Source organism: Streptacidiphilus sp. MAP5-3 (assembly GCF_041262505.1).
In the GTDB taxonomy this organism is placed as follows: Bacteria; Actinomycetota; Actinomycetes; order Streptomycetales; family Streptomycetaceae; genus Streptacidiphilus.
Genome location: NZ_JBGCCL010000042.1, coordinates 1 through 47,393, shown reverse-complemented (window position 1 = coordinate 47,393; position 47,393 = coordinate 1). Strand labels below are relative to the sequence as shown.

Here is a 47,393-nt window from a genome sequence, read left to right as displayed (position 1 = left end):
AACCGGGCATTACGGTGGGACACGAAGACCTCCGTGTGTGCGGTGAAGCCTAGACACCTCCACCACACCGGAGGTCTTCGTCATGATCAAGCCCCTAGGACCGACGCTCGTGGTCAATACAGCTAGCCGAGGGCCTCGGCGTAGGCGGCGCGGAGCGGTTCCCACTCCGCGGCCGGATCCCAGGACTGCCAGTCGACCGCGCCGCCCGCCAGGGCCCGGGCGAGGTAGTCGAGGTGGAGGTGCCAGCCGGCGAGGATCTGTGCGGGCTCCTCGATCGGCGCGGGCAGGCGCGCGCTGAAGGCGAGAGCCGTGCCGCCGCCCTCGTCGGTGAGCTCGAAGCGGACCCGGCCGTGCGGGTCGAGATCGAGTTGGAGCAGGGACGGAGGGTCGTAGGCGGTCACCGTGCCGGCGGCGATCACGGTGCGGCCCTCGGGATCGGTGTTCAGCCAGCGGAGCACCACAGCGCCGCCCTCCGCCGGGTCCAGCCGGTCGGCGGCGGCGAGCCAGCGCCGGAGCAGGGACGGACGCGACACGTGGCGCCAGACCTCGGCCACGGGGTGCGGGTAGTGACGGTAGAAGCACACGGCCTGGTGACCCGCGTCGATCGCGACGACGCTGCCGTCGAGCCGAGGGTCGCTGGAGGTGGCGGACACCCTCCGATCATCGCCCGCCGTTGCGGTTCCGGCTCGCCATTGCATCGCCCCGGTCGTGTCGCACGCTCACGTGCTGCCAGCCGGGAGCTCCTTGCTGAGCAGGGTGCCAATGCCCGCGCGGAGGACGTCGATCCCGTGCTCGGCGGCCGGGGCCTGTCTTATGGACCAGGCCGGATCGGCCTGCGGTGTGAGAGCACCCGCCTCGCCGCGTTGTCGTGGGTCGTCGGTCGCCGGTCGTCGGCGCTCCTGTCAGACCAGCGCGGCGAGCTCGCCCCGGGAGGCGACGCCGAGCTTGGGGTAGGCCTTGTAGAGGTGGTAGCCGACCGTCCGGGAGCTGAGGAAGAGCTGGGCGGCGATGTCCCGGTTGGAGAGGCCCTGCGCGGCGAGGCGGACGATCTGCGTCTCCTGCGGCGTCAGGCCGGCCAGCGGCCCTGCGGTTCGCGGCTCCGCGGTCGCTGCGCCGGAGGCGTCGAGCTCGGTGCGGGCGCGGTCGGCCCACGGTGTCGCGCCCAGGGCGTCGAAGGCGCGGGCGGCGGCGCGGAGCGGCATGCGGGCCTCCGTCTTGCGCCGGGCACGCCGCAGCCACTCGCCGTAGAGCAGCGCCGTGCGGGCCTCCTCCCAGGGCCGGCCGGACCCGCTGTGGAGCGACAGGGCGTCGAGGAAGAGCCGCTCGGCGAACTCCTCCGGGGCCAGCAGGGCGTGACAGCGCAACACCAGTGCACGCGCCCAGGGCTGTTGGGACCGCTCAGCCCAGCGTTCGAAGCGGGTCAGCGGCTCGGCCAACGCCTCGCCCTCGCGGATCCGGACGGCAGCCTCCAGCGCGTCAGGGACGGCGCGCAGCACGCCGACGTGGCCCCTGTCCGGGCCGCGTACCAGCGTGCCCAGGAAGGCGAGCGCCTCCTCCGCGCGGCCCTGACCGAGGTCGAGCAGGCCCTCGGCCCACTGCTGCCACGGCGCGCCGACCCGTGCGGAGGCGCCGCCGCGTGCCTCGGCCGAGGCAGCATGCAGGGCCGTGCGGCAGGCAGCCTCGTCACCGCGCTGCGCGGCCAGGTAGGCGAGCAGGGCGTGCGAGGGCGCGGCCCACTGCACCTGGCGGATGTCCGCGGCCAGCGCCAACGACTCCTCGGCGTGGGCCTGGGCCTGGTCCGGGCGGCCGTGGAACAGCTCACTCTCGGCGAGCGTGATCAACAGCGGCGGCAGTGCGGCCAGCACGCCCCCGGCACGGGCCTCGGCGACGACCTGCTCGGTCACGGCGAGGGCGTCCGCGTCCTGGCCGACGGTGAGCGCGGCGGCGCAGGCCTGGATGAGGTCGACCGGGACGATCGCGCCGGCGGACCGCGCCTGGGCCATCGTGGCGGGCAGGGTGCGGCCTCCCTTCGCGTCGGGGGCCACTGCGTCGGGGGCCGCTGAGTCGCGGGCTGCGCCTTCCGGGCCCTCGGCGTCGGGCGCGCCGGCCGCCACCGCGTCGAGCAGGTAGGCCACGACGGGGGCCAACGGGTCGTCCGCGGGGAGGGACAGGGCGGCGAGACGGCGTTCGGTCGTGCGCATGGCCTCGTCGCCGAGGCAGCGGGCGACGTCGTATGCCTGGAGCAGCACGCGGGCCGCCGGGCCGGGGTGGCTGGCGGCGACCAACTCGGCGGTGTCGAGCAGCAGTTGGTGGGCGGGCTCGTGCGCACCCCGCCAGAACTGGGCCAGGCCCTCGATGAACATGAGGTGCGCCAGCAGCACCGGCTCCTCGGGACGCCGGGCGCGGGCACGCCCGGCCAGCGCCTCGGCCCGCTCGATCTCACCCGCCTCCGTGGCGGACTCGGCCGCCTGGACCAGACGGCGCGTCGCCTCGGCCGGATCCGGACTGAGCTGCGAGGCACGCTCCCAGGCCGACGCCGCGCCCGCATGGCCGCCGCGACGGGCGGCGAGCTCGGCGGCCCGCTCCAGCTCGGCCGCGACCGGCTCGTCGGGCCCGGTGGCGGCCTGGGCCAGATGCCAGGCGCGCCGCACCGGCGTGCCGTGGTCGGCAAGCGCCTGCGCGAGCGACGCATGGACCGCGAGTCGCTGGGCCAGCGGTGCGCGGCTCAGCGCCGCAGCCCGCAGCAGCGGGTGGCGGAAGACCAGCCGTCCGCCCGTCTCCCCCGGCTCGACGCGGACGAGCGCCGACTCCTCCGCCGCCTGCAGGTCCTCGACGTGTGCGCCCAGCCGCTCGGCGGCAGCCAGGACCGTGGGCAGCTCGCCCGTCTCCTCGGCGGCGGCGACCAGCAGCATCGTCTGCGCGGCGGCGGGCAACCGGCTCAACTGGCCGTGGTACGCGAGCTGGAGCCGTCCGGCGAGCGGCAGCGGCTCGCTGCCGGCCCGCTCGGCCGCAGGGAGTTCGTGCAGGGCCAGCGGGTTGCCGTGGGCGAGTTCCAGAAGTTGATGCCGCGTCAGAACATCGACGTCCGGGGCGCTGTGCTGGAGCAGCTCCGCCGCCGCCGTGTGATCCAGGCCGGACAGGCGCAGCTCGGCCAGGCCCGGTGCGACACCTGACGCGCCGTCGGTCGACTGGGCCTCGCCCTCGCGCGCCGCCAGCAGCAGGACCACGCCCTCCGCCGCGAGCCGTCGCGCGGCGAAGAACAGGGCGTCGCTGGAGGCCGCGTCGCACCACTGGAGGTCGTCGATCAGGCAGAGCACCGGCCCGCCCTCGGCCAGTTCGGCCAGCAGCCCGAGCACGCCGAGGCCGACCAGCAGCCGGCTGCCCGGCGTGGACGCGTCCGGCTCGGGATCCGCGAGGCCCAAGGCGCGCTCCAACGCCGACCGTTGGGGCGCCGGAAGCGACTCCAGGCCGCCCAACGCGGGCGCGAGCAGCAGTTGCAACGCGGCGAACGGCAGCTCGGACTCGGCCTCGACCCCGGCCGTGCGCAGCACGGTGAAGCCCTCGGCCGCGTCGCGGGCGTACTCCAGCAGTGCCGTCTTGCCGATACCCGGCTCGCCACGCAGCACGAGCGCTCCGCTGGTCCGCCCCCGGGCGGCGCGCAGCAGTTCGTCGATGGCGGCCTGTTCGGTCCCCCGTCCGTACAGCATGCAAGCACCCTACCGACAGCCACCGACATGTTCGTGCGACAAGTACCTAAGCGCGACTGATTCCGCGTCCTCGCCTTCTCCGTAACGTCTTGACCTGCAGGAACGCACAGGACACCGCACCGGACGAACCGGACGAAGGAGAAGAACAATGGACGCCACCGCGAACACCACCGCCCAGGAGCTCGCCGAGCGCTACATCGCCGCCTGGAACGAGACCGACCCCGCCGCCCGCCGCAAGCTCGTCGACGAGACCTGGGCGGAGGACGGCAGCTACACCGACCCGCTGGTCGTCGCCGAGGGCCGGGACGCGGTCGACGCGACGCTCGGGGCGGTCCAGGCACAGTTTCCCGGCCTGCGCTTCCGCCTCGGTGGCCCGGTCGACGCGCACCACGGCATCGCCCGGTTCACCTGGGAGCTCGGCCCCGCCGACGCCGCCGAGCCGCTGGTGATCGGCTTCGACGTGCTGGTCGCGGACGCGGACGGCCGGATCGCGCAGGTCCTGGGCTTCCTGGACAAGGTCCCGTCCGTCTGAGCCGTCCCACCGACCCCGCGCGGGGCTGCTCCCACAGTCCCGCGCGGCCCCACCCCTCCTTGCCAAGTGCCAAGAACCCCACCCACCGACCCATTGGAGCAGGGCAGATGACCGCCATCCGGGTCCCGGCCGACCGGGACTCACGCCTCCCGCACGAAAACCCCGCCGTGCCCGTCGCGGCCGCCGCACCCGCCGCGCCTGCCGCCCGCAAGGGCCTGCTGCCGGTGGTGCTGACCGCGACCTTCATGTCCGCGCTGGACTTCTTCATCGTCAACGTGGCCATCCCGTCGATGCAGCGGCATCTCGGCGCCTCCCCGGCGGCGATCCAGTGGATCGTGGCGGGCTACTCGCTCGCTCTCGCCGCCGGACTGATCACGGCCGGACGGGTCGGCGACATCGTGGGGCGCCGTCGACTCTTCGCGCTGGGGCTGGCACTCTTCACGCTGGCCTCCGCCGCCTGCGGCCTGGCCCCCGACGTCGCCTTCCTGATCGGTGGGCGCGTCGCGCAGGGCCTCGCCGCAGCGCTGATGGGCCCGCAGGTGCTGGGCATCATCCGCACCTCCTTCCAGGGCAAAGCGCAGGCGCGGGCCATCGCGATGTACGCGCTGACGATGGGCCTCGGCGCGGTGCTCGGGCAGCTGATCGGCGGCGTGCTGATCAAGGCCGACCTGTTCGGAACCGACTGGCGGGCCTGCTTCCTGATCAACCTTCCGATCGGCGCGGTCACGGTCGCGCTGGTCAACCGCTGCGTCCCCGAGTCACGTGCGCCGGAACGTCCGCGCCTGGACAACGTCGGCGTCGTGCTCATCACGGCCGCGCTGGTCACGCTCGCGCTGCCGCTGATCCAGGGACGCGGCGACGGGTGGCCGCTGTGGACGTGGCTGTCGCTGGCCGCCTCGGCCGTGCTGTTCGCCGTCTTCGCCGCGCACCAGCGGCACTTGGGCGCACGGCAGGGTTCACCGCTGGTCCCGCCGGAGTTGTTCCGGGGCCGCGCCTTCACGGTCGGCGCGGTGGCCCAACTGCTGTTCTGGAGCGGCCAGGGGTCGTTCTTCCTGATCCTCGCGCTCTATCTGCAGGTCGGCCGCGGGCTGGACGCGCTCACCTCCGGAGTCGTCTTCACCGCGCTGGGCCTCGGCTACTTCGCCACCTCGCTCCGTGCCGACCTGGTCGCGGCGCGACTCGGACGCCAGGCGGTGGCCCTCGGCGCGGCGTTGATGGCCCTCGGCCTGGGCCTGCTCTGGGCAGGCACCGCACAGATCGGGACCGCGCAGATCGGGACCGCGGCCGGGACCCTGCGGGTGCTGTGGCTGGTGCCGGGGCTGGTGGTCGACGGCGTGGGCATGGGTCTGGTCATCGCCCCGATCACGGCCGCGGTACTGACCCGCGTCTCGCCGCAGCTGGTCGGTGCGGCGTCCGGGGTGATCACGACGCTGCAGCAGGTCGGCGGCGCGGTGGGCGTCGCGCTCCTCGGGATCGTCTTCTACGACGCGCTCGGCAGCAGCGGTCCCGCCGGATACGGCCATGCGTTCCAGTCGGGGCTGGCGGTCCTGGTCGTGGTCGAGCTGGCCCTGGCCGGAGTGATCCAGCTGCTGCCGCACGATTCCTGACGGTCCGTCAGTTGGGTTGAACGGGACGCCTCCCGGAGCTCTGCGCTCCCGGAGGCGTCCTCGCGCGTGTCAGCGGTGCAACTGCTCTGCCGCCTCGGCGGCGACGGCCTCCGCCACCGCGGCCAACGCCGGGGAGTCGAGCCGCCACTGCTGCCAGAAGAGCGGCACATCCCGCGACCGCCCCGGCACGATCCGCCTCAACCTGCCGTCGCGCAGCCGGGGTTGCGCCTGCGCCTCGGGCAGCAGACCCCAACCGAGCCCGGTGCAGACGGCTTCCAGGTAGCCCTCGCTGGAGGGGATCCAGTGCCGTGCTCCGTCCGCACCGGCCATACCCCCGGTCAGCTCGCGGGCGAAGCCCTCCTGGAGTTGGTCGCGGCGGTCGAAGAAGACGACCGGCGCGCGCGGGAGCAGCTCCGCCGGGTCGCCGCGCAACCAGGTGTCGACGAACTCGGCGGTGGCGACGGGCAGGTAGCGCATCCGTCCGAGCGCGCGCACCGAGCAGCCGGCGACCGGCTCGGGCGTGGAGGTGACCGCGGCCATCACCTCGCCGTCCCGCAGCAGCGCGGTGGTGTGCGCCTCGTCCTCCCGGCGCAGGTCGAAGGTGAGGCCCGGCTCCCCGGGTGTGTGGCCGAGGCGGCCCAGCGCGGGGACGAACCAGGTCGCCAGCGAGTCCGCGTTGACTGCGATCGCCAGGCGCGGCGGCGTGTCCCCGACGTCCAGGCCGAGCGCGCTCCGCGCGTCCCCTTCGAGCTGGGCCAGCTGCCTGCCGAAGCGGATCACCACCTGCCCGGACTCGGTGGCCCGCACCGGCTTGGTCCGCGTCAGCAGGACCCGCCCGGTGCGTTGCTCCAGCGCCTTGATCCGCTGACTCACGGCGGAGGGGGTGAGGTGGAGCGCGGCTGCGGCGGCGTCGAAGGTGCCCTCGTCGACCACGGCCAGCAGCGTCCGGACGAGATCGTGCGGCAACCGGCTCTGCGACAGGGCAAGGGGCGGATCGTCCGACTTCATGACTGTTAATGATACGTAAAAATCTTTAGCTGGTCTGCAGCAACCTCCCCGACCTAGCGTGGCGGGCATGGGAACACCGCTCACCGCTCTGACCGCCGGTTTCGGCACCGGCCTCTCGTTGATCGTCGCCATCGGCGCGCAGAACGCGTTCGTCCTGCGTCAAGGAATCCGACGCGAGGCGGTGCTGCCGGTGGTGGCGATCTGCGCGGTGTCCGACGCGGCGCTGATCGCCTGCGGCGTGGGCGGGCTCGGCGTCGTGGTCACGGCCTGGCCGGGCGCGATGACCGCCGTCCGGGTCGTCGGCGTGGCGTTCCTGCTCTGCTACGGCGTGCTGGCGGCGCGGCGCGCCTTCCGTGCGCCCGACCCGTCCGGCCCTTCCGGCCTGGAGGGCGGCGGCCCGACCGTCCGCTCGGGCCGCAGGGCCGTGCTCTCCTGCCTGGCGATGACCTGGCTCAACCCGCACGTTTACCTGGACACGGTGCTGCTCCTGGGCGCGGTCGCAGCCACCCACGGCACCCTGCGCTGGCAGTTCGGCCTGGGAGCCACTCTCGCCAGCCTCTGCTGGTTCGCCGCCCTCGGCTTCGGCGCCCGCCTCCTGGAGGGCTTCTTCCGCCGCCCCTCCTCCTGGCGCGCCCTCGACGGCCTCGTCGCCGCGACGATGCTGCTGGTCGCCCTGACGCTGGCGACCGGCGGCTGACGCTGCGTCAGTTTCCACCCACGGTCAGTTGCCCTGCGCCCACAGCCTGCGGACATGCCCGAGATGGGAGCTGATCAGCTCCTCTACCCCCGCCACGTCGCCCGCAATGATCGCGTCGAGCAGCCGCTCGTGCTCCTCCGCCGACTCGACCAGGCGGCCCGCCGAGACCAGGGCCTGGAGGCCGTAGAGGCGGGAGCGGCTGCGCAGGTCGCGGACGGTGTCGACGAGGTGGCGGTTGCCGTGGAGCGCGAGCAGGCCGAGGTGGAAGCGGCGGTCGGCGTCCACGTAGGCGATCAGGTCGCCCCGGCGGGCGGCCGTGACGATGTCGCGGGCGTGGGCGCGGAGGGGTTCGAGCTGGGCCGGGGTCGCGGTCTCGGCGACGCGGACGGTGGCCGGGATCTCGATCAGCTCGCGGATCTCGGTGAAGTCGTCCAGGTCCTGCTCGGTCAGGCCGACGATGCGGAAGCCCTTGTTGCGGACGACCTCGACCAGGCCCTCTTTGGCCAGGTCGAGCATCGCCTCGCGGACCGGCGTGGCGGAGACGCCGAACTCGGCGGCCAGGACCGGCGCCGAGTAGACGATGCCGGGACGGAGTTCACCGGCCACCAGGGCCGCGCGCAGGGCGTGGGTCACCTGCTCGCGCAGGCTGCGCCGCTCCTGCACCGCAGGGAGGTTGAGCGAGCCGCCGCCCGGGCTCTCGATGGGCTCCGTCGTCACCGTCGTACCTCTCGCGCGAAATCCTGTGCAACATCATCCTGCACCATCACGTGACACGAACGAACCCGCGCGTCAGAGCAGGAACCCGGCGGGGAAAGGGTCGGCAGGGTCGAGGAAGTACTGTGCCGTGCCCGTGATCCAGGCGCGCCCGGTCACCGTCGGCACCACGGCCGGTCGCCCGGCGACGGTCGTCTCCTCCAGCAGTCGGCCGACGAACCGGGTGCCGATGAACGACTCGTTGCGGAACTCCGCCCCCAACGCCAGCTCCCCGCGCGCGTGCAGCTGGGCCATCCGCGCGGACGTCCCGGTGCCGCAGGGCGAGCGGTCGAACCAGCCGGGGTGGATGGCCATCGCGTGCCGCGAGTGGCGAGCGTCGGAGCCGGGCGCGGCGAGGTAGACGTGGTGCACGCCGCGGATCCGCTCGTCCTCCGGGTGGACGGGCTCGCCCGCCGCGTTGACGGCGGCCATGGTTGCCAACCCGGCGCGCAGGATCTCGTCCTTGGCGGACCGGTCGAACGGCAGGCGGTAGTCGTCGAGTTCGACGAGCACGTAGAAGTTGCCGCCGAAGGCGAGGTCGTAGCGGATCTCCCCGAAGCCGGGCACGGCGACCTTGGCGTCCAGCCGCTCCGCGAAGGCGGGCACATTGCGCAGGGTCACCGAGGTCGCCGATCCGTCCTCGACGGCCACGTCCACGACGACCAGCCCGGCGGGCGTGTCCAGCCGGACGGTCGTCACGGGCTCCACGACGGGCACCATCCCCGTCTCCACCAGCACGGTCGCCACCCCGATGGTCCCGTGCCCGCACATCGGCAACAGCCCGGACACCTCGATGAACAGCACCCCGTAGTCGGCGTCCGGCCGCGTCGGCGGCTGCAGGATCGCCCCGCTCATCGCTGCGTGGCCGCGCGGCTCGTACATGAGCAGGGTCCGCACATGGTCCAGATGCTCGGCGAAATACGCCCTGCGCTCGGCCATCGTCGCACCCGGGATCACGCCGACGCCGCCGGTGACGACGCGGGTGGGCATGCCCTCGGTGTGGGAGTCGACGGCGTGGTAGATCTGACGTGTTTTCATGACCCGCTCCTCCTACCGCAGTCCCTCGGCGAGGACCTTCTCCGTCGCCCGGGTCACCAGCTCCCGAGCCGGGCCGGTCAGCTGCGCACGCGGGGCACGGCTCGGGCCGCCGTGGCGACCGGCAAGGTCCATGGAGAGCTTGATGGCCTGGACGAACTCCGTCTTCGAGTCCCAGCGCAACAACGGGTGCAAGGTGCGGTAGCGCGGCAGGGCGACGGCCAGGTCCCCGGCCACCGCCGCGCGGTACAGCTCCGCACAGGCGCGCGGCAGGGCGTTCGGATAGCCGGCGATCCAGCCGACCGCACCGGCCAGCGCCAGCTCCAGCAGGACGTCGTCCGCACCGATCAACAGGTCGAGACCGGGGGCCAGTTCGGCGATCTCGTAGGCACGCCGGACGTCTCCGCTGAACTCCTTGACCGCGACGATGCTCCCCGCGGCATGCACCTCGGCCAACAAGGACGGGACGAGGTCGACGCGGGTGTCGTGCGGGTTGTTGTAGGCGACGACGGGCAGGCCGACCCGGGCGACCTCGGCGTAGTGCGCGATCACGCCCTCGCGGTCCGCGCGGTAGGCGTTCGGGGGCAGTTGGAGCACCGATCCGGCGCCTGCCGCTGCCGCCTGCTCGACCCAGCGCCGCGACTCGGCGCTGCCGTAGGCGGCGGTACCGGCCATCACCCGGCGGCCGTCCCCGGCGGCCTCGACGGCGACCCGGACCACCCGGGCCCGCTCCTCGTCGGTCAGGGTCTGGTACTCGCCGAGCGAGCCGTTGGGGACCACGCCGTCGCAGCCGTTGTCGAGCAGGAACCGCACATGCCGCGCGTAGGCGTCGTAGTCGACGGACCCGTCCTCGCGGAACGGGAGTGCGGTGGCCACCATGACTCCGTGCCAAGGCGCTTGGCGCTCGTCGGAGGTGGGAACAGGGGCGGGGGTCATTCCTTGGCTCCTCGTGTGGGCGGGGAAGCGGACGGGGGCGGTTCGACGGCGGACTCGGCCAGCAGGCCGAGCGGGACGGGCACGGCAAGCGGGCGGGTCAACGCACCGTCGACGTACGGTTCGGATGCGGAGGTCGCGTAGCCGGCACACAGGCGGGAGACGGCGGGACCGCACATCCGGCCCTGGCACCAGCCCATTCCGGCGCGGGTCAGCAGCTTGACGGTCCGCTGGTCGCCTGCGCCCAGTCCGACGACCGCCTCGCGGATCTGACCTGTCGTCACCTCCTCGCAACGGCAGACCTCGGTGTCGTCGTCGAGCCAGGCGGACCAACCAGGGCCCGGCGCATGGCGGATGGCCATCAGCTCGGCGAACTCCCGCAACCTGGCGCGGCGGCGCAGCAGCGCCGCGGGCACTGCGCGGTCGCCCGCGACAGCCCGCCCCGCCAACTCGCCTTCGACAAGCGCCAGCTGCACGCCCCCGACCCCGGTGGTCTCGCCGGCGGCCCAGATACCGGGGACGCTGGTGCGCTGGCTCGCGTCGACCTCCAGCGCGGCGGCGCCGTCCGCCGACCGGACCGTGCGGCAGCCGAGTTCGAGCGGGAGCTCCAACTGCGCGACCAGCCCGTGCCCGACCGCCACGGCATCGCACGCGACACGCTGCTCCGTGCCCGGGGCCGGCCGCCACGCGCGGTCGAGCCGCATCAGCGTCACCGACTCCACCCGGTCGACGCCGTGCGCGGCGACGACCGCGGTGCGGGTGCGCAGCGCCACCCGGTGCCGGGCGAGGACGGCGGCGTGCCGCGCTCCCTCGACCAACTTGCCGGGGTTGGCGGCGAGCACCCGCGCACCGGACGCGTAGCCGAGGTAGCCGGCCGCCTCGGCCACCAACGGCACCTGCGCCCCGGCCTTGACCAGCGACGCTGCCACGGCCAGCAGCAGCGGCCCGCTTCCGGCGACCACGACGCGGCGTCCCGGCAGCACCAGGCCGGACTTGAGCATCGCCTGCGCTCCCCCGGCGGCGACGACACCAGGCAGCGTCCAGCCCGGGAAGGGCAGCTGACGCTCGTGCGCACCGGTGCCGAAGAGAACATGACGAGCCGTCAGGCTCCGTGCCTGACGTTGGTCCGGGCCGGTGAGAGCGTGGATCCGCCACCGCCCTCCGTTCGGCGTCGGGACGACGGACCAGACGTGGTGGTCGGCGAAGTACTCGACCGGACCGAGCCGTCGCAGCAATGCCGCGAATGCGGCCCAGCCGCGGTGCAGCGCCTGCGGCCGTGCGGCGTGGAGTTCGGCGGCGGGCTGCCGGTAGAACTGCCCGCCGGGCCGCGGCGCGGCGTCCACCAGCGCGACGCGAAGCCCGCGTTCGGCCGCCGCCACGGCACCGGCCAGGCCGGCCGGACCCGCGCCGATCACGGCGAGGTCGAAGTCGGCGGCAACGCGCTCGACCTGACCGGCACAGTCGACCTGACCGGCATGCTCAGGCGAGGTCGGCATGACCGCCCCCTCGCTGCGTCCGCACCTGCGCGCCGGGGCGGGCCGGAGCCAGGCAGGCGCGGACGTTGGGCGTGCCGTCCAGTTCGACCAGGCAGTCGAAGCAGACGCCCATGCCGCAGAAAGCACCACGCGGGCGATTGCCGTTGCGGGTCAACCGCCAAGCCAGGCGGCCGGACTGCCACAGCGCGGCCGCCACCGTCTGCCCGTGCAGAGCGGGGACGGGCTCGCCGTCGAAGCGGAACTCGAAGCCGGCCCCGGGCCTGGCCCTGACGAGCTCGAAGGGGTCGGGCGGTGTGCGACTCACGGCTGCGCCTCCTGCTGCGGATGGGCGAACCTGGCGGGATCGAAGGGCGCAGGGTCGAGGAACGGTCTCTCGCCACGGACGAGTTGGGCGATCAGCAGACCGGTCGCCGGGGCGAGCCCGACGCCCGCGCCCTCGTGACCGCAGGCGTGGAACAGCCAGGACCGGACCGCGTCGCGCCCGATGGCGGGCAGGTGGTCGGGGAGGTACGGCCGGAAGCCCCGGTAGGCGCGGATCGCCCGCACCGAGGCGAGGGCGGGGAAGAGCGCGGTCGCCTGCGCGGCCAGGCGCGCCAGCGCGGGCACGGACAGCCGCCGGTCGAAGCCGACCCGCTCCCGGGTCGCGCCGATCAGCACCGGACCCGCCGCCGTGCCCTCGACCACGGCCGAGCTCTGCAAATCGGCCGATCCGCTGGCGACGTCCGCGACGTAGTCCGCCGCGTAGACCTTGTGCCGCACCAGGGGCGGCAGCGGCTCGGTGACCAGGACGAAGCCGCGTCGGGGCCGTACCGGCAGCGTGGATCCGGCCAGCGCCGCAACCTCACCGCCCCACGTGCCGGCCGCGTTGACCACCGTGTCGCAGTGCAGGGTGCCGTGACGGTCCGTCAGCACGCGTCCCCGGTCCAGGCCGATCACGTCCGTGCGGGTCAGCAGATCAACCCGGCCGGTGTCCCGTGCCCGCCGCAGCAGCGACGCCGCCGCGCGAGCCGGCTGTACCTGGGCATCCTGCGGATAGTGGATGCCACCGGCCAGGTCCGGTGCGAGCTGCGGTTCGAGCTCGCCCAGGCGCTCGGCGGGGACCCACTCGGCCGCGACGCCTGCCTTTCGCTGTCCCTCGGCCAACTCCCGCAGCGCGCCCAGCGCCTGGGCCTCCGAGGCGACCACCAAGCCGCCCTTGGGCTCGTACTCCAGCGCCTGCGCGCCGAGTTGCTCGGCGAGCTCACGCCACAGGCGGATGCCCGCGAGCGCGAGGTCGAGCTCAGGACCGGGCAGCTTGTCCGAGACCAGCAGGTTGCCCTCACCCGCTCCGGTCGTCCCCCCGGAGACCGGCCCGCGATCCACCACCGCAACGCGCACCGCAGGATCCGAGGTGAGCGCATCCGCGCACGCCGCGCCGATGATCCCGGCGCCGATCACGACCACGTCGTAGCGAAGACCTGTAGGCACGTCAGTAATATGTCACACAGCATCCCGGCCGACAATGGTCCACGCGCGGCCATGCACGGTCGCGCACGACCCCGCACACCCGGTCACGTCCGGCAGTACGCCTGTCCGTCGAACGTCCACTCCCAGCCGACCTCGCCCCGCTGCTCGCAGACCCCGGAAAGGGTGACCACGCCGGGCAGGTTCAGCGCGTGGCCGACACAGAGGACCTCGCAGAGCAGGTCCAGGTCCTCGTCCTCGATCCGCAGCACGCCACCCGGCTCCATCCGCAGATCGGCCCACGCGGTCACCGGCTCGTCCTGGGCGAAGAGGCCGCAGACCACCGTGAACGCCCCCACCCCCGCACCGAGAAGGAATCCGCGCAGGGCCTCCGCGCCGTGGGCGTAGGCGATGCGCAGCAACTGCTCGGGAAAGACGCCGGACAACGCAGCCTCCGCGGTCTCGCCGAGCATGCGTGCCAGCATCCCCCGGACCTGACCGCGCTCGTGGGCACGCTCGACGCGCAGCAGGAACTCCGCGAGCGGTTCACCGTGCCAGGGGACCCACTCCTCCTCGCCCGCCGGGTCGGCGAGGTAGGCCAGGTGACTGTCGCCGTCCGTGAGCGGCAGGCTCTCACGTGCGCAGTAGGCCTCGAAGTCCTCCGGCGAGAAGGCCCGCGCGTGCATCTCGACGCAGTCGCGCTGGAGGTCGGCCAGCAGCGCCTCGATATCGCGCAGGTAGTCGCCGAAGCTCTCGTAGCTCGTGCACCCCTCGGAGCGCAGCTCCTCGAAGTCGCCCCGGTTGGTAACCAGACCGAGCATGGTCGGCCGGACCGCCGGCGTCGGCCGCGCCGAGTCCGCGGGCGAGCCGCAGCGGCGGTGGTCGCGCGGGGTCACGACCCGGACGGGCGGGCACTGCGCAGGTCGGGGGCCATTGGGACGAGCCTGCCGGACGGGACGAGCGTGCCTGGCCATGGGAGCCTCCGAAGCTGAACGAGGGGTCGTACTGCTCCTCGTCCTCCCCTCCGGCGATCTTCCTATGCACACCCTCTGTAACAGAACTGTCACTGCTGGTGACGCAGGGCTACGACAGGCACCAACAAAAAGCCACAGGACAGACGAAAGCGCCCCGCCACTCCCCGACTCCGGGGTGGCAGGGCGCCGACGTCTTCGCGAAGCCGCCTGGCTCGTGCGCTCAGTGCGCTCAGTCGCGCTGCTGGGCGCGGAGCGAGGGCTTCAGCTCCATCAGCCGGGCCAGCAGCCCGTTGACGAAGGAGGGGGACTCATCCGTGGAGAAGTCCTTGGCGATCTCGACGAACTCGTCCAGGACCACCGGGTCCGGGACCGAGTCCTCCCAGATCAGCTCGTACGCACCGAGGCGGAGCACGTTGCGGTCCACGATCGGCATCCGGTCGAGCGTCCAGCCCACCGCGTAGGTGGAGAGCAGGTCGTCGATCCGGGCCGCATGGCGGCCGTAACCCTCGACGAGGTCCCGGGTGTACTCCGGAACCTGCGGCACGCCCTCCTCCCCCGTGCGGGCGCGCGCCACCCACTCGGCGAGGACCAGCGTGGGCCTGACGCCCCGGTGGTCAGCCTCGAAGATGATCTGGAAGGCCTTGGTCCGGGCCTTGTTACGCGCGGTGGCCACGGTTAGGAATTCACCCGGCCGAGGTAGTCGCCGGTGCGGGTGTCGACCTTGATCTTCTCGCCCTGGTTGATGAAGAGCGGGACGCCGACCTCGGCGCCCGTCTCCAGCGTCGCGGGCTTGGTGCCACCGGTGGAGCGGTCGCCCTGGAGGCCCGGCTCGGTGAAGGTGACGACCAGCTCGACGGCGGCCGGGAGCTCGATGTACAGCGGGGCGCCGTCGTGGATCGCGACGACCGCGTCGAAGCCCTCCAGCAGGAACTTGGAGGCGTCGCCGACGACCTTGGGCTCGACGTGGGTCTGCTCGTAGGTGTCCATGTCCATGAACACGAACTGCTCGCCGTCCTTGTAGGAGAACTGCATCGTGCGCTTGTCGACGTTGGCCGTCTCGACCTTCACGCCGGCGTTGAAGGTCTTGTCGACGACCTTGCCGGACAGCACGTGCTTGAGCTTGGTGCGCACGAAGGCCGGGCCCTTGCCGGGCTTGACGTGCTGGAACTCGACGACGGACCACAGCTGGTCGTTGTCGAGCTTGAGCACCATGCCGTTCTTGAGGTCGTTGGTGGAAGCCACAGTCGCCCTAACTTCTGGATTTCGCTTGTCAGCGTTGTCAAGGAACCAAGTCACGTGTCCGGGGACCCCGAAGCGGGATCACAGGGCGAGGAGCTCCTTGGTCGTGATGGTGAGCAGCTCGGCGCCCCCGTCCTCGGAAGGACGGACGACGAGCGTGTCCTCGATCCGGACACCGCCGCGACCCGGGAGTGTCACCCCCAGTCCGACCGTGACCGGCACACGGTTCTCAAGTTTACCGAACTCGCCAGGCCACAGATCCAATGACCCCAGGCGTGGCTCCTCCTCGACATCCAGACCCACTCCGTGACCGACTCCCTCGGCCTGCACGTCCGGGTGCCCGGACGCCTCCAGCACGCGGCGCGCGGCCTGCGCGCAGTCGTCCAACGAGCCCCCCAGCACCAGCCCCTCGCGCGCGGCGCGTTGGGCCGCGAAGACCAGGGCGTGCAGCTCTATCTGCCACTCCTGCGGGGCCAGCCCGACCACGAACGTCCGTGCGGCGGACGCGCGGTAGCCCCGGTAGCAGGCGCCGAGCGAGACGGTGATGAAGTCGCCCTCCTCCACCCGCCGGTCCCCCGGCAGATGCCGCAACCGCCCGGCGTGGTCGCCGGTCCCGACCCGGACCGGGAAGGCCGGTCCGTCCGCGCCGTGGTCGACCATCCGCCGCTCCAGCTCCATCGCCAGATGGCGCTCGCTGCGGCCGACCAGGATCGACTCCAGCAGCTCGCCGAGTGCCTGGTCGGCGATCTCGCCCGCGACCCGTAGGCAGTTCAGCTCCTGCTCGTCCTTGACCACCCGCAGTTGCTCCACGCCGTGGTGCAGGTCGCGCAGTTCGGCGCGGGCCGCTGCCACGGCGACGGCGACGGCGCGATGACGGGCGACGGTGAGGTCGTGCTCCTCCACGCCCAGCACCTCCACCTGCGCGGTGGAGGCGAGGACGGCGGCGGGGTCCTGTCCGGGCGGCACGAGCAGCTCGTCCAGCGCGTCGTCCCGGTCCCGGAGCGGATGCGCCACCGCGAGGAGCGCGTGGTCGCGCGTCAACAGCAGGGCCTCCGCCGAGGGCACCCCCGTCAGCCACCGGACGTTCGACGGCGCGGTCACCAACGCGGCGTCCACACCAGCGGCGCTGCAGCGCGCCCGCAGGCGCTCCCGTCGCTCTCCGTACACGTCAGCCATGCTCCGAGGCTATGTTCGCCGACGGCGCCCCGCTCGTTGGAAGCCCTCCGTGAGCAGCAATTTCCGAGCGGTGGGGAAGTTGCACTTACCTCCAGGGGCGCGGGGCTCTGCGCGAGCAACCACCCTGTGCGGACGGCCCTGAACGTTCGGTGCCTACCTGCGTGGGTGGCTTGTCGCGCAGAGCCCCGCGCCCCTAGAGGTGCAACTTCCCCACACCTGAAAACTGCGACCCCGTACTCCCGAAGGACTTACCGCCCGCTGTGAAGAGCCTGCTGCACCGCGTGGTCCAGCGCTGCCGCCGTCTGCGCGATGTCCATGCGGGAGTTGTCGATGATCGGCAGGCCGCTCCCGTACCACCCGGACATGCGGCCGTGGATCATGGCCACCTGCTCGTCGGGCAGCCGTCGGTGCCCGCTGCGCTGCGCGTTGCGGGCGAGGACGACGTCCAGGCCGGGAAGGAGGACCACGGCGATCAGCTGGGGGCCGACGTGGCGGCGCCAGCCGCCGAGGCCGACGGCGGGTTGGTCCGGGAAGACCGCGTCGTCGATGACGACGGAGAAGCCGTTGGCGAGATAGTTCCGCGCGGCGAAGCCGCAGGTGCGGCGGGCCAGGCGGTACTGCGCCTCGGCCTGGTCGTTCCAGCCCGCGGTCGGGCTGGCGAAGCCCGAGCGGACCCACTCCCGGACGTCGTCGAGGCTGACGTGCGCGGTGGGGGTGGGTCGCCGTTCCGCCCAGTAGCGGGCGACGGAGGTCTTGCCCGCGCCTGCCGGGCCGATCAGCAGCAGGGAGAGCGGCCCTCCCGCCGACGCCGCCACCGGTGGTGGCGGTGGCGTGGGCAGCACGAACTGCCCGGTCTGCCCGATCGCCGCGGACTCCGGCAGCGCGCGCAACTGCAGCGTGGCCCGGGGCGGGCCGGAGTTCGAGGACGGCGGCAGGCTGCCCGGGTAGTACCCGTGGCTCTCTGACATCCGGTCACCTCCCGGGGGACGACGATACAACGCGCCGACCCCCGGTACAGTGCCTCACCAGCTGATTGGCCTGATCACAGGGTTGCTCGGCGGCCCGCTCAGCGGTCTGCTCAACGATCTGCGGCAAGCGCCCGCAACGCCAGTTCGTACGAGCCGATGCCGAAGCCGGCGATGGTCCCGCTGGCGACCGCGGAGATCACCGAGGTGTGCCGGAACTCCTCCCGCGCATGCGGGTTGGAGATGTGGACCTCGATCAGCGGCGCGGTGCGCTGGGCCGCCGCGTCCCGCATGCCGTACGAATAGTGCGTGAACGCACCGGGGTTGATGACGACGGGCAGTTGACCGTCGGCCGCCTCGTGCAGCCAGCGGATCATCTCGCCCTCGTCGTTGGTCTCCCGCACGTCGACGTCGAAGCCGAGCTCCGCGCCGAGCTTCGTGCAGCGCTCGACCAGGCCCTTGTACGAGGTGGACCCGTAGACGTCCGGCTCGCGTGAGCCCAACCGGCCCAGGTTCGGGCCGTTCAGCACCAGGACCCGCTGCATCGGACCTCCCTGCGTCGGACCTCCCTGCATCAGACGCCGACCTCCGCGTACGCGGCGACCAGCAGCGTCGGGTCCGGAGCCTCCAGCACGGTCGGCTTGCCCAGACCGTCGAGCACGATGAACCGCAGCCGGTCGGCGCGCGACTTCTTGTCCACCTTCATCGCGTCGAGCAACTTGGGCCAGGCGTCCGCCCGGTAGGTCAGCGGCAGGCCGACGGAGGCCAGCACCGCCCTGTGGCGGTCGGCGGTGGCGTCGTCGAGCCGGCCGGCCAGGCGGCCCAACTCGGCGGCGAAGACCATGCCGACGCTGACCGCGGCGCCGTGACGCCACTTGTAGCGCTCGTTGCGCTCGATCGCATGACCCAGCGTGTGGCCGTAGTTGAGGATCTCCCGCAGCCCGGACTCGCGCAGGTCGCCCGAGACGACCTCGGCCTTGACCTTGATGGACCGCTCGATCAGCTCGGCCGTGTGCGGCCCGGCGGGGGTCTTGGCGCCCTCCGGGTCGGCCTCGATCAGGTCGAGGATGACCGGGTCGGCGATGAAGCCGGTCTTGATGACCTCGGCCAGCCCGCTGACGTAGTCGTGCTTGGGCAGGCTCTCCAGCGTGTCCAGGTCCGCCAGCACACCCACCGGCGGGTGGAAGGAGCCGACGAGGTTCTTGCCCTCAGCGATGTTGATGCCGGTCTTGCCGCCGACCGCGGCGTCGACCATGCCCAGCAGCGTGGTCGGCATGGCGACCCAGCGCACGCCGCGCAGCCAGGTCGCGGCCACGAAACCGGCCAGGTCGGTGGTCGCGCCGCCGCCGATGCCGACGACGACGTCGGTCCGAGTGAAGCCGGTCTGCGCGAGCACGGACCAGCAGTACGCGGCGACCTCGGCCGACTTGGCCTCCTCCGCGTTCGGGATCTGGAGCGCGATGGCCTCGTAGCCCTGCTCGGCCAGGTCGTCGCGGATGGCCTCGCCGGTCGCGGCCAGCGCCTCGGGGTGGACCACCGCGACGCGCTGCGCGGCGGTGCCGATCAACCCGGGCAGCTCGCCCAGCAACTGACGGCCGATCAGTACGTCGTAGGCCTCGCTGCCGCCGCTCGCGCCGACACGAATCCTCGTAATGTCCTGACGCCCACTCATGCCTTTTTCAACTCCAGTGCGTCCATGACCGCGTCCGCGACCTGATCCGGCGTCAACCCGGCCGTGTCGACCACGACCTGGGCCACGCGCGTGTACACGGGGCGGCGCTGCTCCATCAGTTCACGCCAACGCGCACGCGGACTGCCGACCAGCAGCGGACGCGGCGCGTCGAGGCCGACCCGCTTGACGGCGTCCGTCAGCGCCACGTCGAGGAAGACCACCGGCAGACCGTGCAACAGCTCCTCGGTCTCCGCGCGCATCACCGCGCCGCCGCCGAGGGCCAGCACGCCCGCGTGGTCGGCGACGGCGGTACGGACCGCCTCCGCCTCCAGCGCGCGGAAGTGCGGCTCGCCGTCCTCGACGAAGACGTCCGCGATCGGCTTGCCCGCCATCGCGACGACGTCGGCGTCCGTGTCCCGGAAGCCGACGCCGAGCCGCGCGGCCAGCAGCTCGCCGACCGAGGACTTCCCGGCGCCGGGCGGGCCGACCAGGACGACGACGGGCTGCGTCAACTCACTGCGCGTCACTTCACCACCAGGTGGTCGAGGTAGCCCTGGACATTGCGACGGGTCTCGCTGACGTTGTCGCCGCCGAACTTCTCGTTGACCGCGTCCGCCAGGACCAGCGCGACCATCGCCTCGGCGACGATGCCCGCCGCCGGGACGGCGCAGACGTCGGAACGCTGGTGGTGCGCCTTGGCCGCCTCGCCGGTGCGGGTGTCGATGGTCGCCAGCGCGCGCGGCACGGTGGCGATCGGCTTCATCGCGGCGCGGACCCGCAGCAGCTCGCCGGTGCTGAGGCCGCCCTCGGTGCCGCCGGAGCGGCCCGACGCGCGGCGCACGCCCTCGGGGGTCGGCAGGATCTCGTCGTGGGCCTGCGATCCGGGGATCCGGGCCAGCTCGAAGCCGTCGCCGACCTCGACGCCCTTGATCGCCTGAATGCCCATCAGCGCGGCGGCCAGCCGCGCGTCGAGGCGACGGTCCCAATGCACGTGCGAACCCAGACCGACCGGGACGCCGTAGGCCAGCACCTCGACCACACCGCCGAGGGTGTCGCCGTCCTTGTGGGCCTGGTCGATCTCCGCGACCATCCGCTTCGACGCGTCGGCGTCCAGGCAGCGCACCGGGTCCTCGTCCAGCCGCGCCTCGTCGACGGGGACCGGGACCACCCCGGCCGGGGCCTTGGCCGCGCCCAGCTCGACGACGTGCGAGACGAGCTCGATCCCGCAGGTCTCCTTGAGGTACGAGCGGGCGACCGCGCCGAGCGCGACCCGGGCCGCGGTCTCACGGGCGCTGGCGCGCTCCAGGATCGGACGGGCCTCGTCCAGCGAGTACTTCTGCATGCCCGCCAGGTCGGCGTGGCCCGGACGCGGGCGGGTGAGCGGCTCGTTGCGGGCCAGACCGGCCAGGATCTCCGCGTCGACCGGGTCGGCCGACATGACCTGCTCCCACTTCGGCCACTCGGTGTTGCCGACCATGATCGCGACCGGCGAGCCCATGGTCAGACCGTGGCGGACGCCGCCGAGAAAGGTCACCACGTCCTGCTCGAACTTCATCCGCGCACCACGGCCGTAACCGAGCCGACGACGCGCGAGGGCGTCGGCGACGATCTCGGTGGTGACGGGGACTCCGGCGGGCAGACCCTCCAGCGTCGCGACAAGTGCGGGGCCGTGCGACTCCCCGGCCGTCAGCCAGCGCAGCGTTCCCAAGGGTGTGCTCCTTCAGCTCCCGAAACTGCCTCTGTCGCGATCCTCCCATGTCGGACACGCAGGAGCAGAATCCGTCCCACGAACTGATCAGTCCGTGGGACGGTTCGTGGGGCGCGCGGGGACGCGGTTCCGCGAAGCGGAACGTGCACCAGGCCGTCAGTGCGCGGCGGCCAGTGCGGCCTCCCCGGCGGTGCGCATGGCACCGACCACGTCGGCGTCCGCGAGGCCGGTGAACATCCGGAACTGGAGCACGGCCTGGTGCACCAGCAGGTCGAGCCCGCCGAGCACCACGCCGCCCTGCTGCTGCCAGGCGGCGGCCAACGACGTCGGCCACGGGTGGTAGAGCACGTCGAACAACGCGCCGAGACCCTCCCTGGGCGCGGCCGACAGCGCATCGGCCAGGAAGTCGGTCGCGCCGACCGGCGTCGTGGAGACGACGAGCTCCGCATCGAAGGCCTCGGCTGCCCGGTCCCACTCCTGCGGGACCACGTCGACGCCGAGCCGCTCGCCGAGCGCCCGCATCTGCGCCGCCCGCTCGGGGCCGCGCACGAAGGCGAGCACCGGACCGTCGCAGAGCTGCGCCAGCGCGGCCAGCGCCGAGGACGCCGTCGCCCCGGCGCCGAGCACCGCCGCGCTGCGGACCCGGGTGACGCCGCGCTCGCAGAGCGCGGCGACCAGCCCGGGGACGTCCGTGTTGTCGCCGGTGCGGCGGCCGTCCGGGTGGAAGACGACCGTGTTGACCGCGTCGACCGCCAGCGCGCCCGCGCTCACCTCGTCGAGCAGGCGGATCACCACGCGCTTGAGCGGCATGGTCAGCGAGAGCCCGGCCCAGCCCTCGCCCGCCACGTCGAGCTTGCCGAGGAAGTCGGGCAGACCCACCTCGTCGACCTCGAAACGGTCGTACTGCCACTGCGGCGCCCGCCCCAGCGCCTCGTACCCGGCACGGTGCAGCACCGGCGAGAGCGAGTGCGCGATCGGGCTGCCGAGCACGGCAGCCCGCCGTACCCGCAGCTGATCCTGACGGTCCGTCACTGGCACTGTCCCGTCGAGCGGTTGACGTTCTGCCCGTGGTTGGCGCAGTAGAGCTGGACGTCGTTCAGGAAGTCGCTCCAGGTGACCGCGAACTTGGTGTCGGTCGAGTCGACGGCGACGAAGTACACCCACTGGCCCGGCGTCGGGTTCAGCACCGACTGGATCGCCGCCTCGCCCGGGTTGCTGATCGGCGTGGGCGGCAGGCCCTTGGACTTGTAGGTGTTGTAGCCGTTGGTGATGCCGTCCTTCTGGGCGTTGGTGAAGGTGGTGCTGCCCAGGAAGTACTGCAGCGGGGTGTCGAGCTCCAGGTAGCCGTTGGTCGCGTTGGTGTTCAGGCGGTTGTAGAGCACCCGGGCGATCTTGCCGAAGTCCCCGACGTTGTTGCCCTCGGCCTGCAGGATGCTGGCCTCGGTCAGCACCGCGTAGGCGTCGCCCAGGTTCTGCGACTTGCCCGCCGTGGCGAGCGAGAGCTTCTGGATCTCGTTGTTGGTGTTGGCCACCATCTGCTTGAGCAGGTCGAGCGGCTTCATGCCGGTGGCGATCGAGTAGCGCGTCGGCCAGAGGAAGCCCTCGGGGTTGTTGTGCGCCTCGGGCGGCAGGCCGAGCTGGCTCGCGTCCGCCTTGGCGACACCCGCCGTGGTCCCGGGCGTGAGCTTGAGGGCCTGGTCGATCCTGCCGTAGATGTACTTGGAGGTCTTGCCCTCGGGGATCACCAGCGAGTTGCCGCCCGCCTGGTCGATCAGCAGCTGCACGGCCGCGGCGCCGGACATGTGCGAGTTCAGCTCGTAGTACCCGGGCTGGATAGAGACCGACTTGTTGTTGGCGTTGTACGCGTTGGTGAACGCCTTGCTGCTCTCCACCACGCCGGCCTGGACCAGGACCTGCGCCATGACGTCACCGGTGGCGCCGTCCGGGATCTGCACCTGGACCTGGGTGCTGGTGCCGTTGCCGGCGTAGTCCGGCGGCGGGCCGAAGTGCGACTCGTAGTACTGGTAGCCGAAGTAGCCACCGGCGCCGAGGCAGGCGACCAGCACGAGGGACAGGCCCAGGCAGGTCATGCCGCTGCGCTTGCGCTCGCTGCGGCCACGCTCCGCGTCCTTGCGGCGACCGCTGCGGCTGTCGTCGGACTCGGAGAGGAAGGGAACGTACGCCTCCTCGCCGTCCTCGGACTCCTCGACGAAGACGTCCTCGTCGCTGCGCCTGCGACCGCGACCAGCGGTGTGGCCGTCCCCATAGCCATCGTGGCCGTCGCCGTAGGGGTCGAGATCCTCGTCGGACTCGCCGGGGAACGTCTCGCCCCGCGCCTCCGCCTCGAGCCGGGCGGCCTCGGCCACCCAGTCGATCCCGTCCGGGCCGGGACCCGACGGCTGCTGCTGCGGCTGAGGGTGCGTCGCCTGCGGGTTCTGCGGTCCCTGCGGCGCGCCCGGCATCGGCTGCGACTGCGGACGCGGCCGGTACTGCGGCTGCCCCGGACCCGGCTGCGGCGGCTGCTGCGGGTACGGCTGCTGTTGGGGCTGACCGATCTGGTGGCCGGACTGCTGCTGGCCGTACGGGTACTGCTGCGGCTGCTGCGGCGGGGTGTACACCGGCTGCTGGCCGGTGCCGTAAGGATCCTGCGGCCAGCCCTGCTGCGGCTGCTGCGGGTGCTGCGCCTGCGGCGGCTGTGGCGCCTGCGGGTGCTGCGGGTACGGCTGTTGACCGTGCTGTTGGCCGTGCTGTTGACCGTAGGGGTACGGCGGCTGCGGCTGCTGGGGGTGCTGTGGCTGCCCGGTCTGCTGCCCGTACGGATACGGCGACTGCGGCGGATAGCCGCCCTGGTCCCCGTAGGGGCCACCCTGGCCCCACGGTTCGGAGCCGTAGCCCCGGCCCTGGTCGGTCATGCATCCCCTCGGATTCAGCGACGCCCGGTCCAGAAGGCGTCAGCGGCGAATCGAACCAGCGTGCCCATCGGCGGCGCCGTGGACGGAACGTTACCCGACCGAGTCCGACAACTCGGTTTGGCCACGTCCACGCCACGCTGAGCCGCGCCGCCCGTCGCTCAGTGTGACGAAAGGGGCCCGCCAGAAAGCGGACCCCCATTCAGCCGGGCGTCACTCTACAACGGCTGGACCGTCTCGCCGGGCGGTCTTCCGCTGGATTTCTCGGTCTCCAGCGCGCTCTGCAGGATGACCACGGCTGCTGCCTGGTCGATCCGCGAGCGCCCCTGCTTCGACTTCACTCCTGCGGCGCGCATGCCTGCCGCCGCGCTGACGGTGGTCATCCGCTCGTCGACCAGCCGCACCGGCACCGGGTACACCCGGGTGGCCAACTGGCCTGCGTACTCACGGACCTTGGCCGCCGCCGGTCCCTCGCGCCCGCTGAGCGAGCGCGGGAGCCCCACGACGACCTCGATCGCCGCGTACTCCTCGACGATGGCCGTCAGTCTTCCGAGTGACTTCTTACCTGCCGGGACCGTCTCCACCGGAGTGGCCAGCAGCCCGTCGGGGTCACAGCTCGCGACCCCGATCCGGGCGTCGCCGACGTCCACGGCGATCCGGCGGCCTCGGCGCATGGACGGCGCGTCCACAGCGTCCACGCGCCTCAGGCCTTCTCGGCGACGAGGGTGCGCACCGCCTCGACGGCCTGGCCGACCGCGGACGCGTCCTGGCCGCCGCCCTGGGCGACGTCGTCCTTGCCGCCACCGCCGCCACCGAGGGTCTTGGCCGCGGCGCGGACCAGCTCGCCGGCCTTGACGCCGCGCTCGCGGGCGGCCTCGTTGGTGGCGATCACGGTCAGCGGACGGCCGTTGGCCACGGTGAACAGCGCGACGACGGCGGCCCGGCCGCCCTGGCCGACCCGGGCGCGGACGTCCAGAACCAGCTTGCGCAGGTCGTCGGCGCCGGTGCCGTCCGGGACCCGGCCGGTGACCAGGGCCGTGCCGCGCACGTCCTCGGCGCCCTCGGCCAGCCCGGCGGCGGCCTGGAGCACCTTCTCGGCGCGGAACTTCTCGATCTCCTTCTCGGCGTCCTTGAGCTTGGCGAGCATGCCGGAGATCTTCTCCGGCAGCTCCTCCGGACGGCCCTTGACCAGCTCGGTCAGCTGGGCCACTACGGTGTGCTCGCGGGCCAGGAAGTTGTACGCGTCCACGCCGACCAGCGCCTCGACGCGGCGCACGCCGGAGCCGATGGATGACTCGCCGAGCAGCTTCACCAGACCCAGCTGGGCGGTGTTCTGCACGTGCGTGCCGCCGCACAGCTCCTTGGAGAAGTCGCCGATGGTGACGACGCGGACCTTCTCACCGTACTTCTCGCCGAACTCGGCGATGGCGCCCTGCTTCTTGGCCTCGTCGATGCCCATGATCTCGGCGGTGACGTCGAGTTCGCGGGAGAGCACCTCGTTGATCTTCTGCTCGACGTCCGTCAGCACCGTGCCGGGGACGGCGGTCGGCGAGCCGAAGTCGAAGCGGAAGCGCCCCGGGGAGTTCTCCGAACCGGCCTGGGCGGCCGTCGGGCCGAGCGCGTCGCGCAGCGCCTGGTGGGTCAGGTGGGTGGCACTGTGGGCGCGGGCGATGGCCCGGCGGCGGCGCACGTCGATGGTCGCCTGCACGGCGGAGCCGACGGTGATCTCGCCGACCTGCACGACGCCCTTGTGCACGATCACGCCGGGGACCGGCTTCTGCACGTCGTGGATGTCGATGACGGCACCCGACTCGGTGCGGATCCGGCCGTGGTCGGCCAGCTGGCCGCCGCCCTCGGCGTAGAACGGGGTGCGGTCGAGCACGACCTCCACGTCGTCGCCCTCGGAGGCGGCCGGCGCGGAGACGCCGTCCACCAGCAGGCCGACGACGGTGGCCTCGGACTCGTTGTGGGCGTAGCCGGTGAACTGGTTCTCGCCGGACGCGTCCGCGATGGAGCGGTAGGCCTGGACGTCGGCGTGGCCGGTCTTCTTGGCGCGCGCGTCGGCCTTGGCCTTGTCCTTCTGCTCCTTCATCAGACGGCGGAAGCCGTCCTCGTCCACGGAGAGGCCCTGCTCGGCGGCGATCTCCAGGGTGAGGTCGATCGGGAAGCCGTAGGTGTCGTGGAGCTGGAAGGCGTTGTCACCGGAGAGCACCGCACCGCCCGCGGTGCGGGTCTCGGTGATGGCGCTGTCAAGGATGTTGGTGCCGGCCTTGAGCGTCTTGAGGAAGCGGGTCTCCTCGGCCAGCGCGACCGTCTCGATGCGCTTACGGTCCGTCAGCAACTCGGGGTACTGCCGGCCCATCGTGTCGAGCACGACGTCGAGCAGCTGCTCGACGACCTCGCCCTGGGCGCCCAGCAGGCGCATGTTGCGGATGGCGCGGCGCATGATGCGGCGCAGCACGTAGCCGCGGCCCTCGTTGCCGGGGGTGACGCCGTCGCCGATCAGCATGGCGGAGGTGCGCATGTGGTCGGCCACCACGCGCAGCGACACGTCCGAGGCGTGGTCGGCGCCGTAGCGGACGCCGGTCAGCTCGGTGGCCTTGTCGATGACGACGCGCAGCGTGTCCGTCTCGTACATGTTCTGGACGCCCTGGAGGATCATCGCCAGGCGCTCCAGGCCGAGCCCGGTGTCGATGTTCTTGGCCGGGAGGTCGCCCAGGATCGGGAAGTCCTCCTTGCCGGTGCCCGCACCGCGCTCGTACTGCATGAAGACCAGGTTCCAGATCTCCACGTAGCGCTCGTCGTTGACGGCCGGGCCGCCCTCGACGCCGAACTCCGGGCCGCGGTCGTAGTTGATCTCCGAGCACGGGCCGCAGGGCCCGGGGACGCCCATGGACCAGAAGTTCTCCGACTTGCCCAGACGCTGGATCCGCTCGGCGGGAACGCCGACGACGTCGCGCCAGATCTGCTCGGCCTCGTCGTCGTCCAGGTAGACGGTGATCCAGAGCTTCTCCGGGTCGAGGCCGTAGCCGCCGTCGGCGACGGAGCTGGTGAGCAGCTCCCAGGCGTACGTGATCGCCCCTTCCTTGAAGTAGTCGCCGAAGGAGAAGTTGCCGCACATCTGGAAGAACGTGCCGTGGCGGGTGGTCTTGCCGACCTCCTCGATGTCCGGGGTGCGGACGCACTTCTGCACGCTGGTCGCCCGGGAGAAGTCCGGCTTGGTCTCGCCCAGGAAGTAGGGCTTGAAGGGCACCATGCCTGCGTTGACCAGCAGCAGGGTGGGGTCGTCCGCGATCAGCGACGCCGAGGGGACGACGGTGTGGCCGCGCTCCTCGAAGAAGCGCAGCCAGCGGCGGCGGATCTCAGCCGACTCCATTACAGGTCCTCATTCCGGTCGAGCTTGCTGGTGGTGATGCTGGGCTGGTGCTGGTGCTGGAGGTTCTGCGGATTCCGTGCTGCCAATGCCTGCCGCGCGGGCGGCTCCGCCGCGTCACGGCCGCGGGGAAGTGCGGAGCGCTGCGGCGCTGCACGCAGCACCGGCGCGTCGGACGGGCCGGGCGCGGCGAGCACGCTGCCGTCCAGGCCGAGCTCGCGGTTGAGCTGGAGCTCGCGCTGGAGCATGCCGGCGCGCACCTCGTCCCTGAAGTTGCGGACGGCGCGGCCGACTTCGAGCGAGCCGACGGCCGCGCCCTCGGCCAGGCTGCCGGGGGTGAGCGAACGGGCCACCCGGTTCGCCTTGTTGAGGGTCCAGACGGTGGCGCCTGCGCCCACCGCCATCCAGAAGATCCGGCGCATCGGTCAGGCCCTCCTTCCCAGGCCCAGCAGGCGCAGCAGTCCGTTGCGACGCACCGTCGCCCGCTGCACCTCGGCCTTCACCATCCGCTCGATGATCTCGCGTTCCGTCTGGTGCGGCACGTATTTTTCGGGCCGCCCCGCCGCCCGCTGCTTGGCCACCGCGCTGCGGACGCCGTAGCTGAAGGCGGAGAGCTTGACCAGCGGGCCGCCCAGGGTGGCCGCCATCGTCGACGACAGCGCGTGCGCGTTGGCGGCGGCGTCCTGGACGTCCGCCGTGATCGCGTCGACGCGGACCAGCTGGTCGTTGGCGGCGCGCAGCGCGTCGGCCGCCTCGTCGAGCAGCGGCACCGCGCGTTCGGTCACCGCCTCGACCAACTCGGTCGCCTGGCGCAGGGCGCGGGCGAGCCGCACCAGCACCACGGCGAGGAGAGTGACCAGCACCGCCCAGAACACGGCGACGACGAGGCCCGCGACCTCTCCACCCGACACCTTGGCGCTCCCTCGCAACGGCTGACCTGCGTCAGCCGACCGGCACAAGCTTGAACGTTCTGCGAAACCCTATCGCGCCAAGTGGGAGGATCCCGACCGCCCTACCACCCGGCCCGGCGGCGCGTGCTGCAACGGCGACATTCCTGAGCGGATCCGCGACGGGAACGTAACCTACCGTTTGGTCACCTCGTTGGGCCGTCCAGGGGAAAGTACCCAGCGCCTGTCCGGCCACGGCGCTGGCCTCCGAACCTCCGAAGGGGTATCTGTGCAGAGAGGCTCGTCCGGCAACCTGCCCGCCGAGTTCACCGGATTCGTCGGCCGACGGACCGAGCTGGCCGAGGCGCAGCGGCTGCTGCGGGCGGCGCGGCTGGTCACCGTGGTCGGCCCCGGCGGTGTCGGCAAGTCCCGGGTCGGCCTGCGCGCCGCCGCCGTGACCGCGCACCGGTTCCCCGACGGCGTCTGGCTCGTCGAGTGCGCCACGGTCACCGATCCCGCGGTGCTCTGCCACACGATCGCCGAGGCGATGCGGCTGACCGACGGCACGGCCCGGCCGGTCCGCGAGGTGCTGCTCGACTTCCTGCGCCCCCGCCGTCTGCTGTTGGTTCTGGACGGTTGCGAGCACCTGGTGGAGGAGCTGGCCCCCACGGTGGGCATGATGCTGGCCGCCGCCCCGGGCCTCCATCTGCTGGCCACCAGCCGCCAGCCGCTCGAGGTCGCCGGGGAGCACCTGCTCCCGCTCGCGCCGCTCCCGGCCGACGGTCCCGACTCGGACGCCGTCGCCCTCTTCGCCCAGCGGGCCGCGGCAGTGCTGCCCACGTTCCGGCTGACGGAGGAGTCCTCGGCGCAGGTCGCCACGCTCTGCCACCGTCTGGACGGCATCCCGCTGGCGCTGGAGCTGGCGGCCGGACGGCTCCGCGTGCTGTCGGTCGAGCAGATCACCCAGCGGCTGGACGACCGCTTCCGGGTGCTGACCGGCGGCTGCCGCACGGCGCTCCCCCGACACCAGACGCTGCGCACCGCGATCGGCTGGAGCCACGAACTCTGCTCGCCGCACGAACGGTTGCTCTGGGCCCGGCTCTCGGTCTTCGTCGGTCCGTTCGACCTGGAGGCCGCGGAGTACGTCTGCGCCGGTCCCGACCTGCCCGCCGAGGACGTGCTGGACGTGCTGTCCGAGCTGGTCGCCAAGTCGATCGTGCTGCGCGAGGACGAGCCTCTCGACGCCGACGGCACGCCGCGCTACCGGATGCTCGACACCCTGCGCGAGTACGGCGCGCAGTGGCTCCACGACTCCGCCACCGAGCTGCAACCGCAGCGCCGCCACCGAGACTGGTACCTGGGCCTGGCCACCTGGGGCGAGGTCGAGTGGTTCAGCCCGCGCCAGCTGGAGACCTGCGTCCGCACCGAGCGTGCGCACAGCAATCTGCGCGCCGCGCTGGAGTACTGCCTGGTCGAGCCGGGCGAGGAGCAGCTGGCGCTCTTCCTGGTGGGCACCCTCTGGTACTTCTGGGTCGGCTGCGGCCACCTGGCCGAGGGCCGGATGTGGCTGGACCGCGCCCTGGCGCTGGCCCCCGAGCCCACCGATGCGCGGGCCAAGGCCCTCTGGGTGACCGGTTACCTGGCCACCCTCCAGGGCGATCTCCCCCATGCGCTGCCGGTGTTGGAGGAGTGCCGCCAGCAGGCGCTGGAGACGGGCGACGACCGGGCGCTCGCGTACGCCGTGCACCGGCAGGGCTGCGCGGCGCTGATCGGCGACGAGCTGGACCGCGCGGTCGAGCTCTTCGACGAAGCCCTGTGGCACTACGACCAGTTGGGCGAGCTCAACAGCAACGTGCTGATGGGCATGTTCGAGCTGGGGCTGGCCCACACCTTCCGGGGCGACAAGGCCACGGCCGCGACCTGGATGGCCAAGGTGCGCGGTGAGTGCGAACGCTTCGGCGAGCAGTGGGCCTACGCCTACGGCCTCTTCGCCAGCGCCTTCTCGGCCTGGACCGACGGCGAACCGGCGCTCGCCCTCAGGCATGCACGCGAGTGCGTCCGCCTCAACCACGCGTTCCGGGACCTGGTCGGCCTGGTGCTCGGGCTGGAACTGGTCGCGCTGATCACCACCGCGCCCGGCCCCGACGGCTCGCCGGGCGACCTGCACGAGGCCGCGCTGCTGCAGGGCGCGGCGAGCACGGTCTGGCGTTCGGTCGGCACGCCGCTCTTCGGCTCACGCAACTTCACCGCCGCCCACGAGGAGTGCGCCCGACGCATCCGCGCGGGCCTCGCCGAGGAGGAGAGCGCGGAATCGTTCCGCTCCGGGGCCGGGCTCGACCTCGACACCGTCGTCGCGCGCGTCCTCACCGGCCCCCCGGCACGTGCGCTCGCCCACCGTGCGGGCGCCCACCGTGCGGGCGAGGACGCAGTCGGGACCGAAGCAGGGACCGAGGCCGGTTCCGACGCCGGGTCCGGGGAAGCACAGCGCCCCCACGACCGTGAGGCCGTGGGGGCGCTGCGAGGACCGCTCGCGGGTCAGCGCGAGTAGTACTCGACGACGAGCTGCTCGTCGCAGATGACCGGAACCTCACGCCGCTGCGGCATGCGGTCCAGGCGGAAGGCCAGGGCCTTCAGGTTGACCTCGAGGTACTTCGCGGTCTGACCCTCACCCGCGTTGCCACCCTCACGGGCGACGACGAACGGGGTCTTCTCCTTGGAACGCTCGCGAACCGTGACGACGAAGCCGGGCTTCATCTGGAACGACGGGCGGTTGACCTTGTGGCCGTTGACCTCGATGTGGCCGTGGACGACCATCTGACGGGCCTGGTAGATGGTGCGGGCGATGCCCGAACGCAGGACCAGGGCGTCGAGACGGGTCTCCAGCAGAGCGACGAGCGCCTCACCGGTCTTGCCCTCGACCTTGCGGGCACGGTCGAACGCGCGCGCCATCTGGGTCTCGGACAGGTCGTACTGGGCGCGCAGACGCTGCTTCTCGACCAGACGGACCTTGTAGTCCGAGTTCTGCTTGCGGCCACGGCCGTGCTGCCCCGGGGGGTACGGGCGGGCCTCGAAGTACTTGACGGACTTCGGGGTCAGCGGAATGCCCAGTGCACGGGCAATCTTGACCTTGGGGCGCTTCTGGTTCGTCATGAACCGCTACCTCTTTCGGTGTGTAACTGGCTCACCGCTGTTGAAGGAGGTCGCCTCTCGCGGTCCGGGAGACCAACTCACCCCAGGGGTGAGCCGGCAGCCGTTCCCAGGACCGGGCACATAGTGCTGCACGCGAGTGGCCCACCGACCCGTACGGGTGGTGGGCTGCACGCGACACCCGAAGGTGCGCAGACGCTCCTGCCGTCGCCCTCACGGACGTCGGCCTGTATGACGCCCCGCCGGTGACGCCGCGCCCTGCCGGGCGCGAACACGGGACGTCTCGCTCCCGACAGTGTACGGGGTGTTGGGCAGTCCGTATGACGCGGACAGCCAGTTGCAGCGTCCGGGGCGGGGCTCCGTTGATCTGCGGCTCCGCCGCGTGAGCGCGGCAAGCCGGGCCGATGCTGCCGCAGGTAGTTGCACTACCAGGGGCGCGGGGAACTGCGCGACAAGCCACCGTGTGTGGTGTGAGGCCGAACGCGCAGGGCCATCCGCACGCCCGTGGTCACTCGCGCAGTTCCCCGCGCCCCTGGGGGGCTTCGCCACCAAGCCGCCCCCGCACCCACTCGGCAATGTCGGCGTACCGCGCCTCCGCGCCGTGCCGCGTCGGGCGGTAGTACTGCTTGCCGTGGATCGCGTCCGGCGCGTACTGCTGGGCCGCGATGCCTTCCGGCAGGTCGTGCGGGTAGACGTAGCCCTGGGCGTGGCCCAGCCTCTTCGCGCCTGCGTAGTGCCCGTCGCGCAGATGCGCCGGGACAGGGCCGGCGAGGCCGCCGCGGACGTCGGCCAGGGCGTCGGCGATCGCCGTCGTCGCGGAGTTGGACTTCGGGGCGAGGGCCAGGGCGATGACCGTGTGCGAGAGGGTCAGCGCCGCCTCGGGGAACCCGATCATCGCCACGGCCTGCGCGGCGGCGACCGCCAGCGGCAGGGCGTTCGGGTCGGCGACGCCGATGTCCTCGCTCGCGGAGATCATCAGCCGCCGGGCGATGAAGCGCGGGTCCTCGCCCGCGTCGATCATGCGGGCCAGATAGTGCAGCGCAGCGTCGACGTCACTGCCCCGGATGGACTTGATCAGCGCGCTCGCCACGTCGTAGTGCTGGTCGCCGTCGCGGTCGTAGCGGACCGCCGCGCGGTTGACGGCCGTCTCGGTCAGCTCCAGCGTGACCGCCTCCGACTGCTGCTCGATCGCCGCGCCAGCCGCCGCCTCCAGCGAGGTCAGCGCCTTGCGGGCGTCGCCTCCCGCGATCCGGACCAGGTGGTCCTCGGCGTCCTCGGCCAGCTCGACCGCGCCGCCGAGCCCGCGCTCGTCCGCGACGGCGCGGCGTAGCAGCGCACGGATGTCGTCGTCGGTGAGGGACTCCAGCGTCAGCAGCAGCGAGCGGGAGAGCAGCGGCGAGATCACCGAGAAGTACGGGTTCTCGGTGGTCGCCGCGATCAGCGTGACCCAGCGGTTCTCCACGGCCGGGAGCAGGCTGTCCTGCTGGGCCTTGGAGAAGCGGTGGATCTCGTCGAGGAAGAGGACGGTCTCCTTGCCGCTGGTCCCGACGGCCCGGCGCGCGCCCTCGATCACCGCGCGGACCTCCTTGACGCCTGCCGTGATCGCCGAGAGTTCGACGAAGCGACTGTCGGTGGCCTGGCTGATCACGTAGGCCAGCGTGGTCTTGCCGGTGCCGGGAGGCCCCCAGAGGATCACCGACGACGTCGCGGCAGGCCCGTTCGTCGCCGCGACCAGGCGCCGCAGGGGCGAGCCGGATTTGAGCAGGTGCTGCTGACCGGCGACCTCCTCCAGCGACCGGGGCCGCATCCGTACCGCGAGCGGCGAACGTCCGGGCTCCTTGGTCTGCAGGTCCTCGGCTGCGGCGGTGAACAGGTCTGGCTCCACGTCTCGACCCTACCGGCGCGCACCGACAGTCCGTGCGCCTCGCGTTCAACGCCATGAAGTCATTTGCCTATAGTCTGTAGGAAAATGCATACTTGACATAGGCGAACGCGTGACGAAGGGACGGCCATGGCGCGGGCGGGACTCACCCCCGAACGACTGACCCGGGCGGGAGCCGAGTTGGCGGACGAGGACGGCTTCGACCAGGTCACCGTCTCGGCGTTGGCCCGGCGCTTCGACGTCAAGGCCGCCAGCCTGTACGCACATGTGAAGAGCACCCACGACCTGCGGACGCGGATCGCGCTGCTCGCCCTGGAGGAGTTGGCGGACCGCGTGGCCCACGCGATCGCGGGCCGCGCCGGGCGGGGCGCGCTGGCCGCGTTCGCCGACGCCTACCGCGACTACGCCCGCGAGCACCCGGGCCGCTACCAGGCCGCGCGGTTCCGGCTCGACGCGGAGACGGCGGCGGCAAGCGCCGGCGTGCGGCACGCGCAGATGACGCGCGCCCTGCTGCGCGGCTACCGCCTGGCCGAGCCGGACCAGACGCATGCCGTGCGGATGCTGGGCGGCCTCGTCCACGGCTTCGTCGAGCTGGAGACAGCGGGCGGGTTCAGCCACACCGCCGTCGACGCGCAGGAGTCGTGGTCCTGGACCATCGACTCCCTCGACGCCATGCTCCGCGCCCGGGGCGCCCAGGCCGTGGACGGCCAGGCCGACTGACGACCACCCACTCGGCGACCACCAACTCGCCGAACACCGAAGAGCCGAGACCATGGACACCGCACACACCGCGCACACCGCCCCAACCCTGATCACCACCCCCGTCACCGAGGAGCTGCTGCGCGGCCATCTTGACGTCGAGACCACCCCGCACGGCGGACTCCTCCCGCACCGGCTCCCGGCATGGGCCCGACGACAGCTTCCTGACGCGCAGTTCGCCATGGTCGAGGCGCAGCCCTCCGGCGTGCGGCTGGCGTTCCGCACTCGGGCCACCACGGTCGAGCTGGAGACCGTGCCCACCAAGCGGGTCTACCGTGGCCTGCCGGCTCCGGCCGACGGGGTCTACGACCTGCTCGTCGACGGCACGTTGACCGCGCAGGCCGTCGTCGCGGGCGGCCGGACGCTTCTTGTCGACATGACGACAGGCAGCGCCGAGCTCCGTGAAGGCCCGTCCGGCGTCGCGCGTTTCGCCGGCCTGTCGGCGCGGGACAAGGCCGTCGAGATCTGGCTCCCGCACAACGAGACGGCCGAGTTGCTGACCCTGCGCACCGACGCGCCCATCGCGCCCGAGCCGGCGAGCGGCCGCAGGCGCTGGCTGCACCACGGCAGTTCCATCAGCCACGGTTCGAACGCCGCGAGCCCCACCACCGTCTGGCCCGCCCTGGCCGCCGCCACCGGCGGGGTGGAACTGGTCAACCTCGGCTTCGGCGGCAGCGCGCTGCTCGATCCCTTCGTCGCGCGGACGATGCGCGACACACCGGCCGATCTGATCAGCCTGAAGATCGGCATCAACGTGGTCAACGCCGACGCGATGCGGCTGCGCGCGTTCGGTCCGGCCGTGCACGGATTCCTCGACACCATCCGCGAGGGCCATCCGACCACGCCGTTGCTGGTGGTCTCGCCGATCCTCTGCCCGGTCCAGGAGGACACGCCCGGTCCGCTGGCACCCGACTTCTCCGGCGGCACGCTGCGGTTCAAGGCCACCGGCGACCCGGCCGAGCGCGCTGCCGGACGCCTGACGCTGACCACGATCCGCGCGGAGCTCGCCCGGATCGTCGCCGAGCGGGCCGCCGACGACCCGAACCTGCACCACCTGGACGGTCGCTCGCTCTACGGCCCGGCGGACTACGACGAGTTCCCGCTGCCCGACGCGATCCACCCCGATCCGGCCGGGCACCGACGCATCGCCGAGAACTTCGCCCGGCTGGTGTTCACCGCAGGCGACGGGCCGTTCGCAGCCGCAGGCGTCTGACCAAGGCCTGAAGCAGGCTCACTCCGCTGGAGTGGTCCACGGCACTCTCTCCGGCCACGGGTGGCCGCTTGGCCGCGCCGACGGAAAACCGTTGGCGCCCTGGGGCACTCCGGCGGCAGGATGATCCGCATGTTCCCGCAGCCCATCGCCCAGCTCCCCGCAGTCGCGGGTGCGATGGCCGCTGCGCACCTTCCGGCAGTCGCAGCAGCCGCAGCCGTGTTCGGCGCTGCATTCGACGGCGCGCGAAGCTGACCTTCTCCGGGACGCGTCCCCGGGACCTCAGTCGGGGAAGGTCGGCCCGATGCTGAGGTTCCGTCACATCGCTTTCCACAGAAGACTTCCGGAGCTGGATCACCATGGCCAAGCAGGCCTTCGTGCGGACCAAGCCGCACCTGAACATCGGCACCATGGGTCACGTCGACCACGGCAAGACCACCCTTACCGCCGCCATCACCAAGGTGCTGGCCGAGCGCGGCGGCGGCAGCTACGTGCCGTTCGACCGCATCGACCGCGCCCCGGAGGAGGCCGCGCGCGGCATCACCATCAACATCGCCCACGTCGAGTACGAGACCGCCACCCGCCACTACGCCCACGTCGACATGCCGGGGCACGCCGACTTCGTGAAGAACATGATCACCGGCGCCGCCCAGCTGGACGGCGCGATCCTGGTCGTGTCCGCCCACGACGGCGTGATGCCGCAGACCGCCGAGCACGTGCTGCTTGCGCGTCAGGTCGGCGTCGAGCACGTGGTGGTGGCGCTCAACAAGGCCGACGGCGGCGACCCGGAGCTGCTCGACCTGGTCGAGCTCGAGGTCCGCGAGCTGCTCGCCGCCCACGGTTACGACGGCGCGACGCTGCCGGTCGTCCGCGTCTCCGGGCTGCGCGCGTTGGAGGGCGACCCCCAGTGGTCGGCCGCGCTGCTCGCGCTGCTGGACGCGGTGGACGTCCACGTGCCGACGCCGGTCCGCTACACCGACGCGCCGTTCCTGATGCCGATCGAGAACGTGCTGACCATCACCGGTCGCGGCACCGTCGTGACCGGTGCCGTCGAGCGCGGGCGGGTCCGGATGGGGGACCGGGTCGAGGTGCTCGGCTTCGGGTCGGAGGTGGTCTCGGTGGTCACCGGCGTGGAGACGTTCGGGCGGACCATGGAGAGCGCCGAGGCAGGCGACAACGTCGCCTTGCTGCTGCGCGGCGTCCAGCGCGGCGAGGTCCGGCGCGGCCAGGTGGTCGCGGCGGCCGGCAGCGCCTCGGTGCACCAGGCCTTCACAGCCCGGCTGCACCTGCTGAGCACGGCGGACGGTGGTCGCCGCACGCCGATCACCAGCGGGTACCGGCCGCAGTTCTACCTGCGCACCGGTGACGTGGTCGGTGACGTGACCCTCCCGGAGGGCGTGCCGCTGGCCATGCCGGGCGACACCGTCGAGGTGGCGGTGACCCTCGGCCAGCCGGTCCCGCTGGAGCCGGGTCTCGGCTTCGCCGTCCGCGAGGGCGGCCGCACCGTCGCCGCCGGCACGGTCGGCACGGTCACGGGGTAGGTCGCCGACTGGCGACGGCATGCGGGAGGCGGGGCGAGCGGGGCAGGGCGGACGGGGCGGGGAGTTACGGGAGACCGCGGCTTCCCGCCCTTGCTTGCCCTTTGCTGCGCCACGCTGCTGGGGGGCGAACCCTCGGCAGCTGACCGCGACCGCGACCATCCAGAGCACCGACAGGGTCACGGCCTAACACCAGCGGTAGACCAACTCCGGCCTCCCCACCTGGCCGTACTGCGGTTCGCGCCGCGCCCGACCGGTCTCGACCAGGTGCTCCAGGTACCGCCGCGCGGTGATCCGCGAGACGCCCGCCGCCGTGCCGACGGCTGCCGCCGACAACCCCGCGTCGGCCTCGCGGATCACCGAGGCGACGGCCTCCAGGGTGGGCGTGGTCAGGCCCTTCGGCAGGGTGGTCCCGCGCGGCGAGCGGAGTTCGGCGAAGGCCCGGTCCACCTCGTCCTGGCCCAGTGCCTCTCCCCCGCGCTCCAGGCTGGCGCGGTAGCGGGCGTAACGCGCCAGCCGGTCCTGGAGCGTGGCCGCCGCGAAGGGCTTCAGCAGGTACTGCACGACCCCGATCGACACCGCGCGCCGCACGGTCGCGAGGTCCCGCGCCGACGTGACGGCGATGATGTCGGCCCCGTGCCCGGCCGCGCGGATGCCGCGCACCAACTCCAGACCGTGCCCGTCCGCGAGGTACAGGTCGAGCAGGATCAGCGCGACCGGCGTGCCCGTGTTCCGCGCACGTTCCAGGAAGCGCAGCGCCTCCGCCACGCTGTGGGCGACTCCCGCGCAGCGGAATCCGGCGGCTCGCTCGACGTAGCGGGCGTGCGCCTCGGCCGCGACCGGGTCGTCCTCGACGACCAGCACGTCGATCACCGCGCACCCACTCCCTCGTGCTGCAGCGGAATCCGCACGGTCAGCACGGCGCCGCGTCCCTCGCCGACCGTGACGCTGCCGCCGTTGCGGCGCGCGGCCTGGGCGACCAGCGCGAGGCCGATGCCCCGCCCGAGGGCCTGCCCGCCCGCCTGTCCCGACTGCTGCCCGGACGGCTTCGTCGACCAGCCGCGTTCGAAGATCCGGTCCACGGCGTCCGGCGCGATGCCACGTCCGGTGTCGGCGACGCGCAGCAGCATCTCGCGGGCGTCGGTGCGGGCGGTGACGGTGACCGTCGGCGGGCCGTCGTGCTCGGCCGTGCCCTCGATCGCGGCGTCCATCGCGTTGTCGATCAGGTTGCCGAGCAGCGTGACCAGGTCCCGGGCGCTGAGCTGTGGGGGGAGCGCGTCGTCGATCCGGCTCTCCTCGGTCAGCACCAGGTCGACGCCGCGTTCGGCCGCCTGCGCGGCCTTGCCCAGCAGCAGCGCGGCCAGCAGCGGTTCGTCGATCGCGCCGACGACCCGGTCGGTGAGCTGCTGGGCCAACTCCAGCTCGGCGGTGGCGAAGTCGACCGCCTGGCGGTGGCGTCCCGTCTCGATCAGCGACACGACTGCGTGCAGCCGGTTGGCCGCCTCGTGCGCCTGCGCGCTCAGCGCCTCGGCGAAACCCCGGACGGAATCCAACTCGCCGCTGAGCGCCTGGAGTTCGGTGTGGTCCCGAAAGGTGACCACGGTGCCGAGATCCGAACCGTCGCCGATCGGCGAGGTGTTGACCACGACGACGCGGTCGGCGGTCAGGTGCAGTTGGTCCCGGACCGGCTCCGGCCCGGCCACCGCCGCCCGCAGCGGCTCCGGCAGGGCGAGTTCCGCGAACGGGCGGCCCTCCACCGGGCCGTCCAGGCCCAGCAGCTCGCGCGCGGCGTCGTTGCAGAGCACGACCGTCCCGGCGCGGTCGAGCAGGACCAGCCCCTCGCGCACGGAGTGCAGCGTGGCCTGGTGGTACTCGTAGAGGTGGCTGAGCTCGGCCGCACCCATGCCGTGGGTGTGGCGGCGCAGGCGGCGGTTGGCGAGCCAGGTGCCGAGACCGCCGAGAGCCAGCGCGGCCAGCGCGACCAGCACCAGCCCGGTGATCGCCCCGCGCAGACGGCTGCTCAGGTTCTCCACCGTGATGCCGACGCTGACAAGCGCGACGATCCTGCCGTGCGCGTCGCGCACCGGTGTCACCGCGCGGACGGAGGGGCCGAGCGTGCCGGTGTAGGTCTCGGTGAAGGTCCGCCCGGCGAGTGCGGGGGCGATGTGGCCGAGGAAGTGTCTGCCGATCTCCGCCGGGTCCGGGTGGGTCCAGCGCACGCCGTGGGTGTCCATGATCGTGACGAAGTCGACGCCCGCATCCTTGCCGACCTGCTCCGCGTACGGCTGGAGCACGGCCGTCGGGTGCGGGCCGACGGCTGCCTGCGCGACGGTGGGCGCGTCGGCGACAGCCCGTGCCGTCGCGACGACCTGCCGCTCGGCGGCCTGCTCGGCGCGGTCGCTGGTCCAGATGTAGGCGAGCACCGCTCCCCCGGCGACCACGACGGCGACGATCAGCACCTGCACCGCGAAGAGCTGCCCGGCCAGGCTGTGCGCGACGCGGTTTCGTCGGCGCAGTGTGGGCGGTTCGGCCCGGTCGTGGTGCAAGGTCCGGTGCATGGTGGCCAGTCTGCCTGCCGCTGCGCCGGGTGAGTAGCGCTCGTGCCGTGAACGATATGAACGCAAACGTGACCCTCCCCACGCCCGCCCCCATAGTCGTCGCAACCGGCCCGCCCACCGCTTGCGGCCGGACGCACCGTCAGGTCCCGGGGACGACGACCACCACCGGCAAGGGAGCCGCACTCATGGCAGCAGCCTCAGCAGTCAGACGCGAACGGACGCACTACCTGTATCTGGCCGTGATCGGCGCAGTGCTCCTCGGCATCGTGGTGGGCCTGGCCGCGCCGTCGTTCGCGCTGCAACTCAAGCCCGTGGGCACGGGTTTCGTAAACCTGATCAAGATGATGATCAGCCCGGTCATCTTCACCACCATCGTGCTGGGCATCGGCTCGGTGACCAAGGCCGCCAAGGTCGGCAAGGTCGGCGGTCTCGCCCTCGGCTACTTCGTGGTGATGTCGACGGTCGCACTGGCGATCGGCCTGGTCGTCGGCAACCTGGTCAACCCGGGCGCGGGTCTGCACCTCACCGACTCCCTGGCCAAGGCGGGCCACGCCCAGGTCGCCGCCGGCGGCGGCGAGGGCACCGGCGACTTCCTGCTCGGCATCATCCCGACCACCCTGGTCTCCGCGCTGACGGGTGGCCAGGTGCTGCAGACCCTGCTGGTCGCGCTGCTGGTCGGCTTCGCGCTGCAGTCGATGGGCACAGCGGGCGCCCCGATCCTGCGCGGCGTCGAGCACCTGCAGCGGCTGGTCTTCCGCGTGCTGTCGATGATCATGTGGGCGGCGCCGGTGGGCGCGTTCGGCGCGATCGCAGCAGTGGTCGGCGCGTCCGGCTGGGCCGCGCTGAAGTCGCTGCTGATGGTCATGCTGGGCTTCTACGTGACCTGTGCGATCTTCGTCGTCGTGGTGCTGGGCCTGCTGCTGCGCGTGGTGGCCGGGGTCAATGTCTTCGCCCTGCTGCGGTATCTCGGCCGCGAGTTCCTGCTGATCCTCTCCACCTCGTCGAGCGAGAGTGCGCTGCCGCGCCTGATCGCCAAGATGGAACACCTGGGCGTGAGCCGCCCGGTTGCGGGAATCACCGTCCCGGCGGGCTACAGCTTCAACCTCGACGGCACGGCGATCTACCTGACGATGTCCTCGCTCTTCATCGCCCAGGCGATGGACCGCCCGATGTCGCTGGGCCATCAGATCTCGCTGCTGCTCTTCATGATCATCGCCAGCAAGGGCGCAGCGGGCGTCACCGGCGCCGGCCTCGCCACCCTCGCGGGCGGCCTCCAGTCCCACGCCCCGGCCCTCGTGGACGGCGTCGGCCTCATCGTCGGCATCGACCGCTTCATGAGCGAGGCCCGCGCCCTCACCAACTTCGCGGGCAACGCCGTCGCCACGGTCCTGATCGGCCACTGGACCCGCGAGCTGGACCACGACCGCATGCACCTCGTCCTCGGCGGACGGCTGGCCTTCGACGAAGGCGCGCCTGCGCTGGACCCGGTTGCCGTGATGCCGACACAGGCGCCTGCTTCGGTCTGACAGGGACGTTGCAAACGTCAGGGGCGCGGTGCTCTGCTTGATCAACTGCAAGCAGTTCCCCGCGCCCCTGAAGAAGCTACGACTTACGCCTCTGCCTGCTTCGGCTTCGCGTCGACGCCGGCTTCCTTGCGCTGCGCAGCAGTGATCTCCGTCGGAGCGCCGGTCAGCGGGTCGCCGCCGTTGGACGTCTTCGGGAAGGCGATGACGTCGCGGATCGTCTCGTAGCCGCCCAGCAGGGCGACGAGGCGGTCCAGGCCCAGGGCGATGCCGCCGTGCGGGGGCGGGCCGAAGTCGAAGGCGTTCAGCAGGAAGCCGAACTGCGACTGGGCCTCCTCGGGCGACAGGCCGATCGCGTCGAACGCGCGCTTCTGCACGTCCTTCTGGTGGATACGGATCGAACCGCCGCCGATCTCCGAACCGTTGAGGACCAGGTCGTACGCGTTGGAGAGCGCGCTGCCCGGGTCGGTGTCGAAGGTCGACATGGACTCGGCCGTCGGGGCGGTGAACGGGTGGTGCACCGCGTGCCAGCCCTGGAACTCGCCCTTGTCGTCCTCGATCGGCTCGAACATCGGGAAGTCGACGACCCAGAGGAAGGCCCACTTGGACTCGTCGATCAGCCCGCAGCGCTTGCCGATCTCCAGACGCGCAGCACCGAGCAGCTCCTGCGAGGCGGCCTTCTTGCCCGCGGCGAAGAAGACGCAGTCGCCCGGCTTCGCGCCGACCGCGTCGGCCAGGCCGGCGAGGTGCTCCTCGCTGAGGTTCTTGGCGACCGGGCCGCGCAGCTCGCCGGTCTCCTCGTCGATCAACACATACGCGAGCCCGCGCGCGCCGCGCGCCTTCGCCCAGTCCTGCCACGCGTCCAGCTGCTTGCGCGGCTGGGACGCGCCGCCCGGCATCACCACGGCGCCGACGTACGGGGCCTGGAAGACGCGGAACTCGGTGCCGCTGAAGTACTCGGTCAGCTCGGTGAGTTCGTTGTCGAAGCGGACGTCCGGCTTGTCCGAGCCGTAGCGCGCCATGGCGTCGGCGTAGGTCATCCGCGGCAGCGGCAGCGGGACCTCGTAGCCGAGGACCTCGCCCCAGACGCGGGAGACGACCTCCTCGCCCAGCTTGAGGATGTCCTCCTGGTCGACGAACGAGGCCTCGACGTCGAGCTGGGTGAACTCCGGCTGACGGTCGGCGCGGAAGTCCTCGTCACGGAAGCAGCGCGCGATCTGGTAGTAGCGCTCCATGCCGGCGACCATCAGCAGCTGCTTGAACAGCTGAGGCGACTGCGGCAGCGCGTACCAGTGGCCCGGCTGCAGGCGGACCGGCACCAGGAAGTCGCGGGCGCCCTCGGGGGTGGAGCGGGTCAGGTACGGCGTCTCGATGTCGAGGAAGCCGTTCTCCTCCATCACCGTGCGGATGATGTGCGAGGCCTTGGAGCGCAGCCGGAGCGCGCGGGCCGGACCCTCGCGGCGCAGGTCCAGGTAGCGGTACTTGAGGCGGACCTCCTCGTTGACCGAACCCGGCTCGTACTCCGCGACCTGGAACGGCAGCGCCGCGGCCTCGGAGAGGACGGTCAGCTCGGAGACGACGACCTCGACCTGGCCGGTCGGGATGTCGGGGTTCTCGTTGCCCTCGGGGCGGACGCGGACATCGCCGACGATCTTGACGCACCACTCGGAGCGCAGCTCGCCCACGGCCTCCAGGTCGCGGAAGACGACCTGGACGGTGCCGGAGGTGTCCCGCACGTCGACGAAGGCCACGCCGCCGTGATCGCGGCGGCGGGCTACCCAGCCGGCGAGGGTGACGGTGGTGCCGGCGTGCTCCGGGCGGAGCGTGCCGGCCTCGTGGGTGCGGATCACTGGAGCTTCTCCTTCAGGGTGGTGACGAGAACGTCGAGGGCGACCGGAGTCTGGTCACCGGTGCTGAGGTCCTTCAACTGGACGACGCCGTCGGCGAGATCGCGTTCGCCGGCGACGATCGCCCAGCGGGCGCCGGAGCGGTCCGCGGCCTTCATCGCGGCCTTGATCCCCTTGCCGCCGAAGACGATGTCCGCGGAGACGCCCTCGCGGCGCAGCTGGGTGACCGTCGCGAAGAGGACGCGGCGGGCCTGCTCGCCGAGCGGCACGGCGAAGACGTCGGTGGCGGCCGGGGTGTCGAGGGTGATGCCCTCGGCCTCCAGCGCCAGCACGGTGCGGTCGACGCCCAGCGCCCAGCCGACGGACGGCAGCGCCGGGCCGCCGATCATCTCGGACAGGCCGTCGTAGCGACCACCGCCGCCCACCGCGGACTGCGAGCCGAGGCCGTCGTGGACGAACTCGAAGGTGGTGCGGGTGTAGTAGTCGAGCCCGCGGACCAGCTTCGGGTCGTCCTCGAAGGCGACCCCGGCAGCGGTCAGCAGCTCACGGACCTGCTCGTGGTAGGCCTTGCAGCCCTCGCAGAGGTAGTCGACCAGCATCGGCGCGCCGACCAGCTGCGCCTGCACGTCCGCACGCTTGTCGTCGAGCACGCGCAGCGGGTTGATCTCGGCGCGGCGGCGGGTCTCCTCGTCCAGGTCCAGGCCGCGCAGGAAGTCCTGCAGCGCGGCGCGGTAGACCGGACGGCACTCGCGGTCGCCCAGACTGTTGAGCAGGATGCGGAAGTTGCGCAGCCCGAGCGAGCGGTAGGCGTCGTCGGCCAGGATGATCAGCTCGGCGTCAAGCGCCGGGTCCTCCGCGCCGATGGCCTCCGCGCCGACCTGCCAGAACTGGCGGTAGCGGCCCTTCTGCGGCTTCTCGTAGCGGTACTGCGAGCCGCTGTACCAGACCTTGACCGGCAGGTTGCCGACCCGGTGCAGGTTGGCCTCCAGCGTCGCGCGCAGCACGGACGCGGTGCCCTCGGGCCGCAGCGCGATGCGCTCGCCGCCCAGGGTGGTGAAGGCGAACATCTCCTTGGTGACGATGTCGGTGGACTCACCGACGCCGCGCGAGAAGAGGTTGATGTCCTCGAAGACCGGCGTCTCGATGTAGCCGTAACCGGCCCGGCGCAGCGGCGCGGCGAAGGCCTCGCGTACGGCCAGCACCGTCGGCGCGTCGGCGGGGAGGATGTCGTAGGTGCCCTTGATGGCTTGGAAGGCCTGGGAGTTGCTGCTCACGTCTCGTCTCAATCAGATTCCGCGGCGCGGGGCGCCGGTCGGCGCGGCGCTGCCGGCGACCTGAAGCAGGTACGGGTTGGCGGCACGCTCGCGACCGATGGTCGTCTGGGGGCCATGACCGGAGAGGACCACGGTCTCGTCCGGCAGCGGCAGGCACACGCGGGCCAGCGACTGCAGGAGGGCGTCGTGGTCGCCTCCGGGAAGATCGGTGCGTCCGACGGAGCCGGCGAAGAGCAGGTCACCCGAGAACAGCACCGGCGGAAGCTCCGGTGCGGCGGGCGTCCTGAACGTCACCGACCCCTCGGTATGGCCGGGCGCATGCTCGACCGTCAGGCTCAGCCCGGCGAGCTCCAGGACGCTGCCGTCGGTCAGCACCCGGACGTCGTCCGGCTCGCCGACCGTGATCCCGCCCATCAGCTGCGCGCCGAGGGAGCGGCCGAGGGCCTTCTCCGGATCGGAGAGCATGTAGCGGTCGTCCGGGTGGATCCAGGCCGGGATCCCGCGTGCGCCGCAGACCGGGACGACCGAGGCGACGTGGTCGATGTGCCCGTGCGTCAACACCACCGCGACCGGCTTCAGCCCGTGCTCGCGCACCGCTTCCTCGACACCGGCGCTCGCCTCGTGGCCGGGGTCGACGATGACGCACTCCTCACCGGCGGCGGGGGCCACGAGGTAGCAGTTGGTGCCCCAGGCTCCAGCGGGAAAGCCGGCGATGAACACGTGGGTCCTTTGCGCGTCGGTGGTGGCTGCTTCAGGTACCTGCGCCAGTGGATGGCTGCGGATGCTGCATGCAGCCTACCGGCGGTACAGGAGGGATCGCGAACCCGTATCCGGCGCGTCAGCGGCTTCGCCGCGCGAGGTCGGCGTCGCCCGTCCGGCGGCTCGTAGCCGCATCTCACCTCGCGTTTACAGGTTCGCTCCCTACACTAGGCCGCCGTCGGGTGGGAGGATCCCCGCGACCGGGCTCTGACGGGCCCGTCTGCGCACCGACGAACACTGACCTGACCGACTGACCGACCTGACCGCAGACCCGAGGAGTGTGGGCGGTGGCCCCCAACGACACGCGCAGGCCCCAGCAGCTTCCCAAGGACAAGGAGAAGCGCCGCCGCGAGTTGCAGCGGATGAAGCTGGACCGCCAGGCCCAGGCTCGCGCGCAGCGGGTCGCTGAGTCCCGTCGCCGCACGGCCATCGTCGGCGCAGCGGTCGTCGCCGTCGCGGCGGTCGCCGTCGGCGCTGTCGCGCTCTGGCCGAGCGGGTCGTCGGCGAAGTCCTCGGACGCCGCGTCCGCGACCAAGGCGGCGGCCCCGTCCGCCTCGGCGTCCGCCGCCGGCGCCACCACGGCCGCGGGCTACACGATCCCGGCGAAGAAGGACGGCTCCTGGAAGACCGAGCCGGCCATGACCATCGACACCTCGGCGACGTACACCGCCAAGATCCAGCTGGGGCAGGGCGAGGTGGACCTCAAGCTGGACGCCGCCGCCGCGCCGCACACCGTCAACTCCTTCGTGTTCCTTGCCGGGCAGCACTTCTTCGACGGTGTCTACTGCCACCGTCTGACGACGTCCGGCATCTACGTGCTGCAGTGCGGCGACCCGACCGGCACCGGCTCCGGCGGCCCGGGCTACCAGTTCAAGGACGAGAACCTCAGCGACCCGGCCGTCAAGGGCGGCACCTATCCGGCCGGGACCATTGCCATGGCCAACTCCGGTGCGAACACCAACGGCTCGCAGTTCTTCCTGGTCTACAAGGACAGTGCGCTGCCCGCGAACTACACGCCCTTCGGCACCATCACGGGCGGCCTGAACGTGCTCAACGCTATTGCCGCCAAGGGCACGGACAACAGCAACGGCAGCGGTGACGGCCACCCGATGCAGCCGGTCGTCATGAACAGCGTCACCACGACGAAGAGCTGACCCGGTTGCGCGCCCGCGCGGGCGCGCAACGCTTTACGGGCGACGACCCACCGGAGCGGTTTGACGGCGCAGGCAACAATCCGGGCGGGGATACGGACAGCGCCGGTGGTCGTCGCCTATGTTGGCGTCTTGTAGGGTGCGCTTCTGCGCTTCCGGCAGCGCGGTTGTGAACCGGCCGGACAATCGAACGTGGGCGGCGTCCGTCCCTTCTGCGACAACTGTCCAGAAGACGGGCGCCATATGGAGGAGGCGCTGTGAGCAGCGAGCCGTGGGGCCGGGTCGACGACGAGGGAACCGTCTACGTGCGGACGGCCGACGGCGAGCGCGTCGTCGGTTCGTGGCAGGCGGGGTCTCCCGAGGAGGCGCTGGCCTACTTCACGCGCAAGTACGAGGGCATCGCTGTGGAGATCGGCCTTCTGGAGCGCCGCGTGCGCACCACCGACCTGGCGGCGAAGGACGCTCTCACGGCCATCGAGCACCTGCAGGCGCAGGTGACCGAGGGCCACGCGGTCGGCGACCTGGACGCCCTGGCCAAGCGACTTCAGGCGCTCGTGGCCGAGGTCGAGTCGCGTCGCGAGGAGCGCAAGGCGGCCCGGGCCAAGGCCCAGGAGGACGCCCGCGCCGCGAAGGAGGCGCTGGTCGCCGAGGCGGAGCAGCTGGTCGAGTCGTCCCAGTGGCGCGAGGCCGGCGACCGGCTCCGCTCCCTCGTGGACACCTGGAAGGGCCTGCCGCGCCTGGACCGCAAGTCCGACGACGAGTTGTGGCACCGCTTCTCCCACGCTCGCTCGGCGTTCTCCAAGCGCCGCAAGGGGCACTTCGCGCAGCTGGACCAGCAGCGCGAGGAGGCCAGGCTCAAGAAGGAGAAGCTGGTCGTCGAGGCTGAGTCGCTGTCCGGCTCCACGGACTGGGGCGACACGGCGGCCCGCTACCGCGAGCTGATGACGGAGTGGAAGGCCGCGGGCCGCGCCCAGCGCGAGGCCGAGGACGAACTGTGGACCCGCTTCCGGGGCGCGCAGGACGTCTTCTTCCAGGCCCGCTCGGCGGTCTTCGACGAGCGTGACGCGGGTGAGCGCGACAACGCCCACGCCAAGGAAGCCCTGCTGGTCGAGGCGGAGGCGCTGCTCCCGATCGGCGACCTGAAGACCGCGAAGGCGTCCTACCGCGACATCGCCGAGCGCTGGGAGGCCATCGGCCACGTCCCACGGGATGCGCGTCCGCGCCTGGAGGGTCGCCTCCGGACGGTCGAGCAGGCCATCCGCGAGGCAGAGGAGGCCGAGTGGCAGCGCAGCAACCCTGAGGCGCGGGCCCGCGCCGCGGGCATGACGGGCCTGCTGCAGGCGGCGGTCGACAAGCTGGAACGGCAGATCGCTGCGGCGCAGGCCAAGGGCGACGCACGCCAGGTGGCGAAGCTCCAGTCCGAGCTGGACGGCCGCCGCGAGCTCCTGGCCCAGGCCCAGAAGGGCCTGGAGGAGTTCAGCGGCTGAGAGCTCATTTCGCTCCCGCAGGTAGTTGCACTATCAGGGGCGCGGGGGGCGGGGCGCCCCCCCCCCCCCGGGGGGGGGGGGGGCCCCCGGCCCCGCCCCCCCCCCCCAGGGGGTTGGGGCGCCCGGACCCCCCCCCCCCCCCGC

At 72.2% G+C, this 47,393-nt stretch carries 41 protein-coding genes; 10 read left to right on the top strand and 31 right to left on the bottom strand.

The window, feature by feature from the left end; translation table 11 throughout:
- Window positions 1–122 precede the first annotated feature (122 nt).
- Together ABH928_RS34390 and ABH928_RS34385 are read right to left on the bottom strand one after the other, a co-directional pair.
- Window positions 123–653: an SRPBCC domain-containing protein gene (locus ABH928_RS34390; protein ID WP_370072654.1), complete on the bottom strand. Its 531-nt coding sequence runs from the start codon at window positions 651–653 to the stop codon at window positions 123–125.
- Window positions 654–902: 249 nt separating this feature from the next.
- Window positions 903–3,707, bottom strand: a complete 2,805-nt coding sequence (locus tag ABH928_RS34385; protein ID WP_370072653.1) for an AAA family ATPase — start codon at window positions 3,705–3,707, stop codon at window positions 903–905.
- 148 nt (window positions 3,708–3,855) lie between these two features.
- Between ABH928_RS34385 and ABH928_RS34380 the strand changes: the two genes are divergently transcribed.
- Entirely contained in the window at window positions 3,856–4,239 is a 384-nt protein-coding gene (locus tag ABH928_RS34380; protein WP_370072652.1) for a nuclear transport factor 2 family protein, read from the top strand.
- A 107-nt stretch (window positions 4,240–4,346) separates the two neighbouring features.
- Window positions 4,347–5,846, top strand: coding sequence for an MFS transporter (locus ABH928_RS34375; protein WP_370072651.1), 1,500 nt, complete (start codon window positions 4,347–4,349; stop codon window positions 5,844–5,846).
- A gap of 69 nt (window positions 5,847–5,915) precedes the next feature.
- On the opposite strand, the gene ABH928_RS34370 is transcribed toward ABH928_RS34375, so the two are convergent.
- Complete coding sequence (locus tag ABH928_RS34370) at window positions 5,916–6,854, bottom strand: LysR family transcriptional regulator ArgP (RefSeq protein WP_370072650.1); 939 nt, start codon at window positions 6,852–6,854, stop codon at window positions 5,916–5,918.
- A gap of 67 nt (window positions 6,855–6,921) precedes the next feature.
- On the opposite strand from ABH928_RS34370, the gene ABH928_RS34365 reads away from it, so the two are divergent.
- Complete coding sequence (locus ABH928_RS34365; RefSeq protein ID WP_370072649.1) at window positions 6,922–7,551, top strand: LysE/ArgO family amino acid transporter; 630 nt, start codon at window positions 6,922–6,924, stop codon at window positions 7,549–7,551.
- A 24-nt stretch (window positions 7,552–7,575) separates the two neighbouring features.
- On the opposite strand, the gene ABH928_RS34360 is transcribed toward ABH928_RS34365, so the two are convergent.
- The 21 genes from ABH928_RS34360 to ABH928_RS34260 form a co-directional block, all read right to left on the bottom strand.
- On the bottom strand, window positions 7,576–8,253 hold the full coding sequence (locus ABH928_RS34360; protein WP_370072657.1) for a GntR family transcriptional regulator: 678 nt from the start codon (window positions 8,251–8,253) through the stop codon (window positions 7,576–7,578).
- Between the two features lie 87 nt (window positions 8,254–8,340).
- Window positions 8,341–9,342 carry a proline racemase family protein gene (locus tag ABH928_RS34355; protein WP_370072648.1) on the bottom strand — a complete coding sequence of 334 codons (1,002 nt, stop codon included), beginning with the start codon at window positions 9,340–9,342 and terminating at the stop codon, window positions 8,341–8,343.
- 12 nt (window positions 9,343–9,354) lie between these two features.
- A complete protein-coding gene (locus tag ABH928_RS34350; RefSeq protein ID WP_370072647.1) occupies window positions 9,355–10,275 on the bottom strand; it encodes a dihydrodipicolinate synthase family protein in 921 nt (306 codons plus the stop codon).
- Window positions 10,272–11,768 carry an NAD(P)/FAD-dependent oxidoreductase gene (locus ABH928_RS34345; RefSeq protein WP_370072646.1) on the bottom strand — a complete coding sequence of 499 codons (1,497 nt, stop codon included), beginning with the start codon at window positions 11,766–11,768 and terminating at the stop codon, window positions 10,272–10,274. Before ABH928_RS34345 ends, ABH928_RS34350 begins: the two co-directional genes overlap by 4 nt.
- Window positions 11,752–12,072 carry a (2Fe-2S)-binding protein gene (locus ABH928_RS34340; RefSeq protein WP_370072645.1) on the bottom strand — a complete coding sequence of 107 codons (321 nt, stop codon included), beginning with the start codon at window positions 12,070–12,072 and terminating at the stop codon, window positions 11,752–11,754. The genes ABH928_RS34345 and ABH928_RS34340 overlap by 17 nt, the downstream gene beginning before the upstream one ends.
- Window positions 12,069–13,235, bottom strand: a complete 1,167-nt coding sequence (locus tag ABH928_RS34335; protein WP_370072644.1) for an NAD(P)/FAD-dependent oxidoreductase — start codon at window positions 13,233–13,235, stop codon at window positions 12,069–12,071. Before ABH928_RS34335 ends, ABH928_RS34340 begins: the two co-directional genes overlap by 4 nt.
- Window positions 13,236–13,318: 83 nt before the next feature.
- On the bottom strand, window positions 13,319–14,107 hold the full coding sequence (locus ABH928_RS34330; RefSeq protein WP_370072643.1) for a hypothetical protein: 789 nt from the start codon (window positions 14,105–14,107) through the stop codon (window positions 13,319–13,321).
- Between the two features lie 307 nt (window positions 14,108–14,414).
- Complete coding sequence (gene nusB / locus ABH928_RS34325) at window positions 14,415–14,858, bottom strand: transcription antitermination factor NusB (RefSeq protein ID WP_370072642.1); 444 nt, start codon at window positions 14,856–14,858, stop codon at window positions 14,415–14,417.
- Between the two features lie 2 nt (window positions 14,859–14,860).
- Window positions 14,861–15,427, bottom strand: coding sequence for an elongation factor P (gene efp / locus ABH928_RS34320; RefSeq protein WP_370072641.1), 567 nt, complete (start codon window positions 15,425–15,427; stop codon window positions 14,861–14,863).
- Window positions 15,428–15,505: 78 nt separating this feature from the next.
- Window positions 15,506–16,600 carry a M24 family metallopeptidase gene (locus ABH928_RS34315; protein ID WP_370072640.1) on the bottom strand — a complete coding sequence of 365 codons (1,095 nt, stop codon included), beginning with the start codon at window positions 16,598–16,600 and terminating at the stop codon, window positions 15,506–15,508.
- A 248-nt stretch (window positions 16,601–16,848) separates the two neighbouring features.
- Window positions 16,849–17,568, bottom strand: coding sequence for an AAA family ATPase (locus ABH928_RS34310; protein ID WP_370072639.1), 720 nt, complete (start codon window positions 17,566–17,568; stop codon window positions 16,849–16,851).
- A 110-nt stretch (window positions 17,569–17,678) separates the two neighbouring features.
- Window positions 17,679–18,110 (bottom strand): type II 3-dehydroquinate dehydratase, encoded by a 432-nt coding sequence (gene aroQ, locus ABH928_RS34305; RefSeq protein WP_370072638.1) that lies wholly within the window; start codon window positions 18,108–18,110, stop codon window positions 17,679–17,681.
- A gap of 29 nt (window positions 18,111–18,139) precedes the next feature.
- Entirely contained in the window at window positions 18,140–19,237 is a 1,098-nt protein-coding gene (gene aroB, locus ABH928_RS34300) for a 3-dehydroquinate synthase (RefSeq protein WP_370072637.1), read from the bottom strand.
- Window positions 19,234–19,764: a shikimate kinase gene (locus tag ABH928_RS34295; protein ID WP_370072636.1), complete on the bottom strand. Its 531-nt coding sequence runs from the start codon at window positions 19,762–19,764 to the stop codon at window positions 19,234–19,236. Before ABH928_RS34295 ends, aroB begins: the two co-directional genes overlap by 4 nt.
- Window positions 19,761–20,945, bottom strand: a complete 1,185-nt coding sequence (gene aroC, locus ABH928_RS34290; RefSeq protein ID WP_370072635.1) for a chorismate synthase — start codon at window positions 20,943–20,945, stop codon at window positions 19,761–19,763. The genes ABH928_RS34295 and aroC overlap by 4 nt, the downstream gene beginning before the upstream one ends.
- 156 nt (window positions 20,946–21,101) lie before the next feature.
- Window positions 21,102–21,983 (bottom strand): shikimate dehydrogenase, encoded by an 882-nt coding sequence (locus ABH928_RS34285; protein WP_370072634.1) that lies wholly within the window; start codon window positions 21,981–21,983, stop codon window positions 21,102–21,104.
- Window positions 21,974–23,857 (bottom strand): endolytic transglycosylase MltG, encoded by a 1,884-nt coding sequence (mltG, locus tag ABH928_RS34280; RefSeq protein WP_370072633.1) that lies wholly within the window; start codon window positions 23,855–23,857, stop codon window positions 21,974–21,976. The genes ABH928_RS34285 and mltG overlap by 10 nt, the downstream gene beginning before the upstream one ends.
- 215 nt (window positions 23,858–24,072) lie before the next feature.
- Window positions 24,073–24,528, bottom strand: a complete 456-nt coding sequence (ruvX, locus tag ABH928_RS34275) for a Holliday junction resolvase RuvX (protein WP_370072656.1) — start codon at window positions 24,526–24,528, stop codon at window positions 24,073–24,075.
- Window positions 24,529–24,557: 29 nt separating this feature from the next.
- The gene (alaS, locus tag ABH928_RS34270) at window positions 24,558–27,230 is read right to left on the bottom strand and encodes an alanine--tRNA ligase (RefSeq protein ID WP_370072632.1); all 2,673 of its coding nucleotides are present in this window, start codon (window positions 27,228–27,230) and stop codon (window positions 24,558–24,560) included.
- Complete coding sequence (locus tag ABH928_RS34265; RefSeq protein ID WP_370072631.1) at window positions 27,230–27,649, bottom strand: DUF6167 family protein; 420 nt, start codon at window positions 27,647–27,649, stop codon at window positions 27,230–27,232. The genes alaS and ABH928_RS34265 overlap by 1 nt, the downstream gene beginning before the upstream one ends.
- Before the next feature lie 3 nt (window positions 27,650–27,652).
- Complete coding sequence (locus ABH928_RS34260; protein ID WP_370072630.1) at window positions 27,653–28,138, bottom strand: DUF948 domain-containing protein; 486 nt, start codon at window positions 28,136–28,138, stop codon at window positions 27,653–27,655.
- Between the two features lie 265 nt (window positions 28,139–28,403).
- Between ABH928_RS34260 and ABH928_RS34255 the strand changes: the two genes are divergently transcribed.
- Window positions 28,404–30,662 carry an AAA family ATPase gene (locus tag ABH928_RS34255; RefSeq protein WP_370072629.1) on the top strand — a complete coding sequence of 753 codons (2,259 nt, stop codon included), beginning with the start codon at window positions 28,404–28,406 and terminating at the stop codon, window positions 30,660–30,662.
- Here ABH928_RS34255 and rpsD read toward each other — a convergent pair.
- Both rpsD and ABH928_RS34245 read right to left on the bottom strand, forming a co-directional pair.
- Window positions 30,650–31,264: a 30S ribosomal protein S4 gene (gene rpsD / locus ABH928_RS34250; protein WP_370072628.1), complete on the bottom strand. Its 615-nt coding sequence runs from the start codon at window positions 31,262–31,264 to the stop codon at window positions 30,650–30,652. The genes ABH928_RS34255 and rpsD overlap by 13 nt on opposite strands.
- Window positions 31,265–31,769: 505 nt before the next feature.
- On the bottom strand, window positions 31,770–33,146 hold the full coding sequence (locus ABH928_RS34245; RefSeq protein ID WP_370072627.1) for a replication-associated recombination protein A: 1,377 nt from the start codon (window positions 33,144–33,146) through the stop codon (window positions 31,770–31,772).
- 126 nt (window positions 33,147–33,272) lie between these two features.
- On the opposite strand from ABH928_RS34245, the gene ABH928_RS34240 reads away from it, so the two are divergent.
- The 3 genes from ABH928_RS34240 to tuf all read left to right on the top strand — a co-directional run bounded on the left by ABH928_RS34240 (window position 33,273) and on the right by tuf (window position 36,653).
- The gene (locus tag ABH928_RS34240; RefSeq protein WP_370072626.1) at window positions 33,273–33,863 is read left to right on the top strand and encodes a TetR/AcrR family transcriptional regulator; all 591 of its coding nucleotides are present in this window, start codon (window positions 33,273–33,275) and stop codon (window positions 33,861–33,863) included.
- A 52-nt stretch (window positions 33,864–33,915) separates the two neighbouring features.
- Window positions 33,916–35,115 carry a GDSL-type esterase/lipase family protein gene (locus tag ABH928_RS34235; protein WP_370072624.1) on the top strand — a complete coding sequence of 400 codons (1,200 nt, stop codon included), beginning with the start codon at window positions 33,916–33,918 and terminating at the stop codon, window positions 35,113–35,115.
- A 356-nt stretch (window positions 35,116–35,471) separates the two neighbouring features.
- Entirely contained in the window at window positions 35,472–36,653 is a 1,182-nt protein-coding gene (gene tuf / locus ABH928_RS34230; RefSeq protein WP_370072623.1) for an elongation factor Tu, read from the top strand.
- A gap of 183 nt (window positions 36,654–36,836) precedes the next feature.
- On the opposite strand, the gene ABH928_RS34225 is transcribed toward tuf, so the two are convergent.
- Both ABH928_RS34225 and ABH928_RS34220 read right to left on the bottom strand, forming a co-directional pair.
- Window positions 36,837–37,523, bottom strand: a complete 687-nt coding sequence (locus ABH928_RS34225) for a response regulator (RefSeq protein WP_370072622.1) — start codon at window positions 37,521–37,523, stop codon at window positions 36,837–36,839.
- Entirely contained in the window at window positions 37,520–39,208 is a 1,689-nt protein-coding gene (locus ABH928_RS34220) for an ATP-binding protein (RefSeq protein WP_370072621.1), read from the bottom strand. Before ABH928_RS34220 ends, ABH928_RS34225 begins: the two co-directional genes overlap by 4 nt.
- A gap of 185 nt (window positions 39,209–39,393) precedes the next feature.
- Here ABH928_RS34220 and ABH928_RS34215 point away from each other — a divergent pair, with 185 nt between their 5' ends.
- Entirely contained in the window at window positions 39,394–40,734 is a 1,341-nt protein-coding gene (locus tag ABH928_RS34215; RefSeq protein WP_370072620.1) for a cation:dicarboxylate symporter family transporter, read from the top strand.
- Between the two features lie 83 nt (window positions 40,735–40,817).
- Here ABH928_RS34215 and aspS read toward each other — a convergent pair whose 3' ends face one another.
- From aspS to ABH928_RS34200, 3 genes are read right to left on the bottom strand one after another with little or no spacing between them, the layout of a single operon-like run.
- Entirely contained in the window at window positions 40,818–42,581 is a 1,764-nt protein-coding gene (gene aspS / locus ABH928_RS34210) for an aspartate--tRNA ligase (RefSeq protein ID WP_370072619.1), read from the bottom strand.
- Window positions 42,578–43,852: a histidine--tRNA ligase gene (hisS, locus tag ABH928_RS34205; protein ID WP_370072617.1), complete on the bottom strand. Its 1,275-nt coding sequence runs from the start codon at window positions 43,850–43,852 to the stop codon at window positions 42,578–42,580. Before hisS ends, aspS begins: the two co-directional genes overlap by 4 nt.
- Before the next feature lie 12 nt (window positions 43,853–43,864).
- The gene (locus ABH928_RS34200) at window positions 43,865–44,572 is read right to left on the bottom strand and encodes an MBL fold metallo-hydrolase (protein ID WP_370072616.1); all 708 of its coding nucleotides are present in this window, start codon (window positions 44,570–44,572) and stop codon (window positions 43,865–43,867) included.
- A gap of 401 nt (window positions 44,573–44,973) precedes the next feature.
- Between ABH928_RS34200 and ABH928_RS34195 the strand changes: the two genes are divergently transcribed.
- Both ABH928_RS34195 and ABH928_RS34190 read left to right on the top strand, forming a co-directional pair.
- Window positions 44,974–45,765, top strand: a complete 792-nt coding sequence (locus tag ABH928_RS34195; RefSeq protein WP_370072655.1) for a peptidylprolyl isomerase — start codon at window positions 44,974–44,976, stop codon at window positions 45,763–45,765.
- Window positions 45,766–46,019: 254 nt separating this feature from the next.
- Window positions 46,020–47,249 (top strand): DUF349 domain-containing protein, encoded by a 1,230-nt coding sequence (locus ABH928_RS34190; RefSeq protein ID WP_370072615.1) that lies wholly within the window; start codon window positions 46,020–46,022, stop codon window positions 47,247–47,249.
- Window positions 47,250–47,393: the final 144 nt, after the last annotated feature.

Coding starts and splice junctions, on each gene's coding strand:
- rpsD (WP_370072628.1), bottom strand. CDS start 31,264: ATGACGAACCAGAAGCGCCCCAAGGTCAAGATTGCCCGTGCACTGGGC.
- aroB (WP_370072637.1), bottom strand. CDS start 19,237: ATGAGTGGGCGTCAGGACATTACGAGGATTCGTGTCGGCGCGAGCGGC.
- ABH928_RS34265 (WP_370072631.1), bottom strand. CDS start 27,649: ATGCGCCGGATCTTCTGGATGGCGGTGGGCGCAGGCGCCACCGTCTGG.
- ruvX (WP_370072656.1), bottom strand. CDS start 24,528: ATGCGCCGAGGCCGCCGGATCGCCGTGGACGTCGGCGACGCCCGGATC.
- ABH928_RS34365 (WP_370072649.1), top strand. CDS start 6,922: ATGGGAACACCGCTCACCGCTCTGACCGCCGGTTTCGGCACCGGCCTC.
- ABH928_RS34345 (WP_370072646.1), bottom strand. CDS start 11,768: ATGCCGACCTCGCCTGAGCATGCCGGTCAGGTCGACTGTGCCGGTCAG.
- ABH928_RS34240 (WP_370072626.1), top strand. CDS start 33,273: ATGGCGCGGGCGGGACTCACCCCCGAACGACTGACCCGGGCGGGAGCC.
- tuf (WP_370072623.1), top strand. CDS start 35,472: ATGGCCAAGCAGGCCTTCGTGCGGACCAAGCCGCACCTGAACATCGGC.
- ABH928_RS34385 (WP_370072653.1), bottom strand. CDS start 3,707: ATGCTGTACGGACGGGGGACCGAACAGGCCGCCATCGACGAACTGCTG.
- ABH928_RS34315 (WP_370072640.1), bottom strand. CDS start 16,600: ATGGCTGACGTGTACGGAGAGCGACGGGAGCGCCTGCGGGCGCGCTGC.
- ABH928_RS34350 (WP_370072647.1), bottom strand. CDS start 10,275: ATGACCCCCGCCCCTGTTCCCACCTCCGACGAGCGCCAAGCGCCTTGG.
- aroQ (WP_370072638.1), bottom strand. CDS start 18,110: ATGCAGCGGGTCCTGGTGCTGAACGGCCCGAACCTGGGCCGGTTGGGC.
- ABH928_RS34235 (WP_370072624.1), top strand. CDS start 33,916: ATGGACACCGCACACACCGCGCACACCGCCCCAACCCTGATCACCACC.
- ABH928_RS34215 (WP_370072620.1), top strand. CDS start 39,394: ATGGCAGCAGCCTCAGCAGTCAGACGCGAACGGACGCACTACCTGTAT.
- mltG (WP_370072633.1), bottom strand. CDS start 23,857: ATGACCGACCAGGGCCGGGGCTACGGCTCCGAACCGTGGGGCCAGGGT.
- ABH928_RS34355 (WP_370072648.1), bottom strand. CDS start 9,342: ATGAAAACACGTCAGATCTACCACGCCGTCGACTCCCACACCGAGGGC.
- ABH928_RS34375 (WP_370072651.1), top strand. CDS start 4,347: ATGACCGCCATCCGGGTCCCGGCCGACCGGGACTCACGCCTCCCGCAC.
- ABH928_RS34195 (WP_370072655.1), top strand. CDS start 44,974: ATGAAGCTGGACCGCCAGGCCCAGGCTCGCGCGCAGCGGGTCGCTGAG.
- ABH928_RS34380 (WP_370072652.1), top strand. CDS start 3,856: ATGGACGCCACCGCGAACACCACCGCCCAGGAGCTCGCCGAGCGCTAC.
- ABH928_RS34370 (WP_370072650.1), bottom strand. CDS start 6,854: ATGAAGTCGGACGATCCGCCCCTTGCCCTGTCGCAGAGCCGGTTGCCG.
- ABH928_RS34310 (WP_370072639.1), bottom strand. CDS start 17,568: ATGTCAGAGAGCCACGGGTACTACCCGGGCAGCCTGCCGCCGTCCTCG.
- ABH928_RS34220 (WP_370072621.1), bottom strand. CDS start 39,208: ATGCACCGGACCTTGCACCACGACCGGGCCGAACCGCCCACACTGCGC.
- alaS (WP_370072632.1), bottom strand. CDS start 27,230: ATGGAGTCGGCTGAGATCCGCCGCCGCTGGCTGCGCTTCTTCGAGGAG.